The organism is Kordiimonas sp. (genome assembly GCF_048260245.1).
GTDB lineage: Bacteria > Pseudomonadota > Alphaproteobacteria > Sphingomonadales > Kordiimonadaceae > Kordiimonas.
Genome location: NZ_JBLXGZ010000001.1, coordinates 1 through 57,671 on the forward strand (window position 1 = coordinate 1; position 57,671 = coordinate 57,671).

Below are 57,671 nucleotides of genomic sequence, written 5' to 3' on the forward strand. Positions count from 1 at the left end.
CTGGAGTGCTGAGCGTCGTGCGTTCCTTTATATGCCCTATATGCACAGCGAAAGTGCGACCATGCATGAGGAGGCAGTGAAACTCTTCTCCGGGACGGGGCTGGAGCATAACCTGGAGTTTGAGCATAAACACAAAGTGATCATCGGCCGCTTTGGCCGTTATCCGCACCGGAACACAGCGCTGGGCCGGGAGAGCACGCCAGAGGAAATCGAGTTTCTCAAACAGCCGGGCAGCAGTTTCTAGAAAAGGCTCGGGTTTGTCAGCGCCGGGGCTTTTCAAAGCCGGACTCTACGTAGATGCGGGCGCGGTAACCGGCCCATATCTCAGCGTAGGTACCGTTATGCTGGATCTTGGCGAGAGAGGCATCGAACGCGTCACATACTGCCTGATCGTGAAAGCGGGCCACATATTGGCTTGCAGGCATGATCGGATGGACTTCGAGTTCCACGCGTTCGCCCGTATGGTCAAAGTGACGCTTTTGCGCAAGCCCCAAGATCCAGCTATCGCCAACGGCCACGTCAAAGCGCCCCTTGTATAGCAGCGAAATATGGGTACCCTGTTCGCCGGATTCCGTATAACGTTTTGCGCCTCGGACAGCGTCGCGAAACTCCTCGCCCAGATATCGTGTGGCACCGGAGAAGGAAATCACCGCATAGTTCTTCAGTTCAGCCAGGGTGTCGAGCTTCAGGTGTCGATCTTTAACCGTCAGGCCAACGTTTTGATGCTCGATATAGCTGCTGGTGGCACAGCCGGTATCCGAAGCACCGATATTCTGGGTGAGGATGCCATCCAATTGTGCTCCCTCAAAAGCTGAAATCATACGAATTCGCGGCAACTGCACATATTCGATGTGATATCCTGTATCACGGAAAATGGCATTGATAAGATCGATTTCGATGCCGGTTTTGGCCTGCTCATAGATGTATGGAGGCAGGAAATTACGAGTTGCAACACGAATTATCGCAGCATTTTCCTTCTGGGACTGGGCGGTTGCCGCTTCTGTAAAGAATAGGGTGCATGAGATATGAGAAACAGCAAAGGTGACACACAATAACAATTTCTTCAGTGATAAAAGCGGCATCAATGCTTTGTTCCTCGTGATAACGATGGCCGCTCTGGCGGGTGCAGTTGACTCAAAACCATCTGCATCATCTCAGGTTGGGGTAAACAAACTACTACCAGAGGTGTTTAAAAATATATCTCCCGCAGGACAAGCCCGCGGCAGATAAAATTTATCGCGAATTTTAGGTGAATTTCGCTGTTTCTTAGCAGTTGCGTCAGGACCTTGACCGCTGCAACGCCATGTCGGAGGGATAGGTGATGCGGTATTCGTGGCGAATTTCCCAAACTTCACCTGGCGCCAGTTCCTTTTTCCAGGTTATAACACCGGCTTTGCTGTCCACATCTTTTGTGGTGGCCTGTGTCGCGCCCTTGAGCAGTTCCACCTTTACGTCCTCATGTGCGGGGACAGGCAGGCGGTCGGTTACCTCAACCACGGCCTTTTTGTCGCGGTTGTTGGTCACACGGTAGACAAGGCGTTCTTCCTCCACATTCTTTTTGCCAAAGAAGCCGGTGTCGCCGTCGCGTGACGGGCTTGTGATGGTCTCAACCTTGATGCCGCTGTCGGTACCAAATGGAAGTTCGGTCTTCTCTCCCTGTAACAGGTTTGGCCAGCGGCCGCGTCCGGCATAGTGGCCATCGCGGCTAAGCTTGGCGGAAACGCTCGACAGGTGGGGCAGGCCATCAATGATTACATCAGCATAGACATATGCGTTCTGGCTGTCGTAGCGCGGGGTGATACGCGTGATGATATCGGCATCGAGGCTGACCGTTTGCATAAGATATTGCTGAGGCGTGCCGGTTGAGGGCACACTGGCCGAATTGTTGAGGTTAAAGCTCATATCATAGGTAGTCGCGGTTTGGCTTACCATCTGCGAAGACTGCAACCGTTCGGCTTTTTGGTCGGCCATGGCGCGCGGCGCTGGGGCGTATTCCGCTGCGGCATCTATCGGGCGGCGCATCTCGTCCCGGTCGTACACGCGCAGGAATTCGGGGTTCATCTCCGGCGCTGCTATATTCCATGAGGGGCGCGAGGTCGACAGGCTGAGGTTCACATTGTCCCAAGCCTCACCACTGGATTGGCGCACATCGGCCGTCAGGTTGATCTCAGCCTGTGTTGCCTCCGTGTTCAGGTTGGCGTCGGTGGTGATGCCCCAACTGGCACTGTGTACCAGATAGCTAATGTCAAAGGTGTAGTTACCAGCTTTGGGCACCTCGACATTGATCACCGCGTTATAGGTGCGGTCTGAACGACCGCTGGTGGCGGCAATTTCCTGCTCCAGCGCTGTCACAAGTGCCGCCTGCTCACGTCGTTTGCCAACAAGCGTGTGTTTCTCCGCCATCAATGCCTTGGTCTTGTCTCCGATGAAATCAAGTGCGCTTTGCCAGTCTTTACCGGCGGTGCCATTGTCACCGAGGCCGCGCAGGTACGCTAGTCGCATATCGGCGCTACCAATGGCATTTTCTGTTTGCGCCAGCGCGTCGCGGGCTTGCGAAAGCTGTTTTTCCAGCGCCATCTGGCTGACAGAGCGGGGAGCGGGCAGATAGCTTGTGGTATTATGCACATTAGTGATGCTGAGGCCGTCAGCGCCCGCGTTCACACCAAAGCCTGCGTCAAGTGACGCGGTCAGCCCGGATACTGTGACCCTGTGGCTACCTGCGGGCAGGTCAAGGCGGGCCTCACGCTGTACCAGCGCGCCGCCTGTCTGGTATACGGTAACCGCTTCGATCGGTGCTGCCAGAGTGAAGTCATCGCTGTAAGCGCCGCTTGTTGCTGAGATTGCGAGAAATGGTAGCACAGAGAGTTGCTGTTTCATCGGTTACCTCGTCGGTTGTTTGTTTGTTCCGGCAAATCATGCTTAATTGCACATTCGTCCCCGACTTTGTGGCAGAGACCGTCTGAACGCCAGATTAAGCATATAATCGTGTTAACTTCATGGCGGCCTCAGTGGGGCACGTCAGCGCAGGGCCTTGCGAACCTGCGGCATGATGCGACGGCTGACCGGAATCTGGCCACCGCTTGTGAGCTCAAGACGACCGGCACCCGAGGGGTCGCGTTCGAGCGCTGCAACAAAAGCTGTGTTTACGAGGTAGGACCGGTGCACCCGCAGGAAGGTGCCGGGCAATTCGGCTTCAAGGTCGCTGAGCCGCGCGTTATGCAGCACAGCACCCCGGTTGGTGGTCGTCAGTTCAACATAGTCACCCGCCCCCTTGCAGAAGACGATATCACTGCTGGAAATCACGTCGACCTTGCCCGCGCTGCTGACCGTAACGTTGCTGGGGTTTGTCTGCTCCCGGCTTTCGTCGAGGATAAGTTGAAGCCGGTCGGCGCGGGCTTTCTCTTGCGCGCGCAAATGGCTATCCGCCACTTGTTGGCGGATTTGCTGGACAAAAAGGAACAGCAGCAAGGCAGCGACACAATAATAAAAATAAATGTCAAGAAAGCGTGTGGGCGCCAGCAGGATAATGCCAGCGAACAGGAATAAGGCGAGGGCATAGGCGAGGGCATGCGGCGCTCGCCTATGGATGGCGGCATAACCGGCTATCAGTGCCGCAAGCAGGCTTGGCACCAGTAGCGCGAGCGTTGATTTGACGTCGAATCCGCCAGCGGGCAGCACCACTGCCATAAAGATAGCGACGGCGACAACCGCTATGCCGAGCCGTCGCTTAGGCGCGAACCGCAATAACACATGCAGGAAAAGGCTGGCACCACTTGCACAAGCACATAAAAAAATGAGAGCCAGTCTTATATCGTGGAAGGGATAGTCATATGCCCACAGCCCGCGGGCAACTTCTGCCAGCAATTGTCCCGCCGCAAACAGCGCGGCGAGTGGAACGAGCAGCAGCTCCCGTCGGTGGCGGCGGCGCAGCGCCAGCACCCCGAAATAGAACGCGCCTATGAGCAACACACCAAGCGGTAGAAAGGCCGGAAGATAGCCGCGCAGAATATCATCCGTCGGTGCCATATAGGGCGCGACGGCAATGAAGTGCAGTGGTGCCATCAGCCGGAAGAAACCGTGATAACCGGACATGAGGATAATCACCTCGTTATCGCCGGCTTTGAGAAGGCCGGGCCGCAGCGGCAGCACAGCGTCCATCTTGCCGGGGGTCTCTGCTTTTTCTGTCGATGCCGGAATGCCGTTACTGCCAAGTTTCTTGCCGTTTAGCCAGATGGTACTGGATGCCTTGGCCGAGATAAAAAAGCCAAGTGGGATATTTGTTGCGGCAAGTGTTTCCGGTACTTCAACGTAGCCCTTGACCCAGATCAGCCTTTTATGAGGGTTCACATAATGGCCGCCCACACTCTCGCAACCGGGGCCTGTGAAATCCGCCGGTATTTCTGTCTGGCCATTGGCCTCACAGACCACGACAGCGGCAGTATCGATGGGCGCATATAGTTGTGCCCGCGCGGGGGCGCTGAGTAGCGTAAGCAAAGCGAGAATGACTAGGCAGTTTTTCATGTCTGTGCAATCTACCATTAGGGGACTTAAATCAATACCGCTTACCGAACGGTCATGACCGTTGGCCGACAAGGCCATGAAATAACGAAAAAACTGCGCACATTGCAAACACATGATGTTTTGATGTGGAGATATAATATGAAAAATATGATCATGACAGTGATGATGGCGGCGTTTATGTCCGGTGCGGCTTCAGGCGTCGCCGAGGAACAGGCGTTTACTTTTGAGGGCAAAGACGGTCAGACGGTGGCAGCTTACCGCGGCAAGCTCATGGTGGCTGAGAACCGCCAAAACCCGGATAGCCGCCTGATACCGGTAAGTTACGTGCGTTTCCCGGCCACGAGCAAACAGGCAGGGCCTCCGATTATTTATCTGGCGGGTGGGCCGGGAGGCTCAGGCGTGCGCACGGCCAAATATCGCCGCTTCGACATGTTCATGGCCCTACGGGCTTACGGTGATGTCATCGCGCTTGATCAGCGCGGGACCGGCGCATCCGACATTCTGCCCGAGTGCACGTCAGGCAAAACAGTACCCGCCACCGTATCTATCTCAGACGCAGATTATATCGCCCTTCACCGCGCGGCGTTCAAGGAATGCCTGGCCTTCTGGCAGGCTGAGGGCGTGGATGTGGCCGGATATAATACGGTAGAGAACGCCCGTGACATTGATGACCTACGCCGCAGCCTTGGCGTTGACAAGGTTGTGCTGTGGGGCACTTCTTACGGTAGCCATCTGGCATTTTCTGCACTCAAGACAATGGGCAACCATGTTGACAAGGTGGTGATCTCAAGCGCCGAGGGGCTCGATCAGACCATCAAACTGCCGGCGCGTACCGATGCATATCTTGACCGACTGCAGGCCGCAGTTGACAGCCAGCCTGCTGCCCAAGCCGCCTATGGTGAGATTAAGGCCATGATGCGCCGGGTACATGCGCGGTTGGATACAAAGCCCGCCTTGCTGCATGCCTCGATGAAAGACGGCACGATAAAGGACTATCTGTTCCACAAACGCGATATGCAGCAGCTAGCCTCCTATTTTGTGTCGGACCCATGGTCGCAGCGCCGCTTGCTGGCGCTTTATCGGGCGATGGATAACGGTATTCTTGCCCCCTTTGAAGCTTTGCTGGCGGACTGGTTTATTCCCGGCGAGCCAATCAAGATGGATGCAATGTCAACCTTGATGGATGTGGCCTCCGGTATGAGCGAGAAACGTCGCCAGCTTGTGAAAGAACAGGCGAAGCAAGCGGTCCTGGGTGATTGGCTCAACTTCACCTATCACTATGACAGGGTTGCGCCTGAGCTTGACCTTGGTGACACTTTCCGCGCGGGGCCGGTCAGCGATGTGCCGGTCCTGCTTTTCAGCGGCACGCTGGATGGCCGCACCTATCTGGAAGGTCAGGCGGAGGCTGTGGCTGGCCTGACGAACCTGACCCATGTCACTGTGGTGAACGCAGGGCATAACCTGTTCATGTCTTCGCCCGAGGTGCAAGCAGCGATCAACGCCTTTATGGAAGGGAGGTCCCAGCCAAAGTTGACCGTCACCAACAAGTTGATGGACCTAGCACCTGAAGAGTAAAGCCGCGGGTTCAAAGTAGCGCAGGTGGGCGGTTTATTCCGCCGTCTGCCGCTTGAGCACAGGAGCCAGATACTGGCCGGTATAGCTGCGCGTGACTTTCGCGACATCTTCCGGCGTGCCGGTGGCGACAATCTCGCCGCCGCCGTCGCCGCCCTCGGGGCCAAGATCTATAATCCAGTCTGCCGTCTTTATAACCTCAAGGTTATGTTCGATGACAACCACGGTGTTTCCTTGGTTTACAAGGGCTTGCAGCACCTCCATCAGCTTCCGAACATCCTCAAAATGCAGCCCGGTTGTTGGCTCATCCAGAATGTACAGCGTCTTGCCGGTGGAGCGTTTCGACAGTTCCTTTGCCAATTTCACGCGCTGGGCTTCACCGCCCGAAAGCGTGGTCGCCTGCTGTCCGATGCGGATGTAACTCAGGCCGACCTGCTCCAGCATGTCGAGCTTGTTGCGAATGTTGGGAACAGCCTTGAAAAATTCGACCCCGTCTTCAACTGTCATATCAAGAACATCGGATATTGATTTATCTTTAAAGCGAATTTCCAGTGTTTCGCGGTTGTAGCGTTTGCCCTTGCACTGGTCACACTGTACATAAACGTCCGGCAGGAAGTGCATCTCGATCTTGATCATGCCGTCACCCTTGCAGGCTTCGCAGCGGCCACCCTTGACGTTAAAAGAGAAACGACCGGGTTTGTAGCCGCGCGCCAACGCCTCGGGTAACCCGGCGAACCAGTCGCGAATTGGTCCAAAAGCGCCGGTATAGGTCGCGGGGTTGGAGCGCGGTGTACGGCCGATGGGGCTTTGGTCGATATCAACAATCTTGTCTAGATGCTCAAGCCCTTCAACGGCCTCGTGCGCGCCCGGGGTCACACGACCCCCGTTCAGATGCTTGGCGACGGCCTTATATAGCGTTTCAATGGTAAAGGTGGATTTGCCTGAACCAGATACACCGGTAATGCATGTCAGCGTGCCCAGCGGCACCGATGCCGTCGCGGACTTGAGGTTATTGGCGGTTGCGCCCTTGACGGTTACGAACTTGCCCTTGTGACCCGGCCTGCGCTCTGCCGGAATCGGCACCGCACGTTTGCCGGTGAGATACTGGCCAGTCAGGCTTTTGTCGCATGCCATGATCTTGTCAGGCGTGCCCTCAGACACGATCATGCCGCCATGTTCCCCGGCACCGGGACCCATATCTATTACATAGTCGGCGGTGCGGATGGCATCTTCGTCATGTTCGACCACCAAGACCGTATTACCGATATCGCGCAGGTTCTTGAGTGTTTCAAGCAGGCGATCATTGTCACGCTGATGCAGGCCAATGGAGGGTTCGTCCAGAACGTAGAGTACGCCAGTAAGACCTGACCCAATCTGGGATGCTAGGCGAATACGCTGACTCTCTCCGCCAGAAAGCGTTCCAGATGAACGACTTAAGGTGAGATAATTAAGTCCTACATTAACAAGAAAACCCAGGCGCTCCTGAATTTCCTTCAGCACCTTCTCGGCAATGGCTTGCTGCTTTTCGCTCAAGTGTTTGGGCAATTCGACAAACCAGTCATAGGCGGCAAGTACTGAGAGGTCTGTGATCATGCCGATGTCGTGATCGGCGATTTTAACCGCCAGTGCCTCGGGCTTGAGTCGTTTGCCCTCACACGCTGTGCAGGTTGTGGAGGCCTGATATTTTGATAGTTCGTCCCGCATCCAGTTGCTGTCGGTCTCGCGCCAGCGACGTTCAATGTTGCGCAGCACACCTTCAAATGGCTTGTTGACCTCAAAGCGGCGTTTACCGTCGGCATAGACGATGGTCACCGTTTTTTTCCCGGTGCCGTAGAGGAACGCATGTTTGGCTTCCTGCGGCACGTCCCTCCATTTGGTATCGATCGAGATGCCAAAATGGTTGGCAACGGCGTCGAGCGCTTGAAAATAGAATGGTGACGGGTTGTTGGCTTTGTTGGCCCAAGGGGCCAGCGCACCTTCGCGGATGGTTTTGCCGCTGTCCGGCACAGCCAGTTCCGGATCGAAATACAGCTTTTTGCCCAAACCGTCACAGGTGGGGCACGCGCCAAACGGATTGTTGAAGGAGAACAGCCGTGGTTCAATCTCTTCAATTGTAAAGCCGGAAACAGGGCAAGCGAATTTGGCGGACATCAGGTGGCGTTTGCCGCTTTCACCGCCTTTCGCTACTTCTTCGACCACCAACAGGCCGTCAGCAAGGTCAAGTGCAGTTTCGACACTGTCAGCGAGACGCTGCTCCAGCCCTTCTTTGAGCACAAGGCGGTCAACCACGACATCAATGTCATGTTTGTATTTTTTATCAAGGGTCGGCGCTTCTTCGATAAGGTAAAACTCGCCGTCTACCTTCACACGCTGGAAGCCGCGTTTCTGCAATTCAGCCAGTTCTTTTTTATATTCACCCTTGCGGCCGCGAACGATGGGCGCCGTGACGTAAAGCCGGGTGCCGTCGCCCAGCATCATGATGCGGTCAACCATCTGGCTCACGGTTTGGCTCTCTATCGGGAGGCCGGTTGCGGGCGAGTAGGGGGTGCCGACACGCGCCCACAGAAGCCGCATATAGTCGTAAATCTCGGTTACCGTACCCACAGTAGAGCGTGGGTTTTTGCTGGTTGTTTTCTGCTCAATGGAGATAGCGGGTGACAGCCCTTCAATGTGGTCTACATCCGGCTTTTGCATCAATTCCAGAAACTGGCGCGCGTAGGCGCTGAGGCTCTCGACATAGCGTCGTTGGCCTTCAGCATAAATGGTGTCAAATGCCAATGAGGACTTGCCGGAACCAGACAGCCCGGTGATCACAACAAGTTTGTCGCGCGGGATATCCACATTGACTGATTTGAGGTTGTGCTCGCGTGCGCCGCGAACCGAAATCTCTGTGAGCATGGCTGTCTCTCAAAACGCTGATCGGAACAAATGAATGAAATCTACTGTGCTGTATACGTCATCAAGTGGCCTTTGGCTCATGATGTGTCAAGCCGCTTGACAATAATGTGCATTTTGGAACAAATAAAGAACAAACTTTAGGAGGAGGCTAGCGTGGTGAAATCAAAAGTGGATTTGCGGCAGGGTGGTTGTCTGTGCGGGTATGTACGCTATGAAATCAACATAGAAGGCAGCCGGACGGGGAACTGCCACTGTCGGGATTGCCAGAAAAACGGCGGCGGGCCGTTCATGACCTTCACCAATCCGGAGGACGGACATTTTAGGTGGCTTACTGAGCCGGAAGGCAGGGCGTATGCCAGTGATATCGCTATACGGCGTTTCTGTATCCGGTGTGGCACACCCATGACATGGGAAAGTGCGGCTGACGCCAACGATATGGCGGTCAGTACAGGCACACTTGATGAACCGGCAGATATTGCGATTGTCTATGAAATATACACCAAAAGCCGTTGGGCGGATATACCGCCGGTCCCCGGGGCACGGCAGTACCCGGCAGACAATGGCACAGATTAGTTGCCTGCCTCCCTGTCCCATTCTGCGGTATCGATGCCGAGCTTGATCATGCGTTCACGCCAGCGTTCGCGCGCCAGTTTCTGCATGTCGGTTTCGGTATCAAGCTCGTCGGTGATCTCAAGCCCCACGAGGGTTTCAACCACATCCTCAAGGGTAAGCAGGCCTTGGGTGGTGCCGTATTCGTCCACGACAAGCAGAATGTGGTTCTTGTCGTGCATCAACCGGTCATAAGCGTGCGAGGCGGTGATATTCTCCGGGACGGCGGGCAGGTCACGGCGGAATTCATCAAGCTTGCGGTCAAATTCGTCCCGCGCCTGGGCAATGAACAGATCCTGCTTGAGCACATAGCCGGTGATCTCGTCCGGCGTGCCGTCATAAAGCGGAATGCGGGAGAAGGGATTGTCGGCGTGGTCTTTGAAAAACTCTCCCACCGTGCGTGATCCGGCCTGCGCGAACATCACCGCACGCGGCGACATGATATCGCGCACCTGGAACCGGTGCAGGCGCATGACATTGCGCACAATCTTGAGTTCTTTTTCGTCAAGCAGGCCTTCTTCTGCGCCGATCTGCGCCATGGCGGTCATTTCATCGCGGCTGAATGTGAAGGCATGCACGTCCTTGCGGGCAATCAGCCGGGTTAACTTCTCTGATAGCCACACAAGCGGCGACAGCACCTGCATGACCCACAAGAGTGCAATGGCCACATAGGGTGCTAGCGTTTGCCAATAGGCCGCGCCCAGGGTTTTTGGGATAATTTCAGACAGGACCAGAATAAGCAGGGTCAGTACGGCTGACGTTACCGCAATATACTGGCTGCCGAACTCCGCTGCTGCCTGTGCGCCCACGCCCGCCGCGCCAACGGTATGGGCGATGGTATTCAAAATCAGGATAGCGGCGAGCGGCCGGTCGAGATTTTCGCGCAAGCGTTTGAGCGCGCTCGCGCCCTTGCGGCGTTTCTTCGCGAGGGTGGCAACATAGACCGGGCGAACCGACAGGATGACCGCCTCTGCGACCGAACACAGGAACGACACGCAGATTGCGAGCAAAAGATAAAGGATGAGCAGCAGCATGTAATGTCCCATGACAATTTATAACAGTGGACCACAGCTTAATCTTTGCGTGACCGTCTGTCACGTCAAGGTGTGCCGGATGCAGGGAAGGGCCATTCGCGAGGAGTGAGGCTGTCTTTCTAGTCATTGACGCTCATAGAGCCCATCGAACCACGGCTGCCATGCTTTTTTCTCCGCATCATACTGCTCAAAGAACTGGCGGATGGTGCCGTCCTTGTTTGGTGTCCAGGTCCCGCGAAAAGGCGCGCTTGTACCATTTGCATAATGCCAGATGGTGCCTTCCATAAACATGGAAACTTCTTTGATGCCACCTTCGATATCCAGCGAGTAGGCCCTGGCAGAAACCCAAACCTGTCGCCAGCGTTTGCTGACGGGGTTATAATAGTTGATGCTTTTGCCACTGCTACGGCCTTGGCCGCGCCAGTCCTCATAAAGCGCACAATCGCCTTCAATTTTTCTGACCATATTATGACCGGCATGGTGGCCGGTGCCGCGGTCTGATACTTTCCAGTTTCCTACCCAGAAATCAAACTCCCGGAAGGCGGGGCCGGACGCGCAGGGCGACGCGGCCGCTGCGGGCTGCGCGGATGCGGGTGATGCAAGGGTCCACAGGCTGCCGGGCAATAAACAGAGCGTGCAGAGGCTGGCAATACGAAGGGTGGTTTTCTGCATGGCTGATCCTCTGATGTTTCTTCTGAACCCAAGCTGCACCAAAGCCCAAAACAGCCGCCAGACTATAGTATAACTTGAAAACGGGCAGGGGCACCGCCTGATGCGGTGAACTGGGCCAGTGTCGCGACGAAAGGGCAAGGTTTAGTGCGGGTTTTGCTCAGGCTTGTGCGCGGTGCACCGCTGTGCTAAAAATAAGAACAAAAATGGAACATGTGATTTTGATCATGCGGCATGTGCTTTAGGTTTGAAGCGCCCGCTGGCTTGGTCTATGGTCGCGGACGCAGGAGCGCCAGTGTATGAGTTTGGCGCTGACAGAAGATTAAGAAGGGGGCTTTGATGGCCGGTAGCGTTAACAAGGTAATTTTGGTGGGCAATCTGGGTCGTGACCCTGAAGTCCGGACGATGAATGACGGCTCACCGGTGGTGAATCTCTCCATCGCCACGTCTGAGACATGGCGGGACCGCCAGTCCGGCGAGCGCAAGGAGCGCACCGAATGGCACCGGGTAGTCATCTTTAACGAAAACCTTGCCAAGGTAGCGCAGCAGTATCTGAAAAAAGGCTCAACCGTTTATATCGAGGGCCAGCTTCAGACCCGCAAGTGGACGGACCAGCAAGGCGTCGAGAAATACACCACCGAAGTGGTACTGCAGCGTTTCCGCGGTGAATTGACCATGCTGGGTGGCCGTGGCGATAATCAGGGCGGCGGTTTTGGCGACAATAACCAATCCGGCTACGGCGATGATTACGGGAGTAATCAAGGCGGAGGCTTCGGCGGCGGTCAAGGTAATCAAGGTGGTTCGCAGGCTGGTCGAGGAGGAAGTCAGGCCGGTGCACAGGCCGGCGGTTTTGCTGGCGGCAGCGCGGACCTTGACGATGAAATTCCCTTCTGATTCCACACTGAAAATATTAATAATCGAATGGTCAAGACTGTCGGTCTTGGCCATTTTTTTCATTTTTACACCGAACAACCAAACGAGATTGTTTAACAGTTTCAGCGACTAGCGAATGTCGTGCAACGCCGCTCTTTTATTGCCAAGTATGAATACAAAACCGAAGAACATGATGCCGATCACTATCGCGCCAATCCACTGGATCTCCAGAAAGTCCCCGCTGAAAGCCAAGGTTAGCAGCGATAGGGCTATGAAGTTACCGAGAAAGTACCGGGTGCGTCCGAACCGTTCGACTGTCAGGCCAAGGTTCTCTGTATATAACCGGACGAGTGAGTCGAGTGAATTGACGACGAAAGTGACACCGACAAAAATCATTGCCCAGTTCACCAATCCGTTAATAGCAATATCATTCAGGTGGTAGAAATAGAGGACGGTAAACCACAGGGCAATCGGAACGGACGGCACCACCACCATGGCTAGGAAGACCTGATAGGTCGGAAGACCACCGACAAAGCGGGACGTAAATTGGCCTATCATGATGCTCCAGGCAAACCACCAGTATAAGTAAAACTCATGGTAGTCGTTTATCGGCAGAATGAAGTGGTCGATGTTGGTGAAATATCCACCGATTAGCGCAAGGGTGCTTAAATATGCGTTGGCTGGATAGTCGCCAATGACAAAAGCAAGGCACCACAACAATGTAATCAGCGCAAGAAAAAGCCACGAACTGGACAAGCTGAGAATACGCACATATTTTAAATCGGTGCTGGAATAGACTGCCAGAGCGATGACAGTAAAGACGATGCCGGTGAAAACCGCTGGCGAACCATTGATTACCGCCAGCGCCGGGATATACCACGGCAAATTGGAAAGCAGTAAATAGGCAGTGAATGCGCATGTGGCGATGATTACAATATTATTGATTAGCCAGACGGGTTTAAGCTTAAAAAAACCTACCCTGGGCTCAAGGATGCAGAAGTAAAAACAGGTCAGGAAGTAGAAGCTCCAGATCAGAAATCCCCAAAATCCAAATTCAATGGCAAGTGGATTAGTGAAACCATAGGCCGGATTTTTGAGGGTGTCTGCATATACTGGAAATTCCGTCAGTGGGAACATGATTAGTCCCACATCCAGTCCTGAGGTGAACAGGATGGCAATAAAGGTGAAGGGTGTCGTAGGGGAAGGCCCCTTGCAGCTTACACGTCCCCACTTCAGCATGATAAAACCAACCATGCCAAGGGTGAAAATAATTCCCGCGCTGAGCCAGAACGTCATATACGCTCCCTGCTTCTGGTCTTACTTTCTTGCCGGATGTGATGCTCCTATTATTTTCTCGACGGCCATGTTTTAACCGTGTGTGGGGCGTTGTGGTGCGCTCAAGCGTTGTTTGTGTCGCCAATCATCGTCTTGAAAGCTTGCGACTGGTTCAGGCGCAAGAAGCTCGTGCCCCAAAATTATGTCTGCGGCGCGTTCGGCAACCATGATAGTTGGTGCATTCAGGTTCCCATTTGTAATGCTAGGGAAAATAGAAGAGTCGACCACGCGAAGTCCGCTCAGACCGTGCACCCGGGTTTCCGGGTCAACAACGGCCATAGCATCGCTGCCCATCTTGCAGCTACAGGATGGGTGATAGGCGCTCTCAACAGAGCTGCGCACGAAGGCGTCAATTTCCGGGTCAGTTTTAACCGTTGCGCCGGGCTGAATCTCCTCACCGCGAAAGGGATCGAATGCTGGTTGGTTGATAATTTCGCGAGTGTGCCTGACGCAGGCACGGAAGCCGGCAACATCGTCTTCGTGACTTAGATAATTGAAGCGAATAGCAGGAGGTTTGCGTGGGTCATCACAGTGGGCCTTTATATGCCCGCGACTTTTGGGTTTATTGTGGCCCACATGTACTTGGAAACCGTGGCCGCTAAAGGGGGATTTGCCGTCATAGCGAATGGCAGCCGGTAGAAAGTGATACTGCATGTCGGGATAAGGTACACCTGCGCTGGACCGGATGAAGCCACATGACTCAAAGTGATTGGTGGCCCCGAGCCCCTTTTTGCTTAACAACCACTGCGCACCTATCAGTCCCTTGTTGAACCAGTCCAGCTTGCCGTTAAGAGTAATGGGCTGCTTGCAAGTGAACTGAAAATAGAATTCGATGTGGTCTTGCAAATTTTCTCCCACCCCGGGAAGCTCGTGTTTCACTGATATCCCAGCATCACGAAGGGTGTCGGCGGGACCAATACCAGATAGTTGCAGTATGTGGGGCGACCCGATCGGGCCGGCTGACAAAATGACCTCTCGTTTCGCGACAACCTTTTCGCGCTTGCCGGAACGGTTGTACAAGGCTCCGGTGACGCGCTTTCCTTCCATTGTCAGGCTCTCAACTCTCACGCCGGTCAGCACGGTGAGGTTTGGTCGGCTCATGGCGGGCCGAAGATAGGCATTGCAAGCAGACCAGCGCACTCCGCCTTTCACGGTCATATGCATAGGGCCAAAGCCATCCTGTTGAAACCCGTTATAATCACCCGTTTCCAGATATCCTGCCTGTTTGCCTGCATCAATAAATGCACGATATAGCGGGTTTTGCATATTATTGCCGTTGTTAGTTGCCAAGGGTCCGGCGTCGCCGCGGTATGCATCACCACCAAAGGCCCAATGTTCGGCTTTTTTAAAGTAGGGCAGGCAGTGCGCATAGTCCCAGTCGTCTGCACCGAGATCTGCCCATCCATCAAAATCACTTGCGTGGCCTCTGACGTAGACCATGCCATTGATTGAGGACGAACCACCCAGCACCTTGCCTCGCGGGCAATGCATTTGCCGTCCGTCAAGTCCGGGCTCTGGCTCCGTATGAAACTGCCACGCGTATTTCTGTGTGTTCATCGGAATGGATAGCGCCGTCGGCATCTGGATAAATATACTACGGTCCGAACCACCGGCCTCAAGCAATAAAACTGAATACCTGCCGCTTGCGGTCAGGCGGTTGGCCAGGACACATCCGGCGGAGCCTGCGCCAATGATGATGAAATCAAACTCCCTTTGCATCAGAATGGGCTTTCGATTGGACGCATGCCTATGTAAACCGCTTTCAACTGGGTATAGTATTTTAGAGTTTCCATACCGTTTTCACGGCCAATGCCGGACTGTTTATAACCGCCAACAGGCATCTCTGAAGGAGAGGCACCATAAGCATTGATCCAGCAAATACCAGCTTGCATCTGGTGTGCCACCCGGTGAGCTCTGCGCAGATCACTACTGTAAATGCCTGAGGCAAGACCATAGTGTGTATCATTCGCCCGTGCGATTACCTCTTCTTCGGTATCAAACGGCAGGACTGCCATGACCGGACCGAATATCTCTTCTCGGCAGATTGTCATGCTATCGCTACAGTCGGCGAAGATGGTTGGGGCGATAAAATATCCACCTTCGCAACCCATTGGGGACATAGTACGTCCACCCGTTATCAAGCTGCCACCCTCGCGCTTGCCTTTGTCGATGTAAGAAAGTACGAGATCACGGTGTTTAGCAGAAATCAAGGCACCCATATTCGTGGAGTGGTGCATTGGATTACCAACGACTATGCCGGTTTCGGTACGTGTTTTTATGTGCTTGAGGAAGGTGTCATAGAGCCCGCGCTGCACAAAAACTCGGGTGCCATGGGTGCAGACCTCACCTTGTGTATAGAAATTTGCCAACATTGCAGCTGAGACCGCCTCGTTAACATCTGCATCGTCGAATATGATCAGGGGCGATTTGCCGCCAAGTTCCATCGTGATCTGTTTAAGGGAGTTCGCGCTGGCTGCCATGACCTCTTTGCCTGTATCAACTTCGCCGGTGAAGGATATTTTTGCGATACGGTCATTCCGCGTAAGCCAGCGACCAACCTCGGCGCCGCCATGAACCACGTTAAAAACGCCAGGTGGCAAACCAGCTTCAGTGAAGATTTCTGCCAGTTTGATCGCGCCTAGCGGCGTTTCTTCCGAGGGCTTGAAAATCATGGAGTTTCCGCATGCAAGCGCCGGAGCAGCTTTCCAGCAAGCAATCTGTAGAGGGTAGTTCCAGGCTCCAATGCCCGCGCATATGCCAAGAGGTTCGCGTCGGGTATAATAAAAATCTTCACCGATATCTTGCTGGTTTCCTTCAATTGAGGCGGCAAGACCCGCAAAAAATTCAATAGAATCCGCGCCCGTGGCAATATCGACCGTGGAGGCCTCTTGCCATGGTTTGCCGGTATCCATCACTTCAATTTGGGCCAAGTCGTCATTACGCTCACGGAGCAAAGCGACCGCCTTTAACAGAATGCGACAACGTTCCACGCCGCTCAACGCAGACCATACTTTGAAACCCTTGTGTGCAGCCAAAACAGCCGCGTCCAATACGGCCTGGCTTGCAACCTCCACACGGTAAATCTCCTCACCGGTCGCGGGAAAGACGACAGACAGGCTTTCACCTGTTCCATTGTCGATGAATTTGCCACCAACGTAATTCTTATAAAGTGTATCTGTCATCTGGCTCTTTCTCGCTAAGGTATCGATGGCATGGTATCCCAACACTAATTCCTTACAGCAACTAGTGTTGTAATGTTTAACTTGAATGACGGTTCAATAAAAAGGGTAATTTGATCAGATGTTGCCATTTTTCGGGCACTTGAATGCATTAGTGTCGCCTGCAATGATTAGGGCGAACGAAAGATAAGATAAAGGAAACTCTATGAAAATAGGTTTAGCGCTAGGCGGCGGGGCCGGGCTTGGCTGGGCCCATATTGGTGTGGTGCGCGTGCTAGAAGAGGCTGGTATCCATCCTGATGTAATTTCCGGGACCAGTATCGGCTCTATTGTGGGTGCTTGTGTTGCAGCGGACATATTGGATGAATTGGAGCAGATCGCTCGCGACGTTAAGATCCGCGACATGCTGGCGATGAGCGAGTTTGGTTTTAAGCAGGGTGGTCTCATTGGGGTGCGCAAAATCGAGAAACGATTGCGGGAACACTTTGGCGTCATGACAATTGAGGAGATGCCCAAGCCATTTGTAGCTATCGCTGCCGACCTTATTAGCGGAGAGCGTGTTGTACTTAAAAAAGGCGATGTTGCGACCGCCTTGATGGCCTCGTCTGCGGTGCCGGGGGTGCTGCCTCCCGTGGCAACGGGTCGTATGCTGTTGGCTGATGGTGGCTTGATTGACCCAATTCCGGTGTCGGCCGCACGCGAATTGGGGGCAGATATAGTCATTGCAGTAGATCTGCAGGGGGATTATGCCCAGCGGGCGGTCAAGCGCGGGTTTGAGCCAGATAATGACCGGGCAGGGCGGGCGCCAATGCGTACCGCGCGGCTTGGCATTGCGCTTCTTCTACGCTCTCTCTCGCGCGTGAGGTTGGAGGCTGACAAGCCTGATCATATTATCGCACCTGCCATTGGCCATATAGATGTGATGGATTTTCGCAAAGCTAACGAACTGATTGCTCTTGGCCGCCTAGCGACAGAGGCGGTGTTGCCGGATATACTGGCTGGCCTTGGAGCACGAGGTTATGAGGTTGCTGCGTCCTGACGGTCATACAAATTCGCACTATTTAGCAGGCCAATGACCGATTGAATGTTCAGATTATGAACCACATTCAATAGAAAATCAGAAGCGCTTGCTGGGTGCCTGGACATCAATTGGCCTTCATTCATGGGTTCCTTCGTTATTGGGCCTGGGCCCGCTTTCACCATGACGCTTGTCTGGATGTTTATCCCATACGTGATCATAAAGAAAAAGCCCGGAGGCAAACGCTTCCGGGCTTTCTTGTTATCGGTTGATTTCGCGGCCGATGACAATGCGCTGGATATCCGACGTGCCCTCGTAGATCTGGCACACGCGCACATCGCGGTAAATCTTTTCAACCGGATATTCCGCCAGATAACCATAACCACCAAGTGTCTGGATCGCGGCGGAACAAATTTTCTCAGCTGCTTCGCTGGCAAAGAGTTTCGCCATGCAGGCTTCCTTGAGGCATGGTTCGCCCGCATCTTTCATGGCTGCGGCATTCAGCACCATCAGTTCCGCCGCCTTGAGTTCGGTTGCCATATCGGCAAGGCGGAAACCCACAGCCTGATGGTCAATAATCGCCTTGCCAAAGGCTTCACGTTCCTGCGCGTAAACCAGCGCATATTCATATGCGGCGCGCGCCATACCAACGCTTTGGGCGGCAATGCCGATACGGCCAGTCTCAAGGTTCGATAGCGCCACTTTATAACCCGCGCCTTCTGCCCCCAACAGGCAGTCGGTTGGTACTTCCATGTCGACAAAGGCGATCTGGCAGGTGTCCGACGACTTCTGGCCCAGCTTGTGTTCAAGCCCTGCAACCGTATAGCCTGGCGTGTCTGTCGGGACGAGGAAGGCAGATATGCCGCGCTTGCCTGCGCTTGGGTCGGTGACAGCAAAGACAATTGCCGCACCACCGATTTTGCCCGAGGTGATGAACTGCTTGGTACCATTGAGGACCCAGCCTGAATTGGTGCGTTCAGCTTTGGTCTTGAGCATGGACGCGTCAGAGCCCGCTTGTGGTTCCGTCAGGCAAAAAGCGCCGATCATCTCACCGCGCGCGAGGGGGCGCAGGTAGTTTTCCTTCTGCGCATCGCTACCGTTGGCGAGCACAGCGGCACATACCGGAGCGTTGTTGACGCTCATCAGGGTCGAGAGACCACCATCCCCTGCTGCGATTTCCATCAACGCCAGCGCGTATGAGACATAATCAGTCTCGGCGCCGTCCCATTCTTCGGGCACTGTCATGCCCATCAGGCCCAGTTCGCCCATTTCGCGCAGGAAAGTAGCCGGGATTTCGCCGGCCTTTTCCCACTCGCGCGCATTGGGGGCAATACGGTCCTGCGCAAAGGAGCGGGCCATATCCCGCACCATGCGTTGCTCTTCTGTGAGGATCATGTCGTGCTCCGGCCTTACACAAGCTCGATGGCGACAGCGGTGGCCTCACCACCACCGATGCACAGGCTGGCCACACCGCGTTTGAGGCCACGTTTCTTGAGTGCGTTGATAAGTGTCACGCAGATGCGCGCACCGGACGCGCCAATCGGATGACCAAGGGCACAGGCGCCGCCGTTGACGTTTACCTTGTCGTGGTCAAGCGCCAGTTCGTGGATCGCGGCCATGGCAACCACGGCAAAGGCTTCGTTTACTTCAAAAAGATCAACGTCACCCACGCTCCAACCGGCTTTATCAAGCACATTCTGGATAGCTTTTACTGGTGCTGTGGTGAACCATTCTGGCGCCTGGGCGTGGTCAGCGTGGGCCCTCAGAACAGCAAGCGGCGTCAGGCCACGTTCCTTGGCTTCGCTTTGGCGCATCATCACAAGGGCTGCTGCCCCGTCAGAGATGGAGCTGGCATTCGCTGCGGTGACCGTGCCGTCCTTCTTGAAGGCGGGGCGAAGGCCGGGGATTTTGTCCAGCCGGGCTTTTGGTGGCTGTTCGTCGGTTGATACTTCCACATCGCCGCGGCGGGATTTTACCGTGACGGCCACCACTTCATCGTCAAAGGAGCCATCCTCGATCGCGCGTTGCGCGCGCTTGAGTGATTCAATGGCATAGGCGTCCTGCGCGTCGCGGGTGAACTGGTAGCGTTCGGCACATAGTTCAGCGAACACACCCATTGGTTCACCAGCATAAGCATCAGTCAGGCCGTCAAGCGCCATATGGTCAAGCACCTGTGCGTTGCCATATTTCACGCCGGTCCGGCCGCATGGCAGCAGGTGCGGTGCAAGGGACATGCTTTCCATGCCGCCTGCCACAACAACCTTACGAGACCCGGCCACAAGGCTGTCATGCGCCTGCATCATTGCCTGCATGCCAGATCCACACATTTTGTTAACCGTCACAGCGCCGGTGCCGTCGGGGATGCCAGCTTTGCGGCTGGCCTGGCGGGCAGGGGCCTGACCTTGGCCCGCGGGCAGCACACAGCCCATCACTGTTTCGTTGACGGTGTCTGCTTCGATGCCCGCGCTTTTGAGTGCCCCGCGGATCGCAATGGCGCCAAGTTCGGACGCTGGAACGGTAGACAGGTCGCCAAGCAACCCACCCATTGGCGTGCGGGCCATACCGACAATAACGATTGGATCCTGTGACATTGGGGCTCTCCTTCTGATCTTTAAGGCCGTGCGCTGTTGCCACGTGCCTGTCGAATTCTGCTTCGAAACTTGGGTCGAATTTTGATTGCCGACACTTTGCCAAAAAACAATTATTTCGCAAGTGCAAAATAAATTGATGGAATTGACTGTGCACTGCACCGTGTTTATATGAGCGGGCGACGCCAGACTGGCGGAAACAAGGGAGAGCAGGTATGACGCGGATCGGGTTTTATGTTTTCGCCGGGCTGGTGCTGGGCGCGATCATCGGCAAATGGCTGCCTTTTGTCGCCAGTCTTGAGGCACTTGCGGGTGGTATTGTCGGCGGCATTCTTGGCGTGATTGTCGACAAGGTCGCGGCGAACCGCCCTAAATAACCTGGCTATTCAGCGGCCTGGGGCGCGGTCGGTGCCTCGGGTTTTTCCGCATCATGCGCTATTTTTCCTTGCCGCGCGAGCCATTCGGCGCGGATCATATCGCTTGTCTTGCGGCTGCCGTCCGGTGTCCAGCCCGGTGGCGCCAGCAGGTACAGGGCGCGGTGTTTCCATGATCTCGCGTGCCAGATATCCCTGAAGATACCGACCCACTCGTGCGTGGCAACACGAAGCGGGTTAAAGGTGCCAAGGTCGCGCACAAGGCCATACCGGCAGGGTTCATCCTTATCTTCGGGGATGAAGGAGCCGAACATCTTGTCCCAGATAATAAACACACCAGCATAGTTGGCATCCAGATACTTGGGGTTGTTGGCATGGTGTACCCGGTGGTGGCTTGGGGTGTTCATCACGGCTTCAAACCAGCGCGGCATACGGCCGATGGCTTCGGTATGAATCCAGAACTGGTAGATCAGGTTGAGGGCCGCAACAAAAAATACGATCGCCGGTTCGATGCCCAAAAGGAACAGAGGAACCTTGAACAGGAAACCCGGGGTGAACTGGCCCGTCCACGTCTGCCTTAGTGCGGTTGTCAGGTTATAATGCTGGCTTGAGTGATGGATCACATGAGCCGCCCACATCCAGCGCATGCGGTGCCCGAAGCGATGGACCCAATAGTAGGCAAAGTCATCCAGCACGAAGGCGAGCACAAAAACCCAAACACCGGCACCAAGGTCGAAAATGCGGAAGTTTTCCCAAATCCAGTAACTGAGCACAAAAAAGAGGCCTGCCGTCAACGCACCGGAGACGGTGCTGCCAAGCCCCATGGTCAAGGAGGTGAGGGCGTCCTTGCCTTCAAATTTCGCACGTCCCGTGCGCCAGCCGTAGATCATCTCCACCAGTACAAAAAGCACAAAAGCAGGCACTGCCAGTTCTGTGGGTTTGGCAAGTTCAAGCGGCATGGTGCATATCCTTTGTCGGCCCAGACGTGGCGACGGTGTTTACAAGGTCCTGCACCTTGGGCAACACCTCGATGCCGTACGCCAGTTTGATGGCGGGTTGGGTATAATCATCGAAGTGGATGACAAGCTTGCCATGGCTGATATCGGCGCGCTTAATATCCTGGCCCGTAATCACACGGCAAACCACACGGTCGCCCAGTTGCACGGTTAGCCCCAGCGCGTTGGCTGGCGCCTGAAGCTGAATGAGGGCGGCTTTGCCGTCTTCGGTCAGATATATCTCGCTGATTTTTGCGTCGGGTTCATACCGCTGCAGGTTCCGCGTGACTTTGCCGTCATCAAGCGGCGCTTTCACGGGGAACATGCGCATGGCGATAAAAGCCAACAGTAAAATGGCAGCAAGCGAGCCTAAAATCTGTACTGGATCCATAATAATCTTCCCTTATGCATTATAGAGGCGCGTATTTACTGGACCGTCAAGTCTTGAATGTAACAGAAGCGAATAATGTCGTCTTAATCTTGTCATGCTGCGCGCCTAGTTTTATATTTTCAGGGATTGTGAAAAAGAGGAATAGCCTGTGCGTTTGAAAATGTTTTTCAGTTGGCTGATGCTGGCAGCGTCAGGAGGACAAGCTATGGCAGAAAATACCGCACATAAGGATGAGGGTGTAATTGTGATTGCCCACCGGGGCGCGAGTGGTTATCGACCTGAGCATACACTCCTTTCTTATAAGCTAGGGCTAGAGCAGGGCGCAGATTACATAGAGCCGGATCTCGTCATGACAAAAGACGGGCACCTGATTGCCAGGCATGATATTTATCTTTCTCAAACAACAGATGTTGCAGAGCATCCTGAATTTGCTTCCAAACGACGCAAGGTGCGAGGGAGAGAAGATTGGTACGTTTTTGATTTTACCTTGGCGGAAATCAAAACGTTACGGGCTGTACAACCAAGGCATGGGCGAGGCCAAGCCTATGATGGTTTGGAGAGCATTCCGACGTTTGATGAAATTATCGCAATGATGAAAGCTGCTCGTTCGAGGGGGCATTCTGCTGGACTTTATGTTGAGATAAAGCGGCCCGAGCTTTTTATAAGGCAAGGACTTGACCCCACCGCTTCGCTATTAAAAGGTTTTGCGGAAATAATAGAGGCAGGCATACCACTTTATTTTCAATGCTTTAATGCTGAATACCTCATCAGCTTGCGTGGCCGGACTGATGCTGAACTTATATGGCTGATCGAGGGAAAAAAAGACGCGATCACCAAACTATACAAGTTGGCAGCGCCTTTGCAGCTCTATGCTGAACATGTTGATGGTATAGGAATTAATAAGGCGCTGCTCCTGGGGCCGAAAGGCAAACCCTCAGGTATAGTAAAGGATGCGCATAACCTTGGCTTAAAGGTTCACATATGGACGGTACGTAACGATCAGGTACCAGGCAAGATCAAAACTGTTGACGAAGAGCTTAAGTTCCTTTTTTCTCAGGGTGTTGATGGAGTGTTTACGGACTTCCCGGATACCGCCATTCAGGCTCGCCGGAGTTTTAACCTACTAAGTGCCGGCCCCAAAGAGATGGAATAAAAACGATGGCTGACTTTGCAAAAGGAATACTGACTGCGATCGCTGCTGTCGTTGTGATAAGGCTTGGTGGGGAAGTCTTGTTCAACGCTGTAGGCCTGTGAGCGGATATTCTTCAGCAACTCACATAAGCGAAAAACCTGCATAGATCAGTACGGTATGAATATTGAGTTGCTATATTGCCTCAAGCCTCAGGACTGAAGCGCGCCTAGCCTAGCCTAGCCTATAGTAGGTCCTTGCCAAAGGGAAATGGCCGTTCATCACTTGAAAAGCTAACGTATAATGCGACTTGGTTAAGATAGTGGCCAATGGACAAAATAGTCCGAGAGATAACGTTGTTTCCTTTGCCAGTGACGAGATACACTAGGAACTGAATAATCGTTAAACCCGCGCCCAGCACAACCGCCAACCATGATGCAAACATGTAAAATAGCGTAAATGCGGCCCGTGCCAAAACGTCTCCCCAGTCTTTTGATTTCAGTTCTGAGGCGATTCGATCCGCTGAGTAGGGGTCCTCCCGATTTTCCCCACTGCCGGGTTGATATTCATCATGATGATGCGTTTGAGCGGTTGCCGATGAGGCGGTTTCGCGGGGTTGAGGTTTCGCGCTTTCTAGTGTGTCTTCATGCTGGGTGGCGCTGGATGGGGTTGCCACCATGCTCTCGCCTGTACGGGCTGATGGCGAGGTTTTTGGCGCCGAGCTCTTCGCCTTGGCCGCTTTGATCGCTGGTCTGCTGACAGCTGATTGTCCGCCGCCGACGGAAGAAGCTTTCGAGCTGCGCGCAGGCTTTCTGGTTGCCGCTTTACTAGCTGTTTTTTTGGTATCGATTTTTTTTGTTGCAGGCGTCTTTGCCGTAGTTTTCTTACGCGACACCTTTGGTGTGGCATCGGTGTTGTTCGCTTTACTGCCAGTTTCCTCGGTCATTGTTCACCTGTCTTATATAACGAAACGCTATAATAGCATGTGGTGAATTGAAGCAAAGACTTCAAGGTCAGCTAGAGGCCAAATCTATTTGAGACCAAGGAAGATGACCTCGAACAAACTCAGTTGCTTGAGATCCATCGACAGGCTTTGAGAAATAGAAACCTTGTCCGAAGCCAAACTCCAACGTCCTTAGCATGTCGATATGCTCAAGGTCCTCAAGGCCTTCGGCCACAACTTCATAGCCAAGGCTGCTGGCGAGCATACCAATCATACGCAGTATTTTGTATGGTGCATTGCCTCTTTCCAATTGGTTGATGAAGCTACGATCGATTTTTATTACGTCGATAGGAAATTGGTGCAGGTAGTTCAGGGAGGAATAACCTGTACCAAAGTCGTCGAGCGCTACCTTGACACCCAGCCTACGAATACGGTGCAGGGATTCAGAAATACGCATGGGGTTTGCCATGATCGCACTTTCTGTCAGTTCGATACGCAGAAACCGGCCATCTATTCCACTTTCCTTGAGTGCTTCTTCTACTACGGCGGCGACATTATCACGGGCAAACTGAATGCCGGACACATTGACGTTCACCGGAACGGCTTTGTCAGTCCCCACTTCATCTACCCAATTTTTAATTTGCATACAGGCGGCCTTAATCGCCCAACGTCCCAAATTGACGATTACCCCGGTTTCCTCCGCAAGCGGGATAAATTCTACAGGAGATACAAAGCCGCGGTCCTTGTGAACCCACCGCGTTAAGCCTTCAAAACCATGAAGCTTCGAGGACCCAAGGTCGATGATGGGCTGGTAATAAAGATCCAGTTCGTTTCGTTCAACTGCACGACGCAACTCCGTTTCCAGATGAAACTGAGAGCGTGCGCGTTGATGTGAATCCCGGTGATAAATTTCTGTTCTCGCTTTGCCGGCTCCCTTTGCTCTGTGCATGGCAAAATCTGCGTCCCTGATGAGGTCTTCTGGGTGCGTAGAGCTGGAGAGTGTTGTTGCAACTCCAATGGACACAGAAGTGAAAACCTCATTTCCATCGAGATCATAGGGTTGTTGCATTGCTGCGTGAACGCGATGCGAAATCATCTCAACTTCATTCACATCCTTGAAACGTGAAACAAGTATTGCGAATTCATCCCCTGACAGACGGGCAAGAGTGTCGGAGCTTCTGATGCATCGCCGAAGTGTAGACGCCATGGAAATCAGAAAACGATCACCAGCGCTGTGACCAAAGCTCTCGTTGATCTGTTGAAACCTGTCAATATTGATGATCAACACGGCACAGCCGGTGTTATGGCTTTCTCGTTGGCAATCTGAAACGGCGTCTTCAAGCTTGTTGCGGAACAGAACGCGGTTGGGCTGACCCGTAAGCGCATCATGAAAAGCGTGGTGAAGCAAGTTCCGCTCCGCCAGTTTTTCCGCTGTCTGATCCTCTATGGTGCAGATAACTTGATAAGCATTACCCTCGTGATCCAGCAAGGGCATCAACTGCGATGTCAGAAAGCGCTCAATGCCTTCTCCGCGGATGCTCCATTCGAAGCTGCTGTCACGCAATGTGCGGAAAACATCTGAAATTTGTCCGGCGAGTACATGGCTGTCGGCCGAATTCCAGACGGTGTCCAGCGGGCAGGGTAGGACCGTGGTGTCCTCAAGAGCAAAAACATCACGCGCAAACTCATTCGCGAACAAAGCTTCAAGAACATTTGTCTTGTTGATTTTGCAAACCAGCACACCCACAGGAAGACGGTCGACCACGGCGGTAGTGTTAACGATGTTGGTGCCTCTCGCAGCTCCGTCCATTGTATCGTCAATCGGCGATACCCTGTTGATTTGTGTGTTTGACACGGTTGGCCGCCCCGGTTGTCTTGGTTGATGGGTATAGCTATTTGTTTGTTCAGAAACCCACAGTCACAGATATCATTTCATCACTGCAACGTAAAAATTTAGTAAAGGATAATCAGTTGACGAAAAAAAAAACAATAAAATCAATACAACTAATTATAAACGTGTCAATTCGGGACAAAAAAAGGGGAAGGCAGGACCTTCCCCGAGATAGCCACCCACTGGGACGGGTTAGTGGGTGGGTAAAACCTGTAAAGCATCAGCTACAGCCGCTGGTACCTCCGCACGTGTCACATTTAAGGCAGGTACCGTTACGAACCAGAGTGAAATTGCCACACTCGCCGCACGCATCTCCTTCGTAACCTTTCATACGTGCTGCGATGCGCGCGTCGGGAGTTGCATCAGTCGCGCCGTTAGTCATCGCCGATCCTAGGGACGTGTATGCTGTGCCACCATCGGTTCCTGTGCCGAGCGAAACTGTTTCCAGTTCCGTTTCATCCCGTTGAGTTTTGCTTTTGAGCACCACGAGATTGCTACCACGCACGTAACCGGATGATGCAAATTTTTGTACACGTTCAAGTGCTTCCGTCACTTCATCATCAAGCTGTGGTAGACCGTCTCGAGCGTCACCGCGTCCCGTAGTGTCTGGGGCAAAGTCGGCAGGTGTCGCATGCGCAAGGTCATCGCGCCCAAGATAGGAAATCGCCAGTTCCCTGAAGATATAGTCAAGTAGCGACGTGGCCATTTTGATGGTTTCATTACCTTCGACACGGCCAAATGGTTCGAAACGGGTGAAGGTGAATGCATCTACAAACTCTTCAAGTGGTACGCCGTACTGTAGGCCAATCGATATGGCGATGGCAAAATTGTTCATGAGCGATCGGAATGCGGCGCCTTCTTTATGCATGTCGATGAAAATCTCGCCAACCGAGCCATCATCATATTCCCCGGTTCTCAGATACACTTTGTGTCCACCGACAATGGCCTTTTGCGTATACCCTTTGCGCCGCTCGGGCAGTCGCTTGCGACTGGCGGCACCTTGCCGCTCCACCTCCACTATCCGCTCGATAATTCGCTCAGCAACCAACTCTGCCTTTTCGGGTATTGACCTATCCTCCAATTCCTCTTCAAGGTCGGAATCATCCAGAAGCGAAGCACTCAGTGGTTGGCTTAGTTTGGAACCATCTCGGTAAAGGGCATTCGCTTTCAGGGCTAGTGACCAACTTAATTCGTATGCCGCCATGCAATCGTCAACGTCGGCGCTGTTGGGCATATTGATGGTCTTCGAAATTGCACCCGAAATAAACGGCTGTGCCGCTGCCATCATGTGAATGTGGCTTTGCCAGGACAGGAAGCGTTTACCAATCTTGCCACAGGCGTTGGCGCAGTCGAATACCGAATAATGTTCAACAAGCAGGTGAGGCGCACCTTCAAGCGTCATGGAGCCGCAACAATACAAGTTTGCGTCGTTGATCTCGCCTTTTGCGAAGCCGACAGCCGCGAGGAGGTCGAAGTTAAAATCGGCCAGGTCCTCGTCATCGATTCCCAGTTTATCACGGCAGAAATCTGTCCCAAGTGTCCATTGGTTAAAGACGAACTTTATATCAAAAGCGTTTTTGAGTTGTTCCTCAACCAAGTCAAGCTCGCGGTCGGTAAAGCCTCTGGCACGCAGGGTGTCATGATTGACAGCAGGCGCCCCCTTCAGGGTGCCACGTCCAACTGCATAACGAGAAATGTCCTCAATCTGTTGTGAGTTATACCCCAGCCCCTCAAGGGCTTGCGGTACAATACGGTTGATGATTTTAAAATAGCCTCCACCAGCGAGTTTTTTGAACTTGACCAGTGCAAAATCTGGCTCGATTCCTGTTGTATCGCAGTCCATCACAAGGCCGATTGTGCCGGTGGGAGCAATTACAGATGTCTGGGCATTTCTGAAGCCGTGTTCCCCGCCAATTTCAAGAGCACGGTCCCACGCTTCCGCCGCCGCGATGGCAATCGCCTTGTCTGGGCAGCCTTCGATATCCAGTGGAACGGGGTTGGTATTAAGCTTCTCGTAACCTTCCTCTTGCCCATAAGCGGCACGGCGGTGATTGCGGATAACCCTAAGCATATGCTCGGCATTTTTTTTATAGCCCGGAAAAGCACCCAATTCGGACGCCATTTCAGCGGAGGTTGCATAGCTCTCTCCGGTCATCAGCGCGGAGATGGCGCCACATAGAGCACGCCCGGCATCGCTATCGTAACCAAGGCCCAAGCTCATGAGAAGGCCCCCTATGTTGGCAAACCCGAGGCCCAATGTACGATATTCATATGAAAGTTTGGCAATCTCTTTGGATGGGAACTGGGCCATCAGAACCGAGATTTCCAAGACCATTGTCCACAAGCGGACGGCATGACGGAAGGAATCAACTTTGAAGCTGCCGTCACTCGCTCGGAAAGTCATCAAATTAAGGGAAGCAAGGTTACATGCAGTATCGTCCAGAAACATATATTCTGAACAGGGGTTGGATGCTCGGATATCGCCGCTGGCTGGACAGGTATGCCAGTCGTTGATTGTTGTGTGGAACTGAATGCCGGGATCGGCGCATGCCCATGCCGCATGACCGACGTCACGCCAAAGCTCCGCAGCCTGGACGGTTTTGACGACGGTACCGTCGGTGCGGCTGGTTAAGGTCCATTCCTTACCCATTTTGACCGACTGCATAAAGTCATCACTTACACGAATCGAGTTATTTGAGTTTTGGCCGGAGACCGTCAGATAGGCATCGGAATCCCAGTCGGTGTTGTAAGTCTTAAACTCGATAGAGGTATAACCCTGTTTGGCGAATTGGATGACACGCTGAACGTAATTTTCTGGAATCATTACCTTGCGGGCAGCGATGATCTCTTTCCTGAGTTCCTTGTTCTCCTTGGGATTAAAGGCATTATCTCCTAGGTCCGCTTTGCTCGTGTGGCACGCTTTGATAATGCTGTTGAGGTGAATTTCGTTAAGCTTAGAACCAGAGACCAGCGCTGCAACTTTTTGTTCCTCAACAACTTTCCAGGATACGAACTCCTCAATGTCAGGATGGTCGATATCCACCACTACCATTTTCGCTGCCCGACGCGTGGTGCCCCCGGATTTAATGGCGCCAGCTGCGCGGTCTCCAATCTTGAGAAAACTCATCAGGCCGGATGATTTGCCTCCGCCGGAAAGCGCTTCCCCGTTACCCCGAATGTTTGAGAAATTAGACCCGGTACCTGATCCGTACTTGAACAAGCGGGCCTCACGGGTCCACAGGTCCATGATTCCGCCTTCATTGACCAGATCATCTGATACACCCTGAATAAAACAAGCATGGGGCTGCGGATGCTCGTAAGCGCTTTTGGATTTCACGAGTTTGCCGGTTTTATAGTCCACATAATGGTGGCCCTGAGCGGGCCCATCTATACCATAAGCCCAATGAAGGCCCGTATTGAACCATTGAGGGCTATTTGGTGCCGCCATTTGATTTGCAAGCATAAAGCGCATCTCGTCAAAGAAGGCGCGCGCGTCGTTTTCCCCCTCGAAATAGCCACCTTTCCAGCCCCAGTATGTCCAGGTGCCGGCAAGACGGTCAAACACCTGTTTCGCGCTGGTCTCTGCGCCATAACGCTCCTGCTTGGGCAGCGCGGTCAGCGCCTTTTCATCGGCGGTTTTACGCCAAAGCCATCTTGGCACATCATTTTCCTCGATGGCCTTTAGCTTCTTGGGAACCCCTGCTTTCCGGAAGTATTTTTGCGCAATGATATCGGTCGCGACCTGGCTCCAACTCGTGGGGACCTCCACGCTGTCCATATGGAAAACGATAGACCCATCCGGGTTCCTGATTTCGCTTACAGCAGTACGCCACTCTTGGCTTGAGTACGGACAGGTGGCATCCTTGGTAAACTGGCGTTCGATGCGCATGTGTTCATTTCCCCCAGGGTAATTCGAACTGTAAAAGTGTTTCTCAACCAAATTTCAGACATGCCGAAAGCGGCTCATGCATGCAGACGCGAACCGGGATAGCCGGTTTTTACCTTTTCATTATGCTGTGCCGCTGCCTGCTGCCCACTATATGTTGTGGATCAGTCTTTGTTGGGCACAAGCTTAGGGGCGATGGCGGTCTCGCTACAAGCGTATTTTTATAGATATTGTGATTGACAGAGTACCGGTCATGAGCGTGTGATTACCGACTCATTGCATAGTCCTGAGTCGGCCTTTTGCCTTAGTTTTTCCATAAACTAATCTTAAAAATATTGATGTTGTGAAGAAGAGCACATTCCAGCGCCGAATCGGCTTACGCTATCTTACCTGTAAGATATAACGAGTATTAAATGTTGCACCGTCAAGCTTGCTGCTTTTCCTCGCGCGTCAAACGTGTTACATGAGCCGAAATTGACTGAGTAAGTATGGAAATTCGCTATGGCTGGTTTGGTTTCGAAACTGTTCTCCTCTCCCATCTTTACATGGTGGAATAGCGCTACATTTGGCACGTTGCTGTATACGCGCCGAAAGGGCGTGAAAGTTGGCGAGGATGAACTGGGTAATATCTATTTTCAGGAAAAAAATGGCCGCAAGCGCTGGGTTATATACAAGAATGGTCCAGTTGAGGCGACCCGTGTATCTGCTGACTGGCATGGTTGGTTGCATTATACGATGAAAAACCCGCCCAGTGAAACACCGCTTGTTAAAAAGCCGTGGGAAAAAGAGCATCAGCCAAACAAAACGGGCTCCGCTGAAGCCTATTTTCCCCAGGGTGCTCTTGGCGCTGCGGGTAACCGCGCCGCGACCACGTCTGATTATGAGCCATGGCGCCCATAAAGACGTCGGTTTCTATTTTTCAGGCGGATAACGGGTATGAAAGATATATATGTCGAGTAATTTGGTTGAAAGTCTGATTGGTGCACTGGTGTTGGTCATAGCGGGCTGGTTTCTTGTTTTTGCATATGAGCGCACCGACGGAGCTGTTTCCAGCGGATATCAGTTGCAGGCGAGATTTGACCGTATTGATGGATTAGGCGTTGGTGCTGACGTCAGGTTATCTGGCATCAAGGTAGGGTCGATCATCGACAGCGAACTTGACCCCAAAACCTATCAGGCGATCATACATTTTTCGGTAGCGGAGAATGTCAAACTGCCGCTCGACACAGCCGCTGCTATTACTTCCGAAGGATTACTTGGTGGCACATACCTCAGTTTGCGGCCAGGTGGATCGCTTGAAAACCTGGCGCCGGGTGATGAGATATCTGAAACCCAGGACGCTGTCGATCTCATCGGGTTGATCGGTAAGTTTATGTATGGCGGTTCTGATGCAAAAAAATCCGAATAAGCTTTTGATGGCTTTCGGCCTGCTATCCACCATGTTGATTTCAACTCAGGTACTACCGCAGCAGAGTATTGAGGCCGATGCGAATAAGCCTAGCAATCGGGCAAACAGTGTTGTCGTCCTGCGCGCGCTTGACAAGATAACCGCGCGTATCACAGAAATCGAATTACCCGTTGGTGATGAGGGCAGGTTTGGAACGCTGGCGTTAACTGTCCGTTATTGCCGTACCAGGCCACCGATCGAAGCACCAGAAACCTTTGCCTACCTCGAGATTGATGACATCAAACGCAGCGACGTTCGGGAGCGTGTTTTTGAAGGCTGGATGGTAGCTTCGAGTCCCGCATTGAACGCGCTTGAACACCCTGTTTATGACGTTTGGGTGATTAACTGTAAAACCTCCACTCCAGAGATCGAACGCGGCATACGCTGAAACCGGACATCGAGGCTTTTTAGCGCATTGGACAGCAGTTCGTGATACTCGGTTCTTGGTATTTCTATGGCCCCAAATTGCCGTAGATGACCGGTAATGAATTGTGTATCCAGCAACCGGAAGCCGCTATGGCGTAAATGCGCAACCAGATGTACCAGGGCTACTTTGCTGGCATCCGTCACCGTATGGAACATGCTTTCACCGAAAAACACGCCGCCGAGAGAGACGCCATATAAGCCTCCGACGAGCTGTTCGGCTTGCCAGCATTCGATGGAGTGCGCAAACCCCATATTGTGGAGCTCTGTGTATAACCTTTCTATTCTCTCACTGATCCATGTCGTATCCCGGCCATGTGCAGGAGCTGAGCAAGCGCGCACTACCTCTCTAAAGGCAGTATTGGCGCGTACCTCAAATGTTTCCTTACGGATACACTTGGCTAGTTTACGAGGTATGTGAAAACCATCGAGAGGTATGATACCGCGCTCCTCCGGGTCGATCCAGAAAAGGTCCGCATCGTCGCGGTGATCGGCCATAGGGAAAACGCCGGAAGCATAGGCCTGCAGAAGAAGGTTGGGGGTTATACTGTCTTTTGGCATAGCCCCCAATCTACATTACTCAGATTTACGTTGCTCGAGGAATTTTTCCAGCCAATGAATATCGTAATTGCCTGCCTGGAAATCCTCGTTATCCATCAATGCCTGATGAAGTGGTATCGTTGTTACAACACCGTCGATAACATATTCCTCCAGAGACCGCCTGAGGCGCAACAGGCAACCTTCACGCGTGTATCCTGATACGATCAGCTTGGCAATCATGCTGTCATAGTATGGCGGAATGCGATAACCCGCATACACAGCACTGTCACAGCGGACATTCAATCCGCCAGGTGGGTGATACTGTGTAACATCACCGGGGTTGGGGACAAAGGTGAACGGGTGTTCCGCGTTGACCCTGCACTCGATCGCATGGCCAAAGAAACGGACCATATCTTGACTGTAGGAGAGCTTTTCGCCGGAGGCGACGCGTATTTGTTCGCGCACTATGTCAATCCCGGTGATCATTTCGGTCACAGGATGTTCAACCTGTAGGCGGGTATTCATTTCAATGAAGTAAAACTCACCGTTCTCGTATAGGAACTCAATGGTGCCTGCACCACAATAGCCGAAATTCGCCATTGCTTTTGCAACGATTCCGCCCATGCGTTCGCGGGTTTCATTATCGATAACCGGGGAAGGGGCCTCTTCGAGTACCTTCTGGTGGCGGCGCTGTAAGCTGCAGTCACGTTCACCCAGATGGATGCAGTTTCCGTGGCTGTCACCTATGATCTGAAACTCGATATGCCGCGGCTTTTGGAGGAATTTCTCTATATATACGGCGTCGTCACCAAATGCAGCTTTGGCTTCGGTGCGACAGGTTTGCAGTTTTCGGGATAGTTCTGCTGCCTCGCGAACAATTTGCATGCCGCGACCACCGCCTCCGGCAGACGCCTTAATAATTACAGGGTAACCAATTTCCTTGCATACCCGTTCAGCCTCAACATCGTCAGTGATACCACCTTCCGAACCGGGCACTACTGGAATCCCTAGTTTTTTAACTGTTTCCTTGGCGGTAATTTTGTCCCCCATCATGCGGATATGCTCAGGGGAGGGTCCGATAAAGGCAATTTCGTGTTCGCCGACAATTTCGGAGAAGCGCGCATTTTCCGATAGAAAACCGTAACCAGGGTGGATTGCGTCTGCCCCCGTAATTTCTGCCGCAGAGATGATGGCAGGGATGTTCAGATAGCTCTGGCCGCTTGATGGAGGCCCGATACATACCGTTTCGTCCGCGAGGCGCACATGCATGGCATCGCTGTCGGCCGTGGAATGAACCGCAACTGTCTTGATACCCATTTCGTGACAGGCACGATGAATGCGGAGCGCGATTTCACCACGGTTGGCGATGAGAACTTTTTCAAACATTTGGTGCAAGCCCCTATTCAATGATGCAGAGGGTTTCACCAAACTCGACCGGCTGTGCATCGGCGAAGAAAATCTCTTTCACCTTGCCGGATTTAGGTGCGGCGATCTGATTCATGACCTTCATGGCTTCGATGATGAGAAGCGTCTCGCCTTCTTTGACTGTGTCCCCGACCTTGATAAAGGGATCGGCGCCAGGGGAAGGTGCGGTGTAGGTCGTACCCACCATTGGCGCAGGCACAGCACCCGGGTGTTCCGCAGGACTAGCTGTTTGTGCGGGAGCTGCCGCTGCAGACACAGGTGCGGCAGTAGACGCCGGGGCCTGTGCGATGGTCGGTGCGGCAGCATTATAACTCACATTGTTTGGCACCTCACGTGCAACACGAATGCGGAAATCCTCTTCTTCCACTTCAATTTCGGAAAGCGTGGACTTGTCGAGAAGCTCTGCAAGCTCACGGATAAGTTCTTTATAATCTTTGATTTTAGACATGTAATAAGACCCTTAACCCTGTAACGTTATTTGACGCGCAGCATACTCGCTATGGCGTCGATCGCAAGTACATATCCGGTAGCGCCGAAACCGCAAATCACTCCAGCAGAAACATCGGAAATGTAGGAATGATGACGGAAACCCTCCCGCGCGAATATATTAGATAAATGCACTTCAATAACGGGTGTTTTGATTGCAGCGATCGCGTCTCTGATAGCGATAGAAGTATGCGTGTACGCACCCGCGTTGAGCACGATACCTGCCGTATTATCTCCGGCCTCCTGTATCCAGTCTACCAGCGTCCCTTCATGATTATTTTGACGGAAACTGATATCGATCCCAAGTCGAGTCGCATGATCTGTTGTCATGTGCTCTATTTCAGACAAGGTCAGCGCACCGTAAGTATCGGGCTCCCGGCTACCGAGCAGGTTGAGATTTGGCCCGTTCAGGACCATGATCGTTGTCGGCGTGCTTATAGTCATAAGTTGGACCCAATGTTTCGACAGATCGCTTGAAGACCCCTGTATAATGCCATATGCATGGCATGCAAAGCTGCAAGAATAAGTTTCTTTGTGGAAAATCAAATGACCAATGCAGAATCAGTGCAAGGAAACAGACATATCGTGATCAGGATTAGTGTAAATGGCGATGAAAAACGTTTGTCCGAAGGATCTTCGCTTTCAGAATTCCTTAAGGGCGTTGGTATCAACCCCGCTAAGGTCGCTGTTGAACGAAACCGACAGATCGTGGCGAAATCGACTTACGACGATGTCCTGCTGCAGGATGGGGACCAGTTGGAGATTGTACATTTTATCGGGGGAGGAAATTCCAACATGATCAAGACAGCAGATTCATGGAACCTGGCAGGTAAACAATATAACTCTCGCCTCATTGTTGGGACCGGTAAGTACAAGGACTTCGAGGAAACGGCGCAGGCTGTTGAAGCGTCCGGCGCAGAAATTGTTACCGTTGCGGTTCGGCGGGTGAATGTCTCTGACCCTAACCAGCCGATGCTTGTTGACTATCTTGATCCAGAGAAAATCACATACTTACCCAACACAGCAGGTTGTTTCGATGCTGACAGTGCAGTCCGGACCTTACGGCTGGCAAGGGAGGCCGGGGGCTGGGACCTCGTTAAACTAGAAGTGCTGGGTGATCAGAAGACCCTCTATCCGAACATGATCGAGACTTTCGCCGCTGCGGAAACGCTTATTGGCGACGGTTTCAAGGTGATGGTCTATTGTTCTGACGATCCTATCGCCGCAAAACGCCTTGAGGAGATGGGGTGCGTCGCCATTATGCCTCTGGGGGCGCCCATAGGTTCAGGGCTTGGTATCCAAAACCCTGTTCAAATTCGTCTGATGATTGAGCAAGCCAAGGTGCCTGTCCTTGTGGATGCAGGTGTAGGTACCGCGTCAGATGCCGCTGTTGCGATGGAGTTGGGGTGTGACGGGGTGTTAATGAACACTGCAATTGCAGAGGCAAAGAAACCGGTAACCATGGCGCGGGCAATGAAGCTTGCTGTTGAAAGCGGCCGAATGGCCTATCTTGCCGGTCGTATGCCGAAGAAACGATACGCCGATCCGAGTTCGCCGCTGTCAGGGCTGATCTAAAAGAGATAGGCCGCCATAAGCGGCCTCCTCATTTGCCGAAATATATTATTCAACTTTGCCCTTGCGCGCGCGGTCGACTGCTTCCTTGAGGCGGTCATACCCCTCTGCGCCCGTTACAATATCGTCACCGATGATGTAACCGGGTGTGCCGCTAAATCCAATGTCTTGACCGATGGAAAGGGTGTTCGTGATCCTTTTTTCGACCAGCTTGTCCGCCATATCAGATTTCAGCATTGCGACGTCCAGTCCGACACTTTCGGCGATACGGTATATTGCGTCCTCGGTTATCTGAGTTTTTGAAGACATCATAGCCTTATGAAATTCGGCAAACTTACCTTGTTTCTGCGCTGCAATCGCAGCTTTGGCAGACAACATCGATAGAGGTTCGCCTTGCGGACTATCCAGTATTGGGAACTGTTTCGGCAGATACCTGATATTACCGTCGCCTTCTACCAGTCTCATAACCTCCGGGAAATGGCGACGGCAATAACCGCAACGGTAATCAAAGAATTCGACGATGGTAACATCACCTTGAGGGTTTCCGAGCACCGGAGCTGCCGGATCCTTCTCAAGATAATCACGATACAAGTTAACTGATGGCAGCATTTCAGCCAGGGTTTGCCTGCGCTGCAACTCTCGGATGGCCATCATGACGATCTCTGGGTTTTCCATCAAATAGTCCTGTATCACGGACTCTATTTTTTTGCGCTCTGCGGGGGCAATATCTGCCTCCTGCGCTATCAGGGCAGGGCAGGTGATAGCGGCAATGGCTACCGCAAAGACCATTTTCTTGATCATAAAGGGCTTTCTATCTGGTTCTTATGTTTACGAAGGGTTAGCGCGCATAACAACACCTTCAAAACGTCTGCGTTCCTGGTCTTCCCGGCGTTGTTTCTGGTATTTACGCATTTTTTCTGCCGCCTCTTCGGAGACATACATGATGTCTTGAGCTCGCAACCACTCTGGTGAGCCTTCATCAAACGCCTGCATTGCACGCTGCGCATGCATCACGGCCTGCATGGGTGAACCTGCAGAGTAGAAACGTTCTGCGGTTGCTAGGCTGGCTTCAGCTTCTCTACCGACCCATGCGTATGCCTTCGCTAAGTTAAACCATGCAAAGCTGTTACCACGGTCCTGACGGGTCGCGTCCTCCAGAATGGGAATGGCCTCAGCCATCAGTCTGTTGTCTTCGGTGGATACCATTGCCTGCCCCAGTGCCGTTGCGATCAACGGCTCGCTCGGTGCAAGCATTACGGCCTTGCGAAATATTGGCAGACTTTCATCTACCCGCCCGTTCTCAAAAAGAATTTGACCCTTGATTTCATAGAAATAGGGGTTCTTTGGCTCCATCTCGATGAGTGCGTCAGCTTCCTTCAGCGCAGCGTCCCACTCCAGTGCTTTGTGGTAAGCATAGACACGGGCGTAACGCGCTGAAGCACTCGAATCGCTGAGAGGGTAGTCCCGAAGTGTACGGCGTGGTTCAAAAAGATAGCCGGCCAGTTTGGCCTTGAGACGGTTGAATTTTTCGTTCATTTCCGGGTTTGGGGGCTGACCTGCGTAAGGGCTGGTTTGTACAGCTTCCTGCAATTGCAGTATTCGAGTCCGGTTTAGAGGGTGGCTGCGCACGTAAGGGTCTTGACGGATCTGCGCCAGAATTTCCTGATCACGCAGTTTTTCGAAGAAGGCAATCATTCCTTCGCCAGGGACACCTGCTTCTTCAAGATAGCGGGCGCCAGCGAGATCAGCCTCACTCTCCTGACCACGGCTATATGCGAGATATTGACCTTGGGCAACCGACTGCCCTGCCATCATGATGCCTAGGCCAGCATCGGCTCCACCTGCCAGAATAGCTGCGGCACCCAGTACCATCGAAAGTATGGACGTTGTACCAGCGATGCCCGCTGCGTCAGCCCGACGTACGCGGTGACCGCATGCAATGTGGCAGGTCTCATGCGCCATGACCCCGAGAAATTCATCGACATTGTCTGCAGCGAGGATGAGCCCTGAGTGAATGAAGATATTTTGTCCGCCGGTGACAAACGCGTTTATGGAATTATCGTGGAGTAGATATAGATGCACCGAACTTGGGTTCAGCCCTGCCGCGATAAATATTGGGTCCGAGACTTCGTGCAAGAAGGCTTCGGTTTCCGCATCCCGCAGAATTGATTGAGCCCGGGCCGCGGAGAGGGGTAGCAATAGCAGCATGAGAACCGAAGCAATAATCTGTCTTGATGTCACACGCAAAATATCTCTCCAATCTTGGGTCGAACGCTATGCCGCATGGGCCGGATCGTCAATAAACAAAGATTGACAAAGTTGTTAATTGTTAACCCGAACAGATTTTCAAACAAAAAGGCGGCGAAGCTATGGCCTCACCGCCTTTAAAGCTTAGTTTGTGGCCCTATCCGAAAGTACGTTGCCACCAACCCTTACGCTTGGCTGATGAATCATCCTCGGAGGGCGCAGCGTCGCTTGATTCACGCTGCGCTGTATCAACTGAAACCTTGATTGATTGAACCGGTTTATCAATTGGCTGCGGTTTTGTCGGAGTGGCCGGTTCCTTCGCAGCAGGTGTCGGAGATACTGCCTTTGCCGGAGCAGTCTTTGTTTTCTGCTTCGTGGTTGCCTCATTCACCTCAACGGGGGTCGCGTCGTCTGCTTTTTTGGCGGGACGACGACGACGGGCAGGTGCCTTTTTCGCCGGAGATTCCGCAGAAGGTTCAGCTGAGTCCGGATCATCGGCGGACGTTGGTGCTGGCTTTGGCTTCGGTGTTGCCCTTTTTCGCGGCTGGCGTTTAGGTTTGTCCAGAGCCAAGGCCTTATCTGTCCCGACCGGTGTTGGTGTTTCTGCATCTGGAGAAACAGCATCCTCCTCGGTCACCTTCTTTCGCGTGCGCCGCCGCGGCTTCGGTTTCTCTTCTGCGACGACCTCGCCAGAAGGGTCTCCTGAGGTTGCCGCTTCAGTAGTTGCGTCTGCCGGTGACGACTGTTCTCCAGTTTTTGGTTCAGCCTTCTTGACGACGCGGCGGCGACGTGCCGGTTTTTCGTTAGCTTGTTCTTTGGATTCGACAGCCTCTGCTTCCGTGGTCACAGCAGCAGAATCAGCATTACTTTGAGCCGATCCCTCGGTGATATCGCCCTGAGGCTCAGAAACAACTTCACTGGAACCGCGATTATTGTTGTCATCGGTTGAGTTAGGCGAATCATTCCTCTCGCGACGACGACGACCACCACGGCTTCCTCTGCGACGACGAGGGCGATCCTCGCGGATTGCCCCGTCGTCACTTACTGCAATTTCTTCAGATTCGGGATCGCTTGCAGGGCTGCTATCATCAGCATCCGGCTGTTGCGTCTTAACGTTACTTTCTTCCGATGTTTCATCGCGGCGGCGGCGGCGGCGGCGGCGGCGTTTACGGCGAGGTTTGTCGTCCTCAGGTTTTTCTTCGGTAACAGCAACGGCTTCTACAGGCTCTGCGGCTATTGGTAGAGGAGTTGAGGCGGCACTGTCCGGCTTAACGGCAGCACTTTCTGTTTGACCCTCGGATTTTACGCCAACGGCAGTTGCTTCCCAGGTTACTTCAACCTCGGCGGGCGCCATATTTGGTGACGACAACACCTCAATAACGAAACCGTAACTTGATTCCAGATCCGACAACATCGCGCGTTTCTTGTTCAGAAGATATATAGCCACGTCAGGGCTAGCGGTCACACGTACAGTGGAACTGCGGCCGCGGATGCCTTCCTCTTCAAGTTGACGCAATACCATGAGGGACGCAGATTCTACGGACCTGACAACGCCCATCCCGGAACACGCCGAACATGTTTCCATGCTCGCCTCAAGCAGGTTCGGACGGAGACGTTGGCGAGACATTTCCATAAGCCCAAAGCTTGAAATGCGACCGACTTGAATTCGAGCACGATCGGACTTGAGAACGTCTTTCATCCGCCGCTCAACAGCGCGGTTATTATTGCGTTCTTCCATGTCGATGAAATCAATGACCACGAGGCCAGCCATATCACGCAGACGCAACTGCCGCGCGACTTCCTCTGCCGCTTCCATGTTGGTTTTGAGGGCCGTCTCTTCGATATTGTGTTCACGGGTTGCCCGGCCCGAGTTTACATCAATAGAAATCAGCGCCTCAGTCGGGTTGATCACGATATAACCGCCAGAGCGAAGCTGCACCACTGGTTGGTACATTGCTTCAAGGTGGCTTTCGACCTGATAACGGTGAAACAGCGGGATACGGTCTTTGTAGTGCTGGACCTTTTTGGCATGGCTCGGCATCAGCAGCTTCATAAAGTCCTTGGCTGCCCGGTAGCCATTTTCACCCTCTACGAGAATTTCATCTACATCTCGTGTATAAAGATCCCGAATTGTGCGTTTGATCAGGTTGCCTTCCTCATAGACAAGGGCAGGGGCAACTGATTGCAGGGTTAGTTCGCGAATGCCATTCCAGAGCCGAAGCAGGTATTCGTAGTCGCGTTTCACTTCAGCCTTTGTGCGCTGCATGCCCGCAGTACGGACAATCAGGCCCATTTCTTCCGGCACTTCAAGATCAGAAATCATTTTTTTCAAACGCTTTCTGTCTGTTGCGCTTGAAATTTTCCGACTGATGCCCCCGGCATGGGTCGAGTTGGGCATCAGCACGCAGTAGCGGCCAGCAAGCGAAAGGTAGGTGGTCAGTGCCGCGCCTTTGTTGCCGCGTTCCTCTTTAACCACCTGCACCAGCAAAACCTGGCGGCGTTTGATCACTTCCTGAATGTTATATTTGCGCTTCAATGCACGAAGGCCGCGGCGGCGAGCTGCCGCCTCTTCAATCTCTGCGTCTTTTTCGTCCTCGTCGCTATCTTTTACGTCAGGGGCGTCTTCACCTTCGTGATCACTACCTGCGTCGGACGTCATTGGGTCAGCGCCCCGAGGCTCGTCGTCCGCAAGGGTTTCTGCAGCCTTCACCTCTGCAGCAATGAGCTCCTCGCGGTCCTCAAGAGGAATCTGGTAATAGTCGGGGTGTATTTCGCTGAAAGCTAGGAAACCATGGCGGTTGCCGCCATACTCTACAAAGGCCGCCTGCAAAGAAGGCTCAACACGTGTTACACGTGCGAGATAAATATTTCCTTTTAATTGGCGTCTGGTTGCAGATTCGTAGTCAAACTCCTCTACGCGGCTTCCCTTAACAACTGTGACGCGCGTCTCTTCAGAGTGACGTGCGTCGATAAGCATTCTTGTCGACATAAACTACTTCTCCGGATGCTCAGCCGCGCGGGCACGCCCTCGAAAAGGGGGGCGCAGGCCGAGTCCAATTTATATGATGTTACTAAGATAGTAGGAGTGGAGTAGGCAGTCCCCGGTAGGCTACAGACAACAAAAGATGGTCGCTGCACTCGCAAAGAAGGCAGACCTGTCTGATGTTTTTTCAATGCGCAAAGCCCTTTGGCCATTGCCGGTTCTTGTCCTTGTTCGGCTTTGGGTCCGATGGCGGGCAACTGCATAAAGCCAGCCCACGAGAGCGTTCCGTCAAAGCCAGACCCGCCGCGCGCATGCGGCCGGTCGGTAAACTCGCAGAATTAAAATAGTGAAATCCAGCAATCATTACAATCTAAATTGTTCATTCACTTACAGGAAATGTATGATTTGCCATTATTAATCCTGAATCCAGGCATATTTCGAGCCACCATTTTGTTTCTCTTGAGAGATTAAGCTGTTGTTCATAGTATGGAAGCCAAGTTGTTCGGCGAAAAGGCTTATATCGGGGAATGTGTGTGCTTCGTTTGCTAAATTTGATGTTGGTCTGTGGTTTTATCCTGCTGGGGCAAAGTTCGCCAGGACAGGCTAAAGATATCACCATCGATGGCATCCGCTTCGGTCAGAATGGATCAACAACCCGTTTTGTTCTCGATGTATCCAGCGAGGCGAAGCCCTCAATGTTTCTTTTGGCGGATCCCTACCGCGTCGTTATTGATTTACCAGAAGCAAATTGGCGCGCCGATGGTTCGGTTAAAACATCGGGCGTGGTCGAGGGCTATCGTCACGGACTTTTTTCACCGGGCGTATACCGTATTGTGTTGGACCTCAAAGAACCAGCCACTGTTGCAAATTCTTTTACCTTGCCCCCTAGTGGTAAATACGACCACCGGCTTGTACTGGATATCAAACCAACTTCACGTGCGGCTTTTTTATCGGCGGTGCAAAGTAGTAAAAGTGCGAGGCCCACACTCGAGTCCGCATCAGTGCCGGATGTTACCGCTCCACGCAAACGTATTTCAGGCAAGCGGGTAGTTGTAATCGATGCAGGGCACGGAGGGCCGGACCCTGGAAACCTTGGCGTTATCGGGGTACATGAAAAAGTTGTCGTGCTGGAAATTGCGCGCGCTATTCGTGACGAGCTTAATAAAACAGGCCGCTATGAAGTGCATATGACGCGAGACCGTGACATCTTTCATCCTGTGCGGGAACGGTTTCGCATTGCTCGACGTCACCGCGCAGACCTTTTTATAAGCGTTCACGCCGATTCCATCAAAAATCCGAAAGTCAGCGGTGCCAGTGTTTATAACTTGTCTGAAACGGCATCTGACCGTGAAGCGGCCAGATTGGCAGCACGGGAGAACAAGTCCGATGTTATCGCAGGCGTTAACCTTGCACAGGCCGACGACGATGTTTCAAGTATACTTATCGACCTGGCTCAGCGGGAAACTATGAATTTTTCGGCCCAGTATGCCAATATTCTTGTGCAGGAGTTAGGCCGCGACGTGCCGCTTTTGCAGCGTACACACCGTTTTGCCAACCTGGGAGTGCTGAAGGCACCGGACGTTCCTTCGGTATTGCTGGAAGCTGGCTATCTTACCAACAAGTCGAATGCGCGCTTTATCAACAGCTCTGACGGACGAAAAAAGATTGCACAAGCAGTGCGCAGAGCAACCGACCGTTATTTTCAACAAATGATTGCTCTAGGGCGTTGAGGTGTAATGCTTTTTTCTGGCTTGTTGAGATAATTTGCTCTGGTCCATTATTACTGTCATAAGCAGCGCTAAACTTGCGTAATGCCACACGGGGGCCATATTCGCGGTGCACTTTAACCCTTGGTGTCAGATAGGGATGAGACCAACGAGGCGATGAAAAAACAAGCTGAAAATCCTGTGCGCGATAGATCCGGCGCCGTCAAACGGCCGCTGTGGCGACGGCTGATTCGATATACACTTGTGTTGGGTGTTATTGGCGTAATTACCGTCATATCAGCGGTAACATGGGCGATTGTGTACTATGGCCGCGACTTGCCTGACTATCGTCAGCTTGCGAATTACGAGCCTTCTATCGTTACAAGAATTCACGCTGGCGATGGTAGCCTGTTGACGGAGTTTGCGCGGCAACAACGCTTATTCGTACCGATCAACGTCATACCTGAGGATCAGATCAACGCCTTTTTGTCCGCGGAAGATAAAAACTTCTACGAGCATGATGGCCTTGATTATATGGGCATGGTGCGGGGTAATCTGCGAAACATTATGAACCTTCTGACAGACAGGCCGTTGCAGGGTGGCTCAACGATTACCCAGCAAGTGGCGCGTACGTTTCTGTTGACGCTCGATCAGAAACTCGACCGTAAAATCAAGGAAATGATCCTCACTTTGAGGATAGAGCGTGCGTTTTCAAAAGACCGAATACTTGAGCTGTATCTTAATGAAATCTATTTCGGTAACCGGTCATATGGTGTAGCCGCAGCGGCACTTAACTACTTTAACAAGTCGCTCAATGAGCTCAGTGTAGCTGAGATGGCCTATCTCGCTGCGTTACCCAAAGCACCAAACAACTATCACCCCGTGCGCAACAAAGAACGTGCGCTAGGCCGTCGCAACTGGGTGCTTTCGCGTATGTTTGAGCTTGGCCATGTTGACCAGGCTACTTATAGCCAAGCTATTTCCGAAGATCTATCAATGCACGAGCGTGAAGGTCACGCGCGCTTTGAGGCAGAACATTTTGCCGAAGAAGTTCGTAGGCGCGTCGGCGGATTGTACGGTAACAATGCCTTGTATGAGGGCGGCCTCTCAGTTCGAACGTCGCTCGAACCGAGGTTGCAAGCTATCGCTGAACGCACTTTGCGAGAGGGGTTGGTGGCCTATGACCGCCGGCACGGTTGGCGCGGGCCGGTTGGTCGTACAGTGATGGACAATGAGTGGGCCGAGCGTCTGCGCACGTTCAAGACGCCTTTGGGATTTACCCGTTGGCAACTTGCCGCAGTGCACGAAGTGCGCGAGGATGGCGCGGTCGTTGGCCTCAAGGACGGCAGTTATGGTTTTGTGCCGTTCGAGGAAATTAGCTGGGCAAGAGCTTGGCGCCCCGGTGAATACCTCGGCCCCAAGGTGAAAGATGCCGCAGAAGTTCTGGCGGTTGGCGATGTGGTTGTTGTTGAGGCCAATGCGCAAAGCGAAACCGTGGAGCTCGAAAGTTTCTGGGATTCCAAAGGGGAAGCAATTGGCGCTGTTCGCGCATTCCGGTTGCGGCAGATCCCTGAAATCGATGGTGCTCTTGTCGCGATGGACCCTCACACTGGTCGTGTGCTCGCTATGGTTGGTGGGTTTGACTATGCGGCTAGCCAATACAATAGGGCCGTGCAGGCTGAGCGCCAGCCAGGTTCAGCTTTCAAGCCTTTTGTGTATGCCGCAGCCCTTGACAATGGTTTTACACCAGCGAGCCTTGTACTCGACGCCCCCTTCGTGATCGATCAAGGCGATGGCTTGGGTAAGTGGAAGCCCAAAAACAGTTCCAACAAATTTTATGGCCCGAGTACCTTACGACTGGGTATTGAAAAATCCCGGAACCTTATGACTGTGCGTCTCGCGCAGCATATGGGTGTGGGCAAGGTGCTACAATACGCAGACAAGTTCGGCTTGGCAGAGAATATGGAGCCGACGCTTGCAGCTTCACTGGGAGCTGGAGAAGTAACCTTGCTGCAATTGACCGCCGCATACGGCATGCTCGTTAACGGCGGGAAACAGATTCAACCCTCTTTGATCGACCGCGTGCAGGATCGTCGGGGAGACACGATATATCGGCATGATGACCGTGATTGTATGCCTTGCAAGCTTACATGGGAGCAAAATCAGCGCGAGCCGCAGTTGCCAGACAACCGCAGCCAGGTTCTGGATCCCCTGACAGCATATCAATTGGTATCTATGCTGCAGGGAGTCGTGCAAAACGGTACAGGCCAGAAGATTAAATGGCTTGGTAAGCCCCTCGGGGGTAAGACCGGGACGACGAATGATAGCCTCGACGCATGGTTTATTGGGTTTTCCGCAGATCTCGCTGTGGGCGTCTTTACCGGGTTTGACCGACCAAGATCACTTGGTAACAATGAAGAGGGGTCATCGGTGGCGGTGCCCATCTTTCGGGATTTTATGAAAGAAGCGTTGAAGAATGAGCCCGGTGTTCCCTTTCGAATGCCATCCGGCGTCAGGCTGGTACGGGTCAACGCGGAGACGGGGCAACCCGCAAGCTTCGGTGATGAACACGTGATCCTTGAAGCATTCAAACCTGGCACCGAGCCTCGTGCCGGTCAATACGCGGTACTTGACGGTTCGCTCGAAGACGCTAAAACAAAAAGCACAATTCGAAAAGGCACGGGCGGTATCTATTGATTGTCGTCGGGCCAATCAAGAGAAGAAGGAATAGTTTATGCGTGCGGAAGCTCAGGCAACCGTCGATCAACTCCAGCAGTCAATGGCACTGCTGAGGAGGCATCTTTGACTGGGATCGAGCTCTATTACGACTGGAAGAGCTGAACGCTTTGGCCGAGGACCCAGAACTTTGGAATGACCCGCAGAGCGCACAAAAGCTTATGCGGGAACGAACAAAGCTCGACGATGCGATCAGCGCAGTGCGTGAAATCAGTGACGACCTTGAAGCGACTGTAGAGATTATCGAACTTTCAGAAATGGAAGGCGATGAAGACATGATTAGCGAAGCCGAGGGTCAACTGAAGACATTGGCCGAAAAGGCGAAAACTGCGGAGTTGAAGGCACTTTTGTCTGGTGAGGCCGATGGAAATGACACGTATGTCGAAATCCACTCAGGTGCTGGTGGTACAGAAAGTCAGGACTGGGCGTCTATGCTCTTTCGCATGTACATGCGTTGGGGTGAGAAGCGGGGTTTCAAGGTTGAGACGGTGCAATACATGCCCGGTGAAGAGGCAGGTATTAAATCGGCGACGTTGCAGATTAAAGGCGAGGACGCATACGGCTGGCTAAAGACAGAGTCAGGTGTTCACCGACTTGTGCGTATATCCCCATATGATTCGAATGCTCGCAGGCACACGAGTTTTGCCTCGGTATGGGTCTATCCGGTGATTGATGATTCGATTGATATTGAAATCAACGAAGGCGATCTAAAGGTTGATACCTATCGTGCTTCGGGTGCGGGTGGCCAGCATGTGAACACGACGGACAGTGCAGTTCGCATCACTCACCAGCCCTCCGGTATTGTGGTGCAGTGTCAGGCAGAAAGGTCTCAGCATAAGAATAGGGCTGCGGCGATGAGTATGCTGAAAGCGCGGCTATACGAAGCTGAGCTGCGGCGCCGGGAAGAAGAAGCAAATGCTGTGAATGCAAGCAAAACCGAGATTGGCTGGGGACACCAGATACGCTCCTACGTAATGCAGCCATATCAGATGGTAAAAGATCTTCGAACAGGTGAAGAATCTGGGCAGCCGGATAAAGTGCTGGATGGCGATTTGGATGCCTTTATGGCGGCAGCTCTGGCAGCACGGGTTCATGGCGAGAATGCCGCCGTTGACGATATTGACTGATAAACCGGGCAATAAGCCCACCCGCAATTCAATGGGGTATAGCAGATGAGTAAAGATAAAAAAGACGACAAAGACCCAAAGTCCGGCAGCGAACAGGTGAATAAAATCCTGTTTGATGCCAGGAAGATTTTTATTGTGGGAGATATCGATCAAGACATTGCACGCGATACAGTCGCTCGGCTCATGGCACTTGAAGAGGTATCACATGAGCCGATAACAATCGTTATCTCTTCTCCGGGTGGTCACGTGGAATCCGGCGACATGATTCACGACATGATCAAGTTCATAAAGTCACCGGTTAAGGTTCTGGGTACGGGTTGGGTCGCTAGTGCCGGGGCACTGATATTTGTTGCCGCGCAATTGAAGAACCGTTTCGCTACCCCGAATACGCGTTTCCTTCTGCACCAGCCATCGGGCGGAATCAGCGGCAATGCCGCCAATATTGATATTCAGGCCATGCAGATCGTTAAAATGCGCGAGCGCTTGAACAAGATATTTGCTGAGGCTACCGGACAAACTCTTGAAAAGATCGAGAAGGACGTTGATCGGGATTTCTGGTTGAGCTGCGAAGAAGCTGTCAAATACGGCATTGTAGGAAAAGTGGTTAAGAGCCAAGACGATATCTTGTAACTTTAACGAGATTAACGAAATAAAGTATCAAGGGCGCTTTAAGCGCCCTTTTTTTTGCCTAAGTCTAAGTATGCAGAGTTATTCCGCTGCAGTTTTTTTAGCGACGAATGAAGGCGTTTCGTCGAGAGCTGGGGAACTAACCGCAGTTGTTTTACCATCCTTCGGGTTGGATGTATGGGCGAAGCGTCCGGTCAATTTAGCACCGGCTTCAACCGAAAGGCTTTCGTGGTAGACATCGCCCTCAACAACAGCACTTTTTTCCAGCCGGACAGAGCGCGCCCGTATTTCACCATTCACTGTCCCCCGGATGGTAACGCTGTCAGCGACAATGGTACCGTTTACGGCACCACTTTCACCCATGACCATGCCACCGCACGTCAGATCGCCTTTAATTGTGCCGTCTAGCTGTAATTCTCCCACTGTGTGTACATTGCCTTCAATCTGAACATCAGAGCCGATGATGGACGGAGTTGGAGCGCTGTTTGGACGTGGTGGCTGACTATTATTGCTCGCTGGTTTTTTCATGTCTTCCTTGGATTTCGAGAACATCATTCGCTGCTTTCAAATAGGGTAGAGGGTCACGGACAGAGCCATCAAACCAGATTTCGTAATGCAGATGGGTACCTGTGACACGCCCGGTTTTACCCATATCGCCCACACGTTGACCCAAACTTACTTCGTCATCTTTATCGACACGTAATTTTCGCATATGGCCATAACGGGTTCTAAAACCGTTGCCATGGTCGATTTCGACCATATTCCCATAAGGGCCATACCAGCCAGCGTGTACCACTTTACCTGGCGCCGTCGCATAAATAGCCGTGCCAGGCCAGCCCGCAAGGTCAAGACCTGGATGGTTTGCCCATGTTTTTTTCAGAGGGTCGACGCGACGGCCGAACCTGCTGGACAAATAGTATTTTTCCGCCGGTTTCCCAACGGGGAAACTATCAAGTGCGTTTTTGACCATCTCAAGGCGTTGTCCGGTGGAAATCAAGGCACTGAAAATATTGCCGTCATCGTTATCAAACACCGGTTCGAATGCAGAGTCAGCGATAAATGGACCACCTTGTCCAATAGCCTCGCTGGACTGCTGTGCAATTAATTCGTCACTGTCCAGCTTGGTCGCCGCCAAAATTGTCTCAATGTCTGCGAGTCTTGTTTCATTATTGGCTTTGAGTTGGCTGGCGAGTGCTTTTTGGCGATCTGCCATGTCTTCCAGCCGATAAAGCAGGTTTTTTCGGCGGTCTATATTTGAATGTACAGCAGCCTGAGCGGTACCAAAGCCAAAAAGTTGTTCAACAAAGCCTGCATCATGCTGGCCGTTGCCTTCATGCCAAGTCGTATTCGGAGCATTGGCTCCTGATAAGTCTTGCCCTTCGCCGTTCAGATCTTCAACTGCTTTCTGGGGTTCAGATACTGGCGACGATATTGCACCCTCAGATGTGTTCAGAAGTTCTTCAAGAAATTTCTGGCGTATCTCCAACTGTTCGGCTCGTCGCTCGACCTCAAGCTCCAGCGCTGAGAAGTCATTTGATAGCGATTGATACTGTGCGCTCATTGTTGAAATTGTACGGTTTTTGTCCGCGATGGTTTTATCCTGCGTCAGGTAGGCATAAGAAGTAATACCGCCCCATATCACTGAAACAGCCAAGGCGGATGCCATCCCCATTTGGGTGTAGCTACCGATCGTAAGAAAGCGTACGCGGCCTTCGCTGCGCAAGAACAACTGTCGCTCAGGAAAGTATTTCCCCCTGAAACTGTGAAAGTTCTTCAGCCATGTCAGTGTTTTAAGCAACTGCTGCCCCAACCTCGTCGATCCCGTACCCTGTAGCGTCGGCCACTCTTTGCGACCCAACATATGATTATTTTTGTACTATTTAGTTAATTTCATACGCATTGCACCTATTTTGGTGCCGTTGGTCAAGTTTCTTATTATTCTTCCAGCATCTCCGCAAGGGGCTCATAGAAAGAAACAGGCATACCCGCCCGGCTACGTGCGGGTTTATTGAACGGCGGCTTCAGATAGCCCTTGAAGTAGCTGCGGACTAGTTCATGAAACCAGCTATCGGGATTCACTTGTTCTTTTTTTGCAAGGTACTTGAACCAACGCGCCCCTGCCGCGACGTGGGTTACTTCTTCCTCATATATCGTTTTGAGAATCTCCGATGAGACTTCGTCTCCTGCTTTACTGAACTGATCAATCATCTTTGGGGTTACGTCCAGGCCACGCGCTTCAAGCACCATTGGAACTATAGCTAGTCGTGCAGGAAGGCTCTGACGGGTGTCTTCGGCAGATCGCCATAATCCATCATGAGCAGGCAAGTCACCGTAAAAGGAATCCATTGCCTTTAGTCGGGCGCTGACAAGGCTGAAATGGCGGGCTTCATCATCGCCCACCTGAATCCAATCATCGGTGAAACTTTTGGGCATGGTCGCTCCAAAGCGCGCGACTATATCGAAGGCCAAGTCGATTGCATTGAGCTCGATATGTGCAACGGCGTGTAACAATGCGCGTCTGTTGCTCTCATTACCACCTTTGCGCCGTTTTGGCATCTGGGCCGGCTCAAGTAATAGTGGCTGACTTGGGCGGTTGGGCCTTACAGAAGGGCTAACATCAAATTCAAAGAGCAGGTGCCCAGCCCGCCAATCTGCTGCGACCCGCCGCGCCAGTTCAGCTTTCTCACGTGCACGCCCAGTTCTGAGGACGGCTACGGCTGCCTGGGAAATATTACGCCAGTTTTCACCCATGATGCGCTGCTATTAAAGCGACTTTGCTGCGGTTAGCACCGCATCCACGTGACCTTTGACACGTACCTTGTGCCAGATGTCTTGAATGACACCATCACTATCAATGAGAAAAGTGGCGCGCTCGATTCCCATATAGGTGCGGCCGTACATGTTCTTTTCGATCCAGACGCCGTAGGTTTCAATTGTGTCACCCGTCTCATCGGATGCCAGCTTCACCTTCAGTTCGTGTTTTGCAACAAACTTGTCGTGTTTTGCAGCGGTGTCTTTTGAGACACCAATAACGGTGGTGTTCGCGGCATCAAATTGATCAATCACCGCCGTGAAGTCCTTGGCTTCGGTGGTGCATCCAGGGGTGTCATCTTTGGGGTAGAAGTAGAGCACAACATTACGCCCGCGATAGGCTGACAAAGATATGGTTTCGCCGCCATTGCCTGGCAGGGTAAAGTCAGGGGCGGGCATGCCTTTTTCCAAAGCCATTGAATTCTCCATTGCTTAATCTTTGTTTCTATTCAGTTTTTCAGCGGGTTTGTCTATCACATCCTGGAACAGGCTGTATATGTCCGATTGAAAGGCTTGCAGGCGCGCTTTAAGGCTAGAGAAATCTGCCGCATCGGTGATGCGGCAGAGGGCACGACGGATACCTTCGGCTATGTCGTCATCTTCTATGTGTGATGACCCCAGGCACAAACGCAAAACTGATTGGATGTTCTGCTCAAAGAGGTGTGCCTCGTGCATTAACCTCGCTTGCGCTGGGGTAAGTGCATTGGCATCTGCCAGTCTATCGATACTAATATCAAGCTCGGGGCTGAAAATATCAGGCGATTCATGGCCTTCCCGTAACATTAAATACTGACAGATAAATTCCATATCAATCAGACCGCCACGTACGTTTTTGACCGCCCACGGATTTTTGGTGCCAAATTCGCTGTCTAGTTTTAGGCGCATATCATGGACGCGCTGCAATAATTCATCTTTGTTACGCGGGGCAATCAACACGCGTCTGATGGTGTCTGAGAGAGCCGTGCGCAGTCCCTCAGGTGCGATCAGAATACGTGCACGGGTCAGTGCCATATGTTCCCATGTCCATGCAGCACTGGTATAATAATCTGCAAACGTCTTTAAGGTGACCACGATCGGGCCTTGTTGACCCGAGGGTCGCAGACGGGTGTCTACTTCAAACAGCCTGCCTTCCGGGGTGAGCGCCGTTACCGCGGTAATGATATGTTGCCCCAAACGTGAAAAATACTGGCTTGGACTCAGGGCCTTGGGGCCGTCTGAGACCGCATCCATGTCTGGAACATGGTATAGGAATACGATATCAAGATCTGAGGTGTTGGTGAGCTCCCGTCCACCATATTTCCCCATGGCTATTACAGCGATTCCACCACCTTTGAAGGTCCCGTGACGCAGCGCAAATTCCTCTTCCGCTGCCTTTGCTAGGGCTTTCAGCGATACGTCTGCAAAACGGGTAAGGGCTTCGCCGCATTCGTCAACATCAGCGAGAGCTTCAAGTAGTTGCACGCCAATTCTGAAACGCCCCTCTGAGACGAAACGCCTTACTATATCCAGCTTGTCTTGGTAGTCTCCGGCGCTCTGCAACAGGTGATCCAGATAGCTCGCCAGAGTTTCCTCTGTATCTATGGGGCCAAAAAAATCAGGCTCTAGAACAGCATCCCAAAGTTGGGGCTTTTTTGAGAGCGTTTCTGCAAGTGCCGGCGCAAGTCCCATAACTCTTGCGAGCAGCCCAAAGAGTGAGGGATTTGCTTGCAAAAGTGAAAAGAGTTGTACACCCGCAGGCAACTGCGAGATGAATTTATCAAATCTGTTAAGTGCTGCTGTGGGGTGATGAGTTTCTCCGAAAGCTTCCATTAGGCCAGGCAATATCTTTTCGAGTAAGCCTTTGGCCCGTTCGGTCCGGAGCGCACGGTGCCGGCCTCTGCGCCAGCCTTCAATAATTGCGCACGCCGCTTCAACCTCCTTGAAACCAAGCTCTTCAAGTTTCTTAGGTAGATCAGATTCGCTGTAGCCGACATGGTTGATAGAGTTCTGCTCATCAGGCAACAGTGCGTCGTAATGGGCGCTGACACGTTCGGTATGAGCCAGCAGGCTAGCTCTCAAGAGATCACGATCAGCATACCCCATGAAGCAGGCAATGCGGTCGATCGCGATTTCCTGTTCCGGGATTTGATGGGTTTGGGCGTCATCGACCATCTGTATTCGGTGCTCGAGGGTGCGGAGAAAACGGTAACTGTCCAAAAGCTCCTTGTGGGCGGCAGGGGAAATGAGTTGCTCCATGGCCAAAGCATCCAGAGCTTCGAGCGTGCCTCTTACTCTAAGGCTTGGATGCCTGCCTGCATGAAGTAGCTGGTTAACCTGTGCATAGAACTCAATTTCACGGATGCCACCTTGCCCGAGTTTGACGTCATAGCCGCGGAAGACCGTGTTAGTTTGCCCATAGTGGCGATTGATCTGGTTTTTGATGGCGGCGATATCTTTGAGCGCCACAAAATCCATATTTTTTCGCCATACCCAGCGGGTTATGGTCTCGAGGTAATCATCGCCTGCGGCTTTATCACCTGCTACCACCCGCGCTTTGATCATGGCGGAACGTTCCCAGTTCACCGCCATGGAATGGTAGTAGCTTAAGGCAGCGTCAACCGAAATGGCGACGGGGGTCGCGCCTGGATCTGGCCTTAGGCGCAGGTCTGTCCGGAATACGTAGCCATGCATTGTGCGTTGCTCAAGAATTTGCACAAGTTCCTGAGTAAGTCGAACGAAGCACTGACTGACAGATTTGTTACCCGTGTAACCTGTTCGAACAGGATCATAGAGTACGATAAGGTCAATATCTGACGAATAATTCAGTTCGTGCGCTCCGAGTTTGCCCATGCCAAGAACAAAATAGCCGGATTTGCGTGATAGGTTCGGGGTTGTCGGCTCTGGTATTCCATCTGGCCATTTTAGTTCACCGCTCACCATGCGGGCGGAAAGAAGGTGTGCCAGTGCCAATTGGACGGACAAGTCCGCAAATGTGCTTAAGGCTGTCGTTACTTCTTCAAGACTCCACACTTCCGAGACATCTGCAGCAGCAGCCAGGAGCGAGAGACGAGCTTTTTGCTCCCTTAAAAAGGCCATGATTTCAGCAGTGGTTTCTTGGGAAGGTCTGGGCGCCTGCATAGTCCCGATAAGGTCGTCAAAAAGCGTGTTTGGCTGCTCGCTCAACACCCTGATCGCATAGTTTGGTAATCGGTTAGCTATAGCGGCCAAAAAAGGGCTGTTGCCAAAAAGAGCGTCTGACAACGGCCTGTTTATTTCAGTATTCTTGGCGCGTTTTCCTGATTCTGCTGCAACATTGAGCAATGCTGCCCAAATCTGGTCAGCTTTATGTGTATCGTAGCTCGCTGGGTAGTGCATATTTTTTTTCATAGAAAAACGGCTATCCGTAAAATTACGTTGCTAGATACCGGGAGTGTTCATACCTTGCCGTATCAAATCAAGTGTCTTTAACTTGTACAGGCCAGGACGTTGAAGCGTACAGTTGGAATAGTCGTCAGATCAGCCGTCTGGGTAGCGACCGCAGCAGTATTGGCAGTATCGTTTTTTTTCGTTCGCCTGCTTGTAGCGCCTGTTGATCTTGGATTTGCCCGCGACACAGTCGTTGAGCAGACGAAAACCTTGTTGCCCGGCTGGGAAATAACATTCCGTTCCGCTGAGATAGGGTGGGATTGGCGCAGGGTGAGGCCTTGGGTTTCGCTAAGTGATGTTCAGTTCATAGACCGCCGAGAGCGCTTGATAGCGTTTGTTCCCAATGCGCACATGGCCCTGACTGTAACAAACGTGTTCACTCAGGTTGCCATTTCTGAAGTTGAAATTCACAATCCTCTGGTCCACGTCTCGGATCTGGGTGGGTTTAGCGACGCATCTGAAAACGGTGGCCTTAATAGTCTTTTCAGTACAAGTGGCACGCCGACTCCGGAGGTCCTCAGACCTTTAAGCGAGGCGTTTAGCCGGTTTGGCTCTCGCTTATTGAGAACTGCACCTGCACTAAATGTGGTGTCATTCTCGAACATTGCGGTAACGTTGGAGCGCGGTGCAGGTTTTGACACGGCGCAGTTCACTTTGCCACGACTTACCCTTAATCAACACGATGATCTCATTAGAGTTGATGCAATCCTCGACGCACAACTTGGACAAATTCCGACTCAAGTGCGTTTGCAGGGGCAGGCGGAACCTTTGCTTGGCGACATTCAACTTACTCTCGGTTTCAGCGAATTAAGGCCGTCCGCTCTTATAAACTACGCGGCTGTTCCCGAGTTTGTCAGTTACTTCGACGTGCCGCTGGCGCTCGATCTTACGCTGAACCTTTCATCGAATGTGGGACTGCAAACGGCGTCATTCTCGGCAACTATGAATGAGGGTGCAATTAGTGATCCGATAAGTTTTCCTCAGGACAGCCGAATTCGCTACGGAGTGGTTTCGGGCCGGTATGAGGCAAGTGAAAAAACACTGGTGTTCGATCAAATTGAGATCGCAACAGAACGCCCCATCATCAGAGGGAAAGGGCTTATATACTGGACCTTGGGCAGCGATAATCCGTCTGTGCAGTTAACCGCCCGGCTGGAAAATGCAACAATTGACGAGGTTCTGAGATACTGGCCCAGAAAAACCTATCCTGATGGTCGCCCTCGTGGTGCGCGAGCATGGATTGACGACCATGTTTCCCGCGGCACTTTGGAAAATATTGACTTTGAAGTTGATTGGTCTCCTGAAACAGGTGGTGGTTTTGAGAATGGCAGCGCATACCGGCTTAATTTCAGCTTTAACGATATGGACGCACATTATCTGTTGTCGATGCCACCGATAACTGCTGGCTCGGGTCAAGGTAGGTTAACACATGATGTGTTTACCCTTGCGCTACAAGAGGGGCGTATTAGCGGTATGCCGGTGGCGGGCACAACAGCCCGTATGGTTGATATTGATGTCCGAGACGGTGCCACCGGACTATTTGACGTCAAGCTTGGCGGGCGGGTAGCTGACGTTTTGGATCTTCTCTCTTATCCTCCGGTGAATTTATCAGAGAAATTGAGCTTCGACATGCAGCGCGTAAGCGGCAATGTGCGTGTCCGAACCCTTTTAACGCTCCCCCTGATCAAAGAGATTCCGGTGGACGCTGTTAATTATGATGTGACCGCAGATATTTTGCGTGCCAGCGTGACAGATTTGCTTGGCGGGGAAGGGCTGCGTGATGGAGCGTTAAGCTTGACAGTTGACCCGGATAATCTTTCTGTTGAGGGGACCGGTACACTGAATGGCGTGCCTCTCACGCTGTATTGGCGTGAAGATTTGAAGGCAGGGCGGGATGATCCAGCCGCGGACACCACAGAGATAGTGCTTTCTGGCATGATGGATGAACATGATATATCCGCGCTCGGAGTTGACGTGTCCGACTATCTGTCTGGTCAAACTGTGGCTGAGGCCAGTTTCATTGGTCGTAATTTTGCGTTTACCCGAGGATATTTCTCTGCCGACGTGTCAATGGCTACTCTGAAAGAACAGCGCCTCGCGTGGTCGAAGCCAGTAGCTGTGCCTGCGACCGTTACTGGCACTGTACTATTCAATGAAGGAACGACTCGTATCAGCCCGCTTGTCGTCGTTGGCGAGGGTATTGACGTTCGGGCAGACCTCTCGTGGCAAGGAGGGGCCATGGATGCCGAGTTTTATGTAGGTGACTTGGGAGGTAATCAGTTCACAGCTATAGCTAACCAGTCCGAAAACGGTGCGTTGGGGCTAAAAATATCGGGTGCGCGCTTTAACCTTGCGCCAATACTTGATGCCGAGCAGGCGGGGAAACCAGCAGGTGTCGTCGAAGGCCTGGACATATTGAACCTTGATGTGAATATAGAAACCCTCATGTTGCTCAACGGTGAGGAGCTCGATGATCTCCGCCTTAGCGGTGAATTCTACGGCGGTGCCCCTCGCTCATTGACGGCCTCCGGCTTGGTTCATGGTACCTCAAAAGAAACAATTTTGAGCATATCGCCGGGGCCGGACGAAGGCCTTCGTGATTTATGGTTGAAATCCCCGGATGGAGGTCACTTCTTGCGGTCTCTTGGTTTGTTCGCACATTTACGAGATGGCGAATTATCGATGAAGGGCAAAACATCGGGCTGGGGACGCGACCTTCACATCGAAGGAGAAATGTCCATAAAGAATGCCTTGATGGTTTCAAGGGCAAAACTCAGCGCCGCTGTCACAGAAGGGATTATAGAAGGGCTTAACGATTATCTCGAGAACGATGCTGTTCAGCTTGATACAATTGAAATGCCGATGGATTACACCGCTGGTGTACTTGACATCAGTTCGATGAAGGCAAATGGCCCTTCACTTGGGATGACGATGGAAGGGCAAATATCGGCCCGGTCTGAAAAAATAAACGTAAATGGCGTGTTTGTACCAGCTTATGGGTTGAACGCTTTGCTTGGCAAGATTCCGCTATTGGGCAACCTGCTTACCGGGGGCGAAGGAAAGGGCATTTTCGGCGTCGCCTACAGAGTCAAGGGGCCAACGTCTGATCCCGTGTTTTCGGTGAACCCGTTGTCTGGTATTGCGCCGGGCTTCCTGCGCTTGTTATTTGAGGGGCGCAAGGGCAAGCTTGACGACGTTATAATACCGGAAGAGCCAGAAAACCCCTCTGAGCAGTCACCAGATGTCGACAAAGATAAGGCGGGCGACTTTCAGCCGCCCCATCCCCAATAATCAGCGGTTCATACCTTGGTCGTGCGTGCTATTCACACCTTACCAGCGCATGCCGTTTTTTCCCCGCAGACAGTTTGATCTGACCATTGTCAAGCGCGGTAATGCTGATAATGTCCTCAGCATCGCCGATTTTCTGGTCGTTGATCTTTGCTCCGCCCTGTTTAATCAGCCGGCGGACTTCTCCTTTTGAACTGCCCAGGCCCGCAATGATAAAGAGGTCAACGACATTGATACCGTCCTGTATCGAGTTTTTATTCACCGCTACGGAAGGCAGGTCAGCGCCAGCACCGCCTTTTACGAACGTTTCTCTCGCCGTTGCTTCAGCATGCATAGCTGCTTTCTTGCCTCTAACAAGCGACGTTACAGCGTTTGCCAAAATGATTTTCGCATCGTTGATCTCCGCGCCTTCTAATAATTCCAGCCGACGAACTTCCTCCATCGGGATTTCTGTAAAGAGACGAAGGAATTTACCAACGTCCGCATCTTGCGTGTTTCGCCAGAATTGCCAGAAATCATAGGCCGCTAGGTGATCCTCATTGAGCCATACTGCGCCGGATGCGGTTTTGCCCATTTTTTTGCCATCGGCCGTAGTAATCAGTGGCGTTGTTAAACCGTAAAGCTGCAGTCCGGCAGACCGACGACCAAGCTCGATGCCGTTAATGATGTTGCCCCACTGATCCGAGCCGCCCATCTGAAGCGTGCAGCCGTATCGTTTGCCAAGCTCCATGAAATCATAAGCTTGCAAGATCATATAATTGAATTCGAGGAAGGTGAGAGGCTGTTCGCGATCAAGACGCAGTTTTACGCTATCGAACGTCAGCATGCGGTTAATAGTGAAATGTGTGCCTATGTCGCGCAGGAGCGGGATATACTGCAGTGTATCCAGCCATTCACCGTTGTTGACCATCTGTGCATCTTTTGCTCCAGCACCAAATGTCAG

Annotated in this window: 45 protein-coding genes (1 of these 45 running past the window's edge); 16 read left to right on the top strand and 29 right to left on the bottom strand. The window is 52.5% G+C overall.

Features of this window, described 5'->3' with window-relative positions; translation table 11 throughout:
* Positions 1-244 (top strand): DUF924 family protein (locus ACN0VM_RS00005; protein WP_417448779.1); only part of this gene is annotated, 244 nt, incomplete at its 5' end.
* A gap of 16 nt (positions 245-260) precedes the next feature.
* Here ACN0VM_RS00005 and ACN0VM_RS00010 read toward each other — a convergent pair.
* From ACN0VM_RS00010 to ACN0VM_RS00020, 3 genes are all read right to left on the bottom strand, one after another.
* Entirely contained in the window at positions 261-1,082 is an 822-nt protein-coding gene (locus ACN0VM_RS00010) for a substrate-binding periplasmic protein (RefSeq protein ID WP_417448780.1), read from the bottom strand.
* Between the two features lie 196 nt (positions 1,083-1,278).
* The gene (locus ACN0VM_RS00015; protein ID WP_417448781.1) at positions 1,279-2,877 is read right to left on the bottom strand and encodes a mucoidy inhibitor MuiA family protein; all 1,599 of its coding nucleotides are present in this window, start codon (positions 2,875-2,877) and stop codon (positions 1,279-1,281) included.
* A gap of 141 nt (positions 2,878-3,018) precedes the next feature.
* Complete coding sequence (locus ACN0VM_RS00020) at positions 3,019-4,521, bottom strand: LytTR family DNA-binding domain-containing protein (protein ID WP_417448782.1); 1,503 nt, start codon at positions 4,519-4,521, stop codon at positions 3,019-3,021.
* 138 nt (positions 4,522-4,659) lie between these two features.
* Here ACN0VM_RS00020 and ACN0VM_RS00025 point away from each other — a divergent pair, with 138 nt between their 5' ends.
* The gene (locus ACN0VM_RS00025) at positions 4,660-6,096 is read left to right on the top strand and encodes an alpha/beta hydrolase (RefSeq protein ID WP_417448783.1); all 1,437 of its coding nucleotides are present in this window, start codon (positions 4,660-4,662) and stop codon (positions 6,094-6,096) included.
* A gap of 33 nt (positions 6,097-6,129) precedes the next feature.
* On the opposite strand, the gene uvrA is transcribed toward ACN0VM_RS00025, so the two are convergent.
* Positions 6,130-8,991 carry an excinuclease ABC subunit UvrA gene (gene uvrA, locus ACN0VM_RS00030; protein WP_417448784.1) on the bottom strand — a complete coding sequence of 954 codons (2,862 nt, stop codon included), beginning with the start codon at positions 8,989-8,991 and terminating at the stop codon, positions 6,130-6,132.
* Between the two features lie 153 nt (positions 8,992-9,144).
* On the opposite strand from uvrA, the gene ACN0VM_RS00035 reads away from it, so the two are divergent.
* Positions 9,145-9,564: a GFA family protein gene (locus tag ACN0VM_RS00035; RefSeq protein WP_417448785.1), complete on the top strand. Its 420-nt coding sequence runs from the start codon at positions 9,145-9,147 to the stop codon at positions 9,562-9,564.
* Here the strand turns inward: ACN0VM_RS00035 and ACN0VM_RS00040 are convergent.
* Together ACN0VM_RS00040 and ACN0VM_RS00045 are read right to left on the bottom strand one after the other, a co-directional pair.
* A complete protein-coding gene (locus ACN0VM_RS00040) occupies positions 9,561-10,634 on the bottom strand; it encodes a hemolysin family protein (protein ID WP_417448786.1) in 1,074 nt (357 codons plus the stop codon). The two genes, ACN0VM_RS00035 and ACN0VM_RS00040, sit on opposite strands and share 4 nt — an antisense overlap.
* A gap of 123 nt (positions 10,635-10,757) precedes the next feature.
* Positions 10,758-11,306, bottom strand: a complete 549-nt coding sequence (locus tag ACN0VM_RS00045; RefSeq protein ID WP_417448787.1) for a hypothetical protein — start codon at positions 11,304-11,306, stop codon at positions 10,758-10,760.
* Positions 11,307-11,642: 336 nt separating this feature from the next.
* Here ACN0VM_RS00045 and ssb point away from each other — a divergent pair, with 336 nt between their 5' ends.
* Positions 11,643-12,197: a single-stranded DNA-binding protein gene (gene ssb, locus ACN0VM_RS00050; protein ID WP_417448788.1), complete on the top strand. Its 555-nt coding sequence runs from the start codon at positions 11,643-11,645 to the stop codon at positions 12,195-12,197.
* 108 nt (positions 12,198-12,305) lie between these two features.
* Here ssb and ACN0VM_RS00055 read toward each other — a convergent pair whose 3' ends face one another.
* From ACN0VM_RS00055 to betB, 3 genes are all read right to left on the bottom strand, one after another.
* Positions 12,306-13,472, bottom strand: coding sequence for a BCCT family transporter (locus ACN0VM_RS00055; protein ID WP_417448789.1), 1,167 nt, complete (start codon positions 13,470-13,472; stop codon positions 12,306-12,308).
* A gap of 72 nt (positions 13,473-13,544) precedes the next feature.
* Positions 13,545-15,230, bottom strand: coding sequence for a choline dehydrogenase (betA, locus tag ACN0VM_RS00060; RefSeq protein ID WP_417448790.1), 1,686 nt, complete (start codon positions 15,228-15,230; stop codon positions 13,545-13,547).
* Positions 15,230-16,693, bottom strand: coding sequence for a betaine-aldehyde dehydrogenase (gene betB / locus ACN0VM_RS00065; protein WP_417448791.1), 1,464 nt, complete (start codon positions 16,691-16,693; stop codon positions 15,230-15,232). Before betB ends, betA begins: the two co-directional genes overlap by 1 nt.
* A gap of 202 nt (positions 16,694-16,895) precedes the next feature.
* Between betB and ACN0VM_RS00070 the strand changes: the two genes are divergently transcribed.
* Positions 16,896-17,729 carry a patatin-like phospholipase family protein gene (locus ACN0VM_RS00070; RefSeq protein ID WP_417448792.1) on the top strand — a complete coding sequence of 278 codons (834 nt, stop codon included), beginning with the start codon at positions 16,896-16,898 and terminating at the stop codon, positions 17,727-17,729.
* Between the two features lie 240 nt (positions 17,730-17,969).
* Here the strand turns inward: ACN0VM_RS00070 and ACN0VM_RS00075 are convergent, their stop codons facing one another.
* Positions 17,970-19,103, bottom strand: a complete 1,134-nt coding sequence (locus ACN0VM_RS00075) for an acyl-CoA dehydrogenase family protein (protein ID WP_417448793.1) — start codon at positions 19,101-19,103, stop codon at positions 17,970-17,972.
* Positions 19,104-19,117: 14 nt separating this feature from the next.
* A complete protein-coding gene (locus tag ACN0VM_RS00080; protein ID WP_417448794.1) occupies positions 19,118-20,299 on the bottom strand; it encodes an acetyl-CoA C-acyltransferase in 1,182 nt (393 codons plus the stop codon).
* 212 nt (positions 20,300-20,511) lie between these two features.
* Between ACN0VM_RS00080 and ACN0VM_RS00085 the strand changes: the two genes are divergently transcribed.
* Complete coding sequence (locus ACN0VM_RS00085; protein ID WP_417448795.1) at positions 20,512-20,673, top strand: hypothetical protein; 162 nt, start codon at positions 20,512-20,514, stop codon at positions 20,671-20,673.
* A 5-nt stretch (positions 20,674-20,678) separates the two neighbouring features.
* On the opposite strand, the gene ACN0VM_RS00090 is transcribed toward ACN0VM_RS00085, so the two are convergent.
* Both ACN0VM_RS00090 and ACN0VM_RS00095 read right to left on the bottom strand, forming a co-directional pair.
* On the bottom strand, positions 20,679-21,629 hold the full coding sequence (locus ACN0VM_RS00090) for a sterol desaturase family protein (RefSeq protein WP_417448796.1): 951 nt from the start codon (positions 21,627-21,629) through the stop codon (positions 20,679-20,681).
* Positions 21,619-22,056, bottom strand: a complete 438-nt coding sequence (locus ACN0VM_RS00095) for a hypothetical protein (protein WP_417448797.1) — start codon at positions 22,054-22,056, stop codon at positions 21,619-21,621. The genes ACN0VM_RS00090 and ACN0VM_RS00095 overlap by 11 nt, the downstream gene beginning before the upstream one ends.
* Before the next feature lie 148 nt (positions 22,057-22,204).
* On the opposite strand from ACN0VM_RS00095, the gene ACN0VM_RS00100 reads away from it, so the two are divergent.
* Positions 22,205-23,209, top strand: coding sequence for a glycerophosphodiester phosphodiesterase family protein (locus ACN0VM_RS00100; RefSeq protein ID WP_417448798.1), 1,005 nt, complete (start codon positions 22,205-22,207; stop codon positions 23,207-23,209).
* Positions 23,210-23,429: 220 nt separating this feature from the next.
* On the opposite strand, the gene ACN0VM_RS00105 is transcribed toward ACN0VM_RS00100, so the two are convergent.
* From ACN0VM_RS00105 to ACN0VM_RS00115, 3 genes are all read right to left on the bottom strand, one after another.
* Positions 23,430-24,131 (bottom strand): DUF4389 domain-containing protein, encoded by a 702-nt coding sequence (locus tag ACN0VM_RS00105; RefSeq protein ID WP_417448799.1) that lies wholly within the window; start codon positions 24,129-24,131, stop codon positions 23,430-23,432.
* 67 nt (positions 24,132-24,198) lie between these two features.
* The gene (locus ACN0VM_RS00110) at positions 24,199-25,983 is read right to left on the bottom strand and encodes a putative bifunctional diguanylate cyclase/phosphodiesterase (protein ID WP_417448800.1); all 1,785 of its coding nucleotides are present in this window, start codon (positions 25,981-25,983) and stop codon (positions 24,199-24,201) included.
* Between the two features lie 256 nt (positions 25,984-26,239).
* Complete coding sequence (locus tag ACN0VM_RS00115) at positions 26,240-29,908, bottom strand: vitamin B12-dependent ribonucleotide reductase (protein WP_417448801.1); 3,669 nt, start codon at positions 29,906-29,908, stop codon at positions 26,240-26,242.
* A 498-nt stretch (positions 29,909-30,406) separates the two neighbouring features.
* On the opposite strand from ACN0VM_RS00115, the gene ACN0VM_RS00120 reads away from it, so the two are divergent.
* The 3 genes from ACN0VM_RS00120 to ACN0VM_RS00130 are packed head-to-tail and all read left to right on the top strand — an operon-like array spanning position 30,407 to position 31,740.
* Positions 30,407-30,805, top strand: a complete 399-nt coding sequence (locus ACN0VM_RS00120; RefSeq protein ID WP_417448802.1) for an NADH:ubiquinone oxidoreductase subunit NDUFA12 — start codon at positions 30,407-30,409, stop codon at positions 30,803-30,805.
* Between the two features lie 49 nt (positions 30,806-30,854).
* Positions 30,855-31,313 carry an outer membrane lipid asymmetry maintenance protein MlaD gene (mlaD, locus tag ACN0VM_RS00125; protein WP_417448803.1) on the top strand — a complete coding sequence of 153 codons (459 nt, stop codon included), beginning with the start codon at positions 30,855-30,857 and terminating at the stop codon, positions 31,311-31,313.
* Positions 31,294-31,740 (top strand): DUF2155 domain-containing protein, encoded by a 447-nt coding sequence (locus ACN0VM_RS00130; RefSeq protein ID WP_417448804.1) that lies wholly within the window; start codon positions 31,294-31,296, stop codon positions 31,738-31,740. Before mlaD ends, ACN0VM_RS00130 begins: the two co-directional genes overlap by 20 nt.
* Here ACN0VM_RS00130 and aat read toward each other — a convergent pair.
* The 4 genes from aat to aroQ are packed head-to-tail and all read right to left on the bottom strand — an operon-like array spanning position 31,677 to position 34,670.
* Positions 31,677-32,336 carry a leucyl/phenylalanyl-tRNA--protein transferase gene (gene aat, locus ACN0VM_RS00135; RefSeq protein WP_417448805.1) on the bottom strand — a complete coding sequence of 220 codons (660 nt, stop codon included), beginning with the start codon at positions 32,334-32,336 and terminating at the stop codon, positions 31,677-31,679. The two genes, ACN0VM_RS00130 and aat, sit on opposite strands and share 64 nt — an antisense overlap.
* Positions 32,337-32,351: 15 nt before the next feature.
* Complete coding sequence (gene accC, locus ACN0VM_RS00140) at positions 32,352-33,701, bottom strand: acetyl-CoA carboxylase biotin carboxylase subunit (protein ID WP_417448806.1); 1,350 nt, start codon at positions 33,699-33,701, stop codon at positions 32,352-32,354.
* Between the two features lie 13 nt (positions 33,702-33,714).
* Positions 33,715-34,188, bottom strand: a complete 474-nt coding sequence (accB, locus tag ACN0VM_RS00145) for an acetyl-CoA carboxylase biotin carboxyl carrier protein (protein ID WP_417448807.1) — start codon at positions 34,186-34,188, stop codon at positions 33,715-33,717.
* Positions 34,189-34,214: 26 nt separating this feature from the next.
* Positions 34,215-34,670 carry a type II 3-dehydroquinate dehydratase gene (gene aroQ / locus ACN0VM_RS00150; protein ID WP_417448808.1) on the bottom strand — a complete coding sequence of 152 codons (456 nt, stop codon included), beginning with the start codon at positions 34,668-34,670 and terminating at the stop codon, positions 34,215-34,217.
* A gap of 102 nt (positions 34,671-34,772) precedes the next feature.
* On the opposite strand from aroQ, the gene thiS reads away from it, so the two are divergent.
* Positions 34,773-35,801, top strand: coding sequence for a sulfur carrier protein ThiS (thiS, locus tag ACN0VM_RS00155; protein ID WP_417448809.1), 1,029 nt, complete (start codon positions 34,773-34,775; stop codon positions 35,799-35,801).
* A gap of 45 nt (positions 35,802-35,846) precedes the next feature.
* Here thiS and ACN0VM_RS00160 read toward each other — a convergent pair whose 3' ends face one another.
* From ACN0VM_RS00160 to ACN0VM_RS00170, 3 genes are all read right to left on the bottom strand, one after another.
* Positions 35,847-36,599 carry a DsbA family protein gene (locus ACN0VM_RS00160; RefSeq protein WP_417448810.1) on the bottom strand — a complete coding sequence of 251 codons (753 nt, stop codon included), beginning with the start codon at positions 36,597-36,599 and terminating at the stop codon, positions 35,847-35,849.
* 27 nt (positions 36,600-36,626) lie between these two features.
* The gene (locus ACN0VM_RS00165) at positions 36,627-38,039 is read right to left on the bottom strand and encodes a M48 family metalloprotease (protein WP_417449024.1); all 1,413 of its coding nucleotides are present in this window, start codon (positions 38,037-38,039) and stop codon (positions 36,627-36,629) included.
* A gap of 163 nt (positions 38,040-38,202) precedes the next feature.
* Positions 38,203-41,034, bottom strand: coding sequence for an Rne/Rng family ribonuclease (locus tag ACN0VM_RS00170; RefSeq protein WP_417448811.1), 2,832 nt, complete (start codon positions 41,032-41,034; stop codon positions 38,203-38,205).
* A 527-nt stretch (positions 41,035-41,561) separates the two neighbouring features.
* Between ACN0VM_RS00170 and ACN0VM_RS00175 the strand changes: the two genes are divergently transcribed.
* From ACN0VM_RS00175 to ACN0VM_RS00190, 4 genes are all read left to right on the top strand, one after another.
* Positions 41,562-42,758 carry an N-acetylmuramoyl-L-alanine amidase gene (locus tag ACN0VM_RS00175; RefSeq protein ID WP_417448812.1) on the top strand — a complete coding sequence of 399 codons (1,197 nt, stop codon included), beginning with the start codon at positions 41,562-41,564 and terminating at the stop codon, positions 42,756-42,758.
* A 153-nt stretch (positions 42,759-42,911) separates the two neighbouring features.
* Positions 42,912-45,431: a penicillin-binding protein 1A gene (locus ACN0VM_RS00180; protein WP_417448813.1), complete on the top strand. Its 2,520-nt coding sequence runs from the start codon at positions 42,912-42,914 to the stop codon at positions 45,429-45,431.
* Between the two features lie 37 nt (positions 45,432-45,468).
* Positions 45,469-46,597, top strand: a protein-coding gene (gene prfB / locus ACN0VM_RS00185; protein ID WP_417448814.1) for a peptide chain release factor 2 whose coding sequence is annotated in 2 segments (ribosomal slippage) — positions 45,469-45,537 and positions 45,539-46,597 — 1,128 coding nt in all. Because the reading frame shifts where the segments join, the coding sequence is not laid out codon by codon here.
* 45 nt (positions 46,598-46,642) lie between these two features.
* The gene (locus tag ACN0VM_RS00190; protein WP_417448815.1) at positions 46,643-47,227 is read left to right on the top strand and encodes an ATP-dependent Clp protease proteolytic subunit; all 585 of its coding nucleotides are present in this window, start codon (positions 46,643-46,645) and stop codon (positions 47,225-47,227) included.
* A gap of 78 nt (positions 47,228-47,305) precedes the next feature.
* Here ACN0VM_RS00190 and ACN0VM_RS00195 read toward each other — a convergent pair whose 3' ends face one another.
* From ACN0VM_RS00195 to ACN0VM_RS00215, 5 genes are all read right to left on the bottom strand, one after another.
* The gene (locus tag ACN0VM_RS00195; RefSeq protein WP_417448816.1) at positions 47,306-47,752 is read right to left on the bottom strand and encodes a bactofilin family protein; all 447 of its coding nucleotides are present in this window, start codon (positions 47,750-47,752) and stop codon (positions 47,306-47,308) included.
* The gene (locus ACN0VM_RS00200; protein ID WP_417448817.1) at positions 47,730-49,022 is read right to left on the bottom strand and encodes a peptidoglycan DD-metalloendopeptidase family protein; all 1,293 of its coding nucleotides are present in this window, start codon (positions 49,020-49,022) and stop codon (positions 47,730-47,732) included. The genes ACN0VM_RS00195 and ACN0VM_RS00200 overlap by 23 nt, the downstream gene beginning before the upstream one ends.
* Before the next feature lie 137 nt (positions 49,023-49,159).
* Positions 49,160-49,975 carry a ferritin-like domain-containing protein gene (locus ACN0VM_RS00205; RefSeq protein WP_417448818.1) on the bottom strand — a complete coding sequence of 272 codons (816 nt, stop codon included), beginning with the start codon at positions 49,973-49,975 and terminating at the stop codon, positions 49,160-49,162.
* Between the two features lie 12 nt (positions 49,976-49,987).
* Positions 49,988-50,452 carry a thioredoxin-dependent thiol peroxidase gene (gene bcp / locus ACN0VM_RS00210; RefSeq protein WP_417448819.1) on the bottom strand — a complete coding sequence of 155 codons (465 nt, stop codon included), beginning with the start codon at positions 50,450-50,452 and terminating at the stop codon, positions 49,988-49,990.
* Positions 50,453-50,467: 15 nt separating this feature from the next.
* On the bottom strand, positions 50,468-53,401 hold the full coding sequence (locus tag ACN0VM_RS00215) for a bifunctional [glutamine synthetase] adenylyltransferase/[glutamine synthetase]-adenylyl-L-tyrosine phosphorylase (RefSeq protein WP_417448820.1): 2,934 nt from the start codon (positions 53,399-53,401) through the stop codon (positions 50,468-50,470).
* Between the two features lie 159 nt (positions 53,402-53,560).
* Here ACN0VM_RS00215 and ACN0VM_RS00220 point away from each other — a divergent pair, with 159 nt between their 5' ends.
* Complete coding sequence (locus tag ACN0VM_RS00220) at positions 53,561-56,731, top strand: AsmA-like C-terminal region-containing protein (RefSeq protein WP_417448821.1); 3,171 nt, start codon at positions 53,561-53,563, stop codon at positions 56,729-56,731.
* 28 nt (positions 56,732-56,759) lie between these two features.
* Here ACN0VM_RS00220 and tyrS read toward each other — a convergent pair whose 3' ends face one another.
* A protein-coding gene (tyrS, locus tag ACN0VM_RS00225) for a tyrosine--tRNA ligase (protein ID WP_417448822.1) crosses the window boundary here: on the bottom strand, positions 56,760-57,671 show its 3' portion. Its footprint extends 339 nt past the window's final position; only the last 912 of its 1,251 coding nucleotides appear in the window; its start codon lies off the right edge, out of view; it ends in the stop codon at positions 56,760-56,762.

Bases quoted from the DNA above. Each gene is read 5' to 3' on its own strand.
- ACN0VM_RS00010 (WP_417448780.1), bottom strand. From the start codon at position 1,082: ATGCCGCTTTTATCACTGAAGAAATTGTTATTGTGTGTCACCTTTGCT.
- ACN0VM_RS00015 (WP_417448781.1), bottom strand. From the start codon at position 2,877: ATGAAACAGCAACTCTCTGTGCTACCATTTCTCGCAATCTCAGCAACA.
- ACN0VM_RS00020 (WP_417448782.1), bottom strand. From the start codon at position 4,521: ATGAAAAACTGCCTAGTCATTCTCGCTTTGCTTACGCTACTCAGCGCC.
- ACN0VM_RS00025 (WP_417448783.1), top strand. From the start codon at position 4,660: ATGAAAAATATGATCATGACAGTGATGATGGCGGCGTTTATGTCCGGT.
- uvrA (WP_417448784.1), bottom strand. From the start codon at position 8,991: ATGCTCACAGAGATTTCGGTTCGCGGCGCACGCGAGCACAACCTCAAA.
- ACN0VM_RS00040 (WP_417448786.1), bottom strand. From the start codon at position 10,634: ATGCTGCTGCTCATCCTTTATCTTTTGCTCGCAATCTGCGTGTCGTTC.
- ACN0VM_RS00045 (WP_417448787.1), bottom strand. From the start codon at position 11,306: ATGCAGAAAACCACCCTTCGTATTGCCAGCCTCTGCACGCTCTGTTTA.
- ssb (WP_417448788.1), top strand. From the start codon at position 11,643: ATGGCCGGTAGCGTTAACAAGGTAATTTTGGTGGGCAATCTGGGTCGT.
- ACN0VM_RS00055 (WP_417448789.1), bottom strand. From the start codon at position 13,472: ATGACGTTCTGGCTCAGCGCGGGAATTATTTTCACCCTTGGCATGGTT.
- betA (WP_417448790.1), bottom strand. From the start codon at position 15,230: ATGCAAAGGGAGTTTGATTTCATCATCATTGGCGCAGGCTCCGCCGGA.
- betB (WP_417448791.1), bottom strand. From the start codon at position 16,693: ATGACAGATACACTTTATAAGAATTACGTTGGTGGCAAATTCATCGAC.
- ACN0VM_RS00070 (WP_417448792.1), top strand. From the start codon at position 16,896: ATGAAAATAGGTTTAGCGCTAGGCGGCGGGGCCGGGCTTGGCTGGGCC.
- ACN0VM_RS00075 (WP_417448793.1), bottom strand. From the start codon at position 19,103: ATGATCCTCACAGAAGAGCAACGCATGGTGCGGGATATGGCCCGCTCC.
- ACN0VM_RS00080 (WP_417448794.1), bottom strand. From the start codon at position 20,299: ATGTCACAGGATCCAATCGTTATTGTCGGTATGGCCCGCACGCCAATG.
- ACN0VM_RS00085 (WP_417448795.1), top strand. From the start codon at position 20,512: ATGACGCGGATCGGGTTTTATGTTTTCGCCGGGCTGGTGCTGGGCGCG.
- ACN0VM_RS00090 (WP_417448796.1), bottom strand. From the start codon at position 21,629: ATGCCGCTTGAACTTGCCAAACCCACAGAACTGGCAGTGCCTGCTTTT.
- ACN0VM_RS00095 (WP_417448797.1), bottom strand. From the start codon at position 22,056: ATGGATCCAGTACAGATTTTAGGCTCGCTTGCTGCCATTTTACTGTTG.
- ACN0VM_RS00105 (WP_417448799.1), bottom strand. From the start codon at position 24,131: ATGACCGAGGAAACTGGCAGTAAAGCGAACAACACCGATGCCACACCA.
- ACN0VM_RS00115 (WP_417448801.1), bottom strand. From the start codon at position 29,908: ATGCGCATCGAACGCCAGTTTACCAAGGATGCCACCTGTCCGTACTCA.
- ACN0VM_RS00120 (WP_417448802.1), top strand. From the start codon at position 30,407: ATGGCTGGTTTGGTTTCGAAACTGTTCTCCTCTCCCATCTTTACATGG.
- mlaD (WP_417448803.1), top strand. From the start codon at position 30,855: ATGTCGAGTAATTTGGTTGAAAGTCTGATTGGTGCACTGGTGTTGGTC.
- ACN0VM_RS00130 (WP_417448804.1), top strand. From the start codon at position 31,294: ATGCAAAAAAATCCGAATAAGCTTTTGATGGCTTTCGGCCTGCTATCC.
- aat (WP_417448805.1), bottom strand. From the start codon at position 32,336: ATGCCAAAAGACAGTATAACCCCCAACCTTCTTCTGCAGGCCTATGCT.
- accC (WP_417448806.1), bottom strand. From the start codon at position 33,701: ATGTTTGAAAAAGTTCTCATCGCCAACCGTGGTGAAATCGCGCTCCGC.
- accB (WP_417448807.1), bottom strand. From the start codon at position 34,188: ATGTCTAAAATCAAAGATTATAAAGAACTTATCCGTGAGCTTGCAGAG.
- aroQ (WP_417448808.1), bottom strand. From the start codon at position 34,670: ATGACTATAAGCACGCCGACAACGATCATGGTCCTGAACGGGCCAAAT.
- thiS (WP_417448809.1), top strand. From the start codon at position 34,773: ATGACCAATGCAGAATCAGTGCAAGGAAACAGACATATCGTGATCAGG.
- ACN0VM_RS00160 (WP_417448810.1), bottom strand. From the start codon at position 36,599: ATGATCAAGAAAATGGTCTTTGCGGTAGCCATTGCCGCTATCACCTGC.
- ACN0VM_RS00170 (WP_417448811.1), bottom strand. From the start codon at position 41,034: ATGTCGACAAGAATGCTTATCGACGCACGTCACTCTGAAGAGACGCGC.
- ACN0VM_RS00180 (WP_417448813.1), top strand. From the start codon at position 42,912: ATGAAAAAACAAGCTGAAAATCCTGTGCGCGATAGATCCGGCGCCGTC.
- ACN0VM_RS00190 (WP_417448815.1), top strand. From the start codon at position 46,643: ATGAGTAAAGATAAAAAAGACGACAAAGACCCAAAGTCCGGCAGCGAA.
- ACN0VM_RS00195 (WP_417448816.1), bottom strand. From the start codon at position 47,752: ATGAAAAAACCAGCGAGCAATAATAGTCAGCCACCACGTCCAAACAGC.
- ACN0VM_RS00205 (WP_417448818.1), bottom strand. From the start codon at position 49,975: ATGGGTGAAAACTGGCGTAATATTTCCCAGGCAGCCGTAGCCGTCCTC.
- bcp (WP_417448819.1), bottom strand. From the start codon at position 50,452: ATGGCTTTGGAAAAAGGCATGCCCGCCCCTGACTTTACCCTGCCAGGC.
- ACN0VM_RS00215 (WP_417448820.1), bottom strand. From the start codon at position 53,401: ATGAAAAAAAATATGCACTACCCAGCGAGCTACGATACACATAAAGCT.